General features: G+C 69.6%; 56 protein-coding genes and 1 tRNA gene (1 of these 57 cut by a window edge). 29 read left to right on the top strand and 28 right to left on the bottom strand.

Annotated features, from left to right (window positions below; all coding sequences use genetic code 11):
• A protein-coding gene (gene lpxI / locus EPO51_RS04285; RefSeq protein ID WP_293346312.1) for a UDP-2,3-diacylglucosamine diphosphatase LpxI domain-containing protein crosses the window boundary here: on the bottom strand, positions 1 to 545 show its 5' portion. Its footprint begins 250 nt before the window's first position; the window shows 545 of its 795 coding nt (coding positions 1–545); the start codon lies at positions 543 to 545; its stop codon lies off the left edge, out of view.
• Between the two features lie 441 nt (positions 546 to 986).
• Between lpxI and EPO51_RS04280 the strand changes: the two genes are divergently transcribed.
• A complete protein-coding gene (locus tag EPO51_RS04280; protein ID WP_293346310.1) occupies positions 987 to 1,337 on the top strand; it encodes a single-stranded DNA-binding protein in 351 nt (116 codons plus the stop codon).
• Positions 1,338 to 1,376: 39 nt separating this feature from the next.
• Positions 1,377 to 1,790: a single-stranded DNA-binding protein gene (locus EPO51_RS04275; RefSeq protein ID WP_293346308.1), complete on the top strand. Its 414-nt coding sequence runs from the start codon at positions 1,377 to 1,379 to the stop codon at positions 1,788 to 1,790.
• 230 nt (positions 1,791 to 2,020) lie between these two features.
• On the opposite strand, the gene EPO51_RS04270 is transcribed toward EPO51_RS04275, so the two are convergent.
• Positions 2,021 to 3,094, bottom strand: a complete 1,074-nt coding sequence (locus tag EPO51_RS04270) for a hypothetical protein (RefSeq protein ID WP_293346307.1) — start codon at positions 3,092 to 3,094, stop codon at positions 2,021 to 2,023.
• A 114-nt stretch (positions 3,095 to 3,208) separates the two neighbouring features.
• On the opposite strand from EPO51_RS04270, the gene EPO51_RS04265 reads away from it, so the two are divergent.
• Entirely contained in the window at positions 3,209 to 3,421 is a 213-nt protein-coding gene (locus tag EPO51_RS04265; RefSeq protein WP_293346305.1) for a hypothetical protein, read from the top strand.
• Between the two features lie 107 nt (positions 3,422 to 3,528).
• Here EPO51_RS04265 and EPO51_RS04260 read toward each other — a convergent pair whose 3' ends face one another.
• Entirely contained in the window at positions 3,529 to 4,251 is a 723-nt protein-coding gene (locus EPO51_RS04260; protein WP_293346303.1) for a hypothetical protein, read from the bottom strand.
• The gene (locus EPO51_RS04255) at positions 4,169 to 4,873 is read right to left on the bottom strand and encodes a hypothetical protein (RefSeq protein ID WP_293346301.1); all 705 of its coding nucleotides are present in this window, start codon (positions 4,871 to 4,873) and stop codon (positions 4,169 to 4,171) included. The genes EPO51_RS04260 and EPO51_RS04255 overlap by 83 nt, the downstream gene beginning before the upstream one ends.
• 226 nt (positions 4,874 to 5,099) lie before the next feature.
• Between EPO51_RS04255 and EPO51_RS04250 the strand changes: the two genes are divergently transcribed.
• Entirely contained in the window at positions 5,100 to 6,149 is a 1,050-nt protein-coding gene (locus tag EPO51_RS04250; protein ID WP_293346299.1) for an IS110 family RNA-guided transposase, read from the top strand.
• Between the two features lie 392 nt (positions 6,150 to 6,541).
• Here the strand turns inward: EPO51_RS04250 and EPO51_RS28035 are convergent, their stop codons facing one another.
• Entirely contained in the window at positions 6,542 to 7,033 is a 492-nt protein-coding gene (locus EPO51_RS28035) for an SRPBCC domain-containing protein (protein ID WP_363200082.1), read from the bottom strand.
• 618 nt (positions 7,034 to 7,651) lie between these two features.
• Here EPO51_RS28035 and EPO51_RS04245 point away from each other — a divergent pair.
• Together EPO51_RS04245 and EPO51_RS04240 are read left to right on the top strand one after the other, a co-directional pair.
• Complete coding sequence (locus tag EPO51_RS04245) at positions 7,652 to 8,584, top strand: DUF2493 domain-containing protein (protein WP_293346297.1); 933 nt, start codon at positions 7,652 to 7,654, stop codon at positions 8,582 to 8,584.
• A gap of 355 nt (positions 8,585 to 8,939) precedes the next feature.
• On the top strand, positions 8,940 to 10,163 hold the full coding sequence (locus tag EPO51_RS04240) for a DUF3363 domain-containing protein (protein ID WP_293346295.1): 1,224 nt from the start codon (positions 8,940 to 8,942) through the stop codon (positions 10,161 to 10,163).
• A 218-nt stretch (positions 10,164 to 10,381) separates the two neighbouring features.
• Here the strand turns inward: EPO51_RS04240 and EPO51_RS04235 are convergent, their stop codons facing one another.
• From EPO51_RS04235 to EPO51_RS04220, 4 genes are all read right to left on the bottom strand, one after another.
• On the bottom strand, positions 10,382 to 11,473 hold the full coding sequence (locus tag EPO51_RS04235) for a Fic family protein (RefSeq protein ID WP_293346293.1): 1,092 nt from the start codon (positions 11,471 to 11,473) through the stop codon (positions 10,382 to 10,384).
• A 248-nt stretch (positions 11,474 to 11,721) separates the two neighbouring features.
• Positions 11,722 to 11,958, bottom strand: a complete 237-nt coding sequence (locus EPO51_RS04230; protein ID WP_293346291.1) for a hypothetical protein — start codon at positions 11,956 to 11,958, stop codon at positions 11,722 to 11,724.
• A 287-nt stretch (positions 11,959 to 12,245) separates the two neighbouring features.
• A tRNA-Ala gene (locus EPO51_RS04225) sits at positions 12,246 to 12,321 on the bottom strand.
• A 161-nt stretch (positions 12,322 to 12,482) separates the two neighbouring features.
• Positions 12,483 to 12,935 (bottom strand): TIGR02300 family protein, encoded by a 453-nt coding sequence (locus tag EPO51_RS04220; protein WP_293346540.1) that lies wholly within the window; start codon positions 12,933 to 12,935, stop codon positions 12,483 to 12,485.
• A 125-nt stretch (positions 12,936 to 13,060) separates the two neighbouring features.
• Between EPO51_RS04220 and aroA the strand changes: the two genes are divergently transcribed.
• The 12 genes from aroA (at position 13,061) to EPO51_RS04160 (ending at position 25,318) form a co-directional block, all read left to right on the top strand.
• Positions 13,061 to 14,443 (top strand): 3-phosphoshikimate 1-carboxyvinyltransferase, encoded by a 1,383-nt coding sequence (gene aroA, locus EPO51_RS04215; RefSeq protein WP_293346289.1) that lies wholly within the window; start codon positions 13,061 to 13,063, stop codon positions 14,441 to 14,443.
• Positions 14,444 to 14,588: 145 nt separating this feature from the next.
• Complete coding sequence (gene cmk, locus EPO51_RS04210) at positions 14,589 to 15,266, top strand: (d)CMP kinase (protein ID WP_293346287.1); 678 nt, start codon at positions 14,589 to 14,591, stop codon at positions 15,264 to 15,266.
• Between the two features lie 179 nt (positions 15,267 to 15,445).
• Positions 15,446 to 17,152: a 30S ribosomal protein S1 gene (gene rpsA / locus EPO51_RS04205; protein ID WP_293346285.1), complete on the top strand. Its 1,707-nt coding sequence runs from the start codon at positions 15,446 to 15,448 to the stop codon at positions 17,150 to 17,152.
• Positions 17,153 to 17,283: 131 nt separating this feature from the next.
• Positions 17,284 to 19,239, top strand: coding sequence for a DUF3857 domain-containing protein (locus EPO51_RS04200; protein ID WP_293346283.1), 1,956 nt, complete (start codon positions 17,284 to 17,286; stop codon positions 19,237 to 19,239).
• 134 nt (positions 19,240 to 19,373) lie between these two features.
• The gene (locus EPO51_RS04195) at positions 19,374 to 19,664 is read left to right on the top strand and encodes an integration host factor subunit beta (RefSeq protein ID WP_293346281.1); all 291 of its coding nucleotides are present in this window, start codon (positions 19,374 to 19,376) and stop codon (positions 19,662 to 19,664) included.
• Between the two features lie 29 nt (positions 19,665 to 19,693).
• The gene (gene mscL, locus EPO51_RS04190; RefSeq protein WP_293346279.1) at positions 19,694 to 20,104 is read left to right on the top strand and encodes a large-conductance mechanosensitive channel protein MscL; all 411 of its coding nucleotides are present in this window, start codon (positions 19,694 to 19,696) and stop codon (positions 20,102 to 20,104) included.
• Between the two features lie 47 nt (positions 20,105 to 20,151).
• On the top strand, positions 20,152 to 20,796 hold the full coding sequence (locus EPO51_RS04185; RefSeq protein ID WP_293346277.1) for a phosphoribosylanthranilate isomerase: 645 nt from the start codon (positions 20,152 to 20,154) through the stop codon (positions 20,794 to 20,796).
• A 9-nt stretch (positions 20,797 to 20,805) separates the two neighbouring features.
• Positions 20,806 to 22,026, top strand: a complete 1,221-nt coding sequence (trpB, locus tag EPO51_RS04180) for a tryptophan synthase subunit beta (RefSeq protein ID WP_293346275.1) — start codon at positions 20,806 to 20,808, stop codon at positions 22,024 to 22,026.
• Positions 22,023 to 22,856: a tryptophan synthase subunit alpha gene (gene trpA, locus EPO51_RS04175; protein WP_293346273.1), complete on the top strand. Its 834-nt coding sequence runs from the start codon at positions 22,023 to 22,025 to the stop codon at positions 22,854 to 22,856. Before trpB ends, trpA begins: the two co-directional genes overlap by 4 nt.
• A 5-nt stretch (positions 22,857 to 22,861) precedes the next feature.
• Positions 22,862 to 23,782: an acetyl-CoA carboxylase, carboxyltransferase subunit beta gene (gene accD, locus EPO51_RS04170; RefSeq protein ID WP_293346271.1), complete on the top strand. Its 921-nt coding sequence runs from the start codon at positions 22,862 to 22,864 to the stop codon at positions 23,780 to 23,782.
• Positions 23,757 to 25,118, top strand: a complete 1,362-nt coding sequence (locus EPO51_RS04165; RefSeq protein ID WP_293346269.1) for a bifunctional folylpolyglutamate synthase/dihydrofolate synthase — start codon at positions 23,757 to 23,759, stop codon at positions 25,116 to 25,118. Before accD ends, EPO51_RS04165 begins: the two co-directional genes overlap by 26 nt.
• A complete protein-coding gene (locus EPO51_RS04160; RefSeq protein ID WP_293346267.1) occupies positions 25,106 to 25,318 on the top strand; it encodes a hypothetical protein in 213 nt (70 codons plus the stop codon). The genes EPO51_RS04165 and EPO51_RS04160 overlap by 13 nt, the downstream gene beginning before the upstream one ends.
• Before the next feature lie 66 nt (positions 25,319 to 25,384).
• Here the strand turns inward: EPO51_RS04160 and EPO51_RS04155 are convergent, their stop codons facing one another.
• The gene (locus EPO51_RS04155) at positions 25,385 to 27,541 is read right to left on the bottom strand and encodes a primosomal protein N' (RefSeq protein WP_293346265.1); all 2,157 of its coding nucleotides are present in this window, start codon (positions 27,539 to 27,541) and stop codon (positions 25,385 to 25,387) included.
• 61 nt (positions 27,542 to 27,602) lie between these two features.
• Between EPO51_RS04155 and fsa the strand changes: the two genes are divergently transcribed.
• The 3 genes from fsa to EPO51_RS04140 are packed head-to-tail and all read left to right on the top strand — an operon-like array spanning position 27,603 to position 29,864.
• Positions 27,603 to 28,256 carry a fructose-6-phosphate aldolase gene (fsa, locus tag EPO51_RS04150; RefSeq protein ID WP_293346263.1) on the top strand — a complete coding sequence of 218 codons (654 nt, stop codon included), beginning with the start codon at positions 27,603 to 27,605 and terminating at the stop codon, positions 28,254 to 28,256.
• A 13-nt stretch (positions 28,257 to 28,269) separates the two neighbouring features.
• Complete coding sequence (locus tag EPO51_RS04145) at positions 28,270 to 28,953, top strand: DUF484 family protein (RefSeq protein WP_293346261.1); 684 nt, start codon at positions 28,270 to 28,272, stop codon at positions 28,951 to 28,953.
• Positions 28,938 to 29,864 carry a tyrosine recombinase XerC gene (locus EPO51_RS04140; RefSeq protein WP_293346259.1) on the top strand — a complete coding sequence of 309 codons (927 nt, stop codon included), beginning with the start codon at positions 28,938 to 28,940 and terminating at the stop codon, positions 29,862 to 29,864. The genes EPO51_RS04145 and EPO51_RS04140 overlap by 16 nt, the downstream gene beginning before the upstream one ends.
• A 7-nt stretch (positions 29,865 to 29,871) precedes the next feature.
• Here the strand turns inward: EPO51_RS04140 and EPO51_RS04135 are convergent, their stop codons facing one another.
• The 11 genes from EPO51_RS04135 to EPO51_RS04085 form a co-directional block, all read right to left on the bottom strand.
• Complete coding sequence (locus EPO51_RS04135) at positions 29,872 to 30,132, bottom strand: hypothetical protein (RefSeq protein ID WP_293346258.1); 261 nt, start codon at positions 30,130 to 30,132, stop codon at positions 29,872 to 29,874.
• Positions 30,132 to 30,404, bottom strand: a complete 273-nt coding sequence (locus EPO51_RS04130; RefSeq protein ID WP_293346256.1) for a hypothetical protein — start codon at positions 30,402 to 30,404, stop codon at positions 30,132 to 30,134. Before EPO51_RS04130 ends, EPO51_RS04135 begins: the two co-directional genes overlap by 1 nt.
• A 130-nt stretch (positions 30,405 to 30,534) precedes the next feature.
• Entirely contained in the window at positions 30,535 to 30,975 is a 441-nt protein-coding gene (locus EPO51_RS04125) for a GNAT family N-acetyltransferase (protein ID WP_293346254.1), read from the bottom strand.
• Positions 30,957 to 32,375: a dihydrolipoyl dehydrogenase gene (lpdA, locus tag EPO51_RS04120; protein ID WP_293346252.1), complete on the bottom strand. Its 1,419-nt coding sequence runs from the start codon at positions 32,373 to 32,375 to the stop codon at positions 30,957 to 30,959. Before lpdA ends, EPO51_RS04125 begins: the two co-directional genes overlap by 19 nt.
• A gap of 77 nt (positions 32,376 to 32,452) precedes the next feature.
• Complete coding sequence (locus tag EPO51_RS04115; RefSeq protein ID WP_293346250.1) at positions 32,453 to 32,881, bottom strand: response regulator; 429 nt, start codon at positions 32,879 to 32,881, stop codon at positions 32,453 to 32,455.
• 11 nt (positions 32,882 to 32,892) lie between these two features.
• A complete protein-coding gene (locus EPO51_RS04110) occupies positions 32,893 to 33,279 on the bottom strand; it encodes a hypothetical protein (RefSeq protein ID WP_293346248.1) in 387 nt (128 codons plus the stop codon).
• Between the two features lie 133 nt (positions 33,280 to 33,412).
• A complete protein-coding gene (gene odhB / locus EPO51_RS04105) occupies positions 33,413 to 34,636 on the bottom strand; it encodes a 2-oxoglutarate dehydrogenase complex dihydrolipoyllysine-residue succinyltransferase (RefSeq protein ID WP_293346246.1) in 1,224 nt (407 codons plus the stop codon).
• A 43-nt stretch (positions 34,637 to 34,679) separates the two neighbouring features.
• On the bottom strand, positions 34,680 to 37,631 hold the full coding sequence (locus EPO51_RS04100; RefSeq protein ID WP_293346244.1) for a 2-oxoglutarate dehydrogenase E1 component: 2,952 nt from the start codon (positions 37,629 to 37,631) through the stop codon (positions 34,680 to 34,682).
• Between the two features lie 82 nt (positions 37,632 to 37,713).
• Entirely contained in the window at positions 37,714 to 38,592 is an 879-nt protein-coding gene (gene sucD / locus EPO51_RS04095; RefSeq protein WP_293346242.1) for a succinate--CoA ligase subunit alpha, read from the bottom strand.
• A gap of 3 nt (positions 38,593 to 38,595) precedes the next feature.
• Positions 38,596 to 39,795 (bottom strand): ADP-forming succinate--CoA ligase subunit beta, encoded by a 1,200-nt coding sequence (gene sucC / locus EPO51_RS04090; RefSeq protein ID WP_293346240.1) that lies wholly within the window; start codon positions 39,793 to 39,795, stop codon positions 38,596 to 38,598.
• 163 nt (positions 39,796 to 39,958) lie between these two features.
• Positions 39,959 to 40,507: a DUF2306 domain-containing protein gene (locus EPO51_RS04085; protein ID WP_293346238.1), complete on the bottom strand. Its 549-nt coding sequence runs from the start codon at positions 40,505 to 40,507 to the stop codon at positions 39,959 to 39,961.
• 148 nt (positions 40,508 to 40,655) lie between these two features.
• On the opposite strand from EPO51_RS04085, the gene EPO51_RS04080 reads away from it, so the two are divergent.
• Positions 40,656 to 41,417 carry a LytTR family DNA-binding domain-containing protein gene (locus EPO51_RS04080; protein WP_293346236.1) on the top strand — a complete coding sequence of 254 codons (762 nt, stop codon included), beginning with the start codon at positions 40,656 to 40,658 and terminating at the stop codon, positions 41,415 to 41,417.
• Here the strand turns inward: EPO51_RS04080 and EPO51_RS04075 are convergent.
• Positions 41,414 to 41,953, bottom strand: a complete 540-nt coding sequence (locus EPO51_RS04075) for a GNAT family N-acetyltransferase (protein ID WP_293346234.1) — start codon at positions 41,951 to 41,953, stop codon at positions 41,414 to 41,416. The genes EPO51_RS04080 and EPO51_RS04075 overlap by 4 nt on opposite strands.
• Before the next feature lie 119 nt (positions 41,954 to 42,072).
• Between EPO51_RS04075 and EPO51_RS04070 the strand changes: the two genes are divergently transcribed.
• The 3 genes from EPO51_RS04070 to EPO51_RS04060 all read left to right on the top strand — a co-directional run bounded on the left by EPO51_RS04070 (position 42,073) and on the right by EPO51_RS04060 (position 45,626).
• Complete coding sequence (locus EPO51_RS04070) at positions 42,073 to 43,326, top strand: hypothetical protein (RefSeq protein ID WP_293346232.1); 1,254 nt, start codon at positions 42,073 to 42,075, stop codon at positions 43,324 to 43,326.
• Positions 43,327 to 43,425: 99 nt separating this feature from the next.
• A complete protein-coding gene (dapB, locus tag EPO51_RS04065) occupies positions 43,426 to 44,190 on the top strand; it encodes a 4-hydroxy-tetrahydrodipicolinate reductase (protein WP_293346537.1) in 765 nt (254 codons plus the stop codon).
• Positions 44,191 to 44,192: 2 nt separating this feature from the next.
• Positions 44,193 to 45,626: an amidase family protein gene (locus EPO51_RS04060; RefSeq protein WP_293346230.1), complete on the top strand. Its 1,434-nt coding sequence runs from the start codon at positions 44,193 to 44,195 to the stop codon at positions 45,624 to 45,626.
• Positions 45,627 to 45,634: 8 nt separating this feature from the next.
• Here EPO51_RS04060 and EPO51_RS04055 read toward each other — a convergent pair whose 3' ends face one another.
• The 4 genes from EPO51_RS04055 to coaBC form a co-directional block, all read right to left on the bottom strand.
• Complete coding sequence (locus EPO51_RS04055; protein WP_293346228.1) at positions 45,635 to 46,657, bottom strand: class I SAM-dependent methyltransferase; 1,023 nt, start codon at positions 46,655 to 46,657, stop codon at positions 45,635 to 45,637.
• A 126-nt stretch (positions 46,658 to 46,783) separates the two neighbouring features.
• Positions 46,784 to 47,581: an exodeoxyribonuclease III gene (xth, locus tag EPO51_RS04050; RefSeq protein WP_293346226.1), complete on the bottom strand. Its 798-nt coding sequence runs from the start codon at positions 47,579 to 47,581 to the stop codon at positions 46,784 to 46,786.
• A 40-nt stretch (positions 47,582 to 47,621) separates the two neighbouring features.
• On the bottom strand, positions 47,622 to 48,077 hold the full coding sequence (gene dut, locus EPO51_RS04045) for a dUTP diphosphatase (RefSeq protein WP_293346224.1): 456 nt from the start codon (positions 48,075 to 48,077) through the stop codon (positions 47,622 to 47,624).
• Positions 48,078 to 49,268 carry a bifunctional phosphopantothenoylcysteine decarboxylase/phosphopantothenate--cysteine ligase CoaBC gene (coaBC, locus tag EPO51_RS04040; RefSeq protein ID WP_293346534.1) on the bottom strand — a complete coding sequence of 397 codons (1,191 nt, stop codon included), beginning with the start codon at positions 49,266 to 49,268 and terminating at the stop codon, positions 48,078 to 48,080.
• Between the two features lie 113 nt (positions 49,269 to 49,381).
• Between coaBC and EPO51_RS04035 the strand changes: the two genes are divergently transcribed.
• On the top strand, positions 49,382 to 49,933 hold the full coding sequence (locus EPO51_RS04035; protein ID WP_293346222.1) for a hypothetical protein: 552 nt from the start codon (positions 49,382 to 49,384) through the stop codon (positions 49,931 to 49,933).
• A gap of 30 nt (positions 49,934 to 49,963) precedes the next feature.
• Here the strand turns inward: EPO51_RS04035 and ubiB are convergent, their stop codons facing one another.
• Together ubiB and EPO51_RS04025 are read right to left on the bottom strand one after the other, a co-directional pair.
• Positions 49,964 to 51,454 (bottom strand): 2-polyprenylphenol 6-hydroxylase, encoded by a 1,491-nt coding sequence (gene ubiB / locus EPO51_RS04030; RefSeq protein WP_293346220.1) that lies wholly within the window; start codon positions 51,452 to 51,454, stop codon positions 49,964 to 49,966.
• A 6-nt stretch (positions 51,455 to 51,460) separates the two neighbouring features.
• Positions 51,461 to 52,219 carry a class I SAM-dependent methyltransferase gene (locus EPO51_RS04025; protein WP_293346218.1) on the bottom strand — a complete coding sequence of 253 codons (759 nt, stop codon included), beginning with the start codon at positions 52,217 to 52,219 and terminating at the stop codon, positions 51,461 to 51,463.
• 61 nt (positions 52,220 to 52,280) lie between these two features.
• Between EPO51_RS04025 and mutM the strand changes: the two genes are divergently transcribed.
• From mutM to EPO51_RS04010, 3 genes are read left to right on the top strand one after another with little or no spacing between them, the layout of a single operon-like run.
• A complete protein-coding gene (mutM, locus tag EPO51_RS04020; RefSeq protein WP_293346216.1) occupies positions 52,281 to 53,144 on the top strand; it encodes a bifunctional DNA-formamidopyrimidine glycosylase/DNA-(apurinic or apyrimidinic site) lyase in 864 nt (287 codons plus the stop codon).
• The gene (locus EPO51_RS04015; RefSeq protein ID WP_293346214.1) at positions 53,144 to 54,001 is read left to right on the top strand and encodes a TraB/GumN family protein; all 858 of its coding nucleotides are present in this window, start codon (positions 53,144 to 53,146) and stop codon (positions 53,999 to 54,001) included. The genes mutM and EPO51_RS04015 overlap by 1 nt, the downstream gene beginning before the upstream one ends.
• A gap of 26 nt (positions 54,002 to 54,027) precedes the next feature.
• A complete protein-coding gene (locus EPO51_RS04010) occupies positions 54,028 to 54,807 on the top strand; it encodes an enoyl-CoA hydratase (protein WP_293346212.1) in 780 nt (259 codons plus the stop codon).
• Positions 54,808 to 54,844: the final 37 nt, after the last annotated feature.

Below are 54,844 nucleotides of genomic sequence, written 5' to 3'. Positions count from 1 at the left end.
CCCCAGCGCTCCCAGTGGACAGGCTCTTCGTCATCGAAGATCACCGCCTGAGGCAGGTGGAGTTGCGAATCCCGGCGGGCGAGTTCGCCGAGAGCGATCGCCTTCAGACGCGCCAGTCTCGGTAGCTCCCCGGAGAGTGGTCGCGTCTGACCCATCGCACCGCGAACAGGACGATAGGCATCGAACAGCTCGGGCGCCGTACGCAGGCGGAGTCCCGCCGTCTCCAGGCGCTTGTCGTAGGGCTGGAAGAAGCCGCCGCGCATGCCGCGACGCGTGAGGAAGACTTGCGCCAGCGTGGCCGGGCGCCAGAAGATCGGGGCGCCGCCCAACAGGATCTGCGCTACGCTGAAGGTGCCCGCGTGAAGCAGGTCCGTGACTCCGTCTTCGAGGAAGATCTTGATCACGTCGTCGAGGTCAGTGGGGCTGACCCAGCGCCGCCCTCCATTGAAGGGCGTCCAACTGTACTCGATGGTTGGGTAGCCCGCGCGACGAATCTCCGCGGCGAGCCGCGGCCCGTAGCCCCCGCCTCCGACGATCACGCCCATGAGCAGACCGACGGGCGGCCCTCTGGTTTCGTGTTCTGACAACCTACCCCCGGGAGCCTCCAATCACAGGCGTAGGCTGATTCCTTGCACCCGCAACGCTGCGTGCCGGCGCAGAGCACAACCGCACCGCGTCTTGAGGAAGCTGGATGTGGGCGCCAGGCGCCAGATGGCGCGGCGAGCGGCGCGCGCGGCGGACAGAGCGTCAGCGCTCGCCGCATCCGGCTGGGCCGCACGTCTAATCGATAGCCAGTCTGACCGCGCTAGCGGCGACATGGTCTGCGGTTTCCGAGGCCGGCGAGGTCGGCCCGCGCATGCCAGGGCTGGCGCGAGGCGCCGCCGCGGCCGAGGGCCGCGCCGGTTGGGAAGGAGGGAAGGGCTCCGCGGGGCGAAGCACAGGCTGGGAGGTGGTCTCCCGACAGCTTCGATCTCAAGGAGACTGACATGCAGAACGTTGTGTTCGTGGGCCGCCTGGCGGCCGACCCTCAGGTGACCGACGACTTCGGCAAGGCGGTGTTCCGGCTGCTGGAGAACCGCGGCCGGGACACTGGCGGCGCCGACCGGGTGGTGGGCGTCAACTGCGTGAGCTGGGCCAAGGGCCTCAACGAGAAGGTCATCGCGCCCGGCTTGGCCAGCGGCTGCGAGGTGATGGCCATCGGCGCCTTCGTGGACAACCTCTACGAGGCCCGCGAGGGCGGCCAGCGCGCCGCCAAGGAGCTGGTGATCCGCTCGCTCACCGTGCTCGACTGGGCGGCCGAGCGCTCGGCCGGGGTCCCGGCCGCCCAGGCAGCCTGACCTCTTTCCGTAATCCCATTCCTTCCAAGGAGACTGACCATGCAAAGCGTGATCCTTGACGGCTATCTGGCCGCCGACCCGTCGATCCTCACCGCCCAAGGCTCCGGCAAGCGCCGGGCAAGCTTCCGCGTCCTGGAGACCGCCCGCTTCCGGCGCGGCGACGGGCAACGGGGCGAGCGCACCACGGGCTTCAACTGCGTCTGCTTCAACGAGCAGACCACCGAAGCCTACATCTCGCCCTACGCCAAGAAGGGCGCCCGCGTGGTGGTGTCCGGCCATGTCGAGAACGACACCTGGACCGGGCGCGACGGCGTCGTGCACTACGACCTGCGGCTCGTCGTCGAAAACCTGCGCATTAAGTCCAAGCGCGCTATCGACGACGACGTGGACGAGACCGAGCCCCCGGCCGGTCCTTCGCCGAGCGTCGATCCCGACGACGAGATCCCGTTCTAGCGCCTGTCACCGCTGACCTAATGGCCCCGCCGGCTCCGCCGGCGGGGCTTTCTGCGTCTGGCCGCCGGAACAGGGTTTGACCTGATATGGACAGATTGCGCACAGGGTTGAGCGTGGTCGCGCGAGAGGGGCCGCGCAGCTTGATGTCTTCGACCTCCTGGACTGTCGGCGCGCATGGGGCGAAGACGGGCGTCCGCCTCTGGGCCCGCCCGCGCTGCGCGCGGACCCCTTCAGGCCGGCGGCCCCGGCGGGCGGAATTCGCCCGCATGGGTCAGGAAACGCACGTAGCCGGTGGCGATCGCCTTGGCGACGGCCTCGGGATCGCGGGTCCCGTCGACCTCGATTGCCCTGGCCTGGACGTGGTTGCGCACGGCGAAGAGCAGCGTGGCGCCGAACGCCTCGGGGTCGAAGTCCTTCAGCCGCAGCGGTGGGCGCTGCGCCGCGATCGTCGCCCACCTGCGGTACGCGACATAGGTCATGAAGGCGGGACGGCCGATGAGATCGCGGTTGGCGAGCGCGAACATGGCCGCGACCTCCCGCAGCTGCAAATCGTTGATCGGACCGGTGATCAGATCCAACCGGTCGGACCAGACGCTCTCTGCGGCCGTGCTGTCGTTGAGGGTCGCGACGATGCCGATCTTCCCGACCCGGACGAGGACGGTCTGGGCGTCGGTGAAGTCGAGGTAGTCGTAGTCGCCCCCGACGGTGGACGACGCGATCTCGAACACCTGCAGCGAGCCGATGACTTCGGGCATGAGGGTGGCGCCCGTGTAGGGCGCCCGGGCCACGGCATGAACGTGGTGCAGGTCGGCCCAGTCATAGGCCTCGCCGATCCGCGCGTCCCCGCGCCGGCGGTCCTTGTGCACGGGGATGCGCCCGTCCTTGAGGTGCACCTTCAGGAACAGCAGGCATAGCCACACGAACAGCAGCTCCCGGCCCTTGTCGTCCAGGCGGGCCGCGACGGTGGCGGGATCGCCATCAAGCAGTTGCGAGACCGGGTCCTCGACCGTTCGGCCAAGCAGGCTGTTGCAGGGCTCGCAGCAGGGCACACGGTAGCCGCCGTACTTGCGGCGCTCACCCGTCGGCAGCGTGATCTCCTTGTCGAACAGCCCGTAGCGCCGGAGGATCCAGCGTGGGACGATGTGCTCGTCGTTGAAGTCTTCACGGTGCGGCGCGCCGCAGATGAAGCAGCCGTCCCCTTCGCAGATGTCGCGGATGAAGCGCACACACCCGAACAGCAGGATGCGCCCGTCCTCGCCGACGATGGCGTCGTCCTGAACGGGATCGTCGTGCGTGGCGGTCATGGCCCTGCCATAGCCCTCGGCGCCGGCCGTCTCCAGGTCGGCGGGTCGGAAAAGCCAAAGGCCAATCGAATCGCGGGCGCGTCTGGTAGGATCCGCTCCGGATCAGGAGGCGGCATGCGCATCGAGACGACGGAAACGTTGATCGGCCACCGGGCCGAGTTCCAGACCGACGGCGACCTCGCCGTCTACCAGCGCGACGTCGAGGTATCGGAGAGCGAGCGCCTCTACCGGGTCTTCCCCGCCAGCCGCGGGCAAGGGGCCTTGCAGGATCTGGCCAAGCACTTCGACCGGTTCACGTTCACGTCCCACTCGATGCACTTGGTCTAGCCGGACCCACGCCTGAGCGGCCGGCGCGCGCCGACGACGGGACTCCCGCCCAGCGCATTCACTTCATGACGTCGGAGCCGCCGGGGGCGGCTCGTCCGGCCGGGGTCTCAGTCGGCGTCGAGTTCGTCGGTCAGGAACGCCACGAGTTTCGTGCCCGGGAAGGCCTTCTCGACCAGCGCCGCGCTCGCCTTCGGCTTCTTCTCTGCCTGGCGTAGGGCCATCTCGCGGATGGTCGGCGTGCTCGCGAAGCTTTCCGCCCGCAGCGCCTTGGCGCGGCGGGCGCCCCAGTCGGCGGCCTCGACCACGCCGATGACAAGTCGGAAGGCCTGCTCGTCGCTGAGCACGGCCTTGGCGTAGTCGTCCAGCTGCGGCGCCGCCTGGGCGAAGGGGTTGGCGGTGTCGAACTGCGACGAGCGTGCGTTCTTCAGCCAAACGCCCACAAGCTGCTCGCGCAGCTTCGGCGCGTCGCCGAGTTCGTCCAGGATCGGCGCCGCATACGGATAGCGCTGCAGGACGGCCTCCGCGAACGCGCCGAAATCCGCCAACACGGTCGACTCTCCCAGCCCATCTATCATCGAAGCGAGCTGGGTCGCGGGGTGGATGATCACGGACACCGAGCGCGAGGCGGGGGCGTCGACGCCAGCCATCAGGAGGGCGCGGACCCGCAGGACGGCGTCGGCCTTCAGACCCTTCAGGATCGCGCCGTTGGCGCCGATGGTGCGCGCGATCCAGCCGGCGTAGTCCGCGTCATGAGACTGGTCCTCGATCAGCTTGCGGCGGATCAAGGCCTGGATGGCCGCGTCGTCGCCCGCCGAAAGGCTCCCGATCATCCGGCGGGCGTTCTTCTCCATCGCCGCGTCGCTGCGCCGCCACGAGTTTGGCGATCAGGTAGGCGTGCGCCGCCGGATTGACCTCGGCGAGTTCGGCCTTGGCGATCAGGATGTGATCGTCGAAGTCGTTACCGGGGAAGAGATTGTCCTTGGTGAGACGCGCCAGGACCGCGTCGGCCGCGTGGGTGGTCTTCAGCAGCTGGCGGCTCAGGAAGTCGTCGATGACCACCCGGTAGACATAGCGCGCTTCCTCGGCCTTGGCGTGAACGCCGGACGGGTGGGCCGCCCGGTTGCGGATGTCGCGGATCAGCTCCAGTTGCTTGTGCTCGGCCTTGGTGATCAGGTCGGCCGCCTGCAGCTGGTCGGCCATGAAGGACTCGAAGACCTCCTGGTTCCCGCTGCGTTTCTCCACCTCCAGCCAGATCGCCTTGGCGGGGCCGTTGATCTTGGCCAGTTCGGCCAGCTTGAGCTTCAGGTCGTCGAACAGCGCCAGGTAGCTCATCACGATGCAGCCCCGGTAGGCGCCGGCGCCGTAGCAGGTCAGCGCTTCGCGCATGTAGTCGACCATCTCCTTGTTGCTGATCGAGGCCAGCAGCTCTTCCATGTCGGCAAGGGCGGTCATCCGGGCAGGCTCCTTCGCGGACGCGCGGTCTGGCGGACCCGGCCCAGGCTGACAAGCGGTTTGGCGTGCCCCGGCCTGCGGCCGGGTCGGGCTCTAGTCGCCTGCGGCTCCCGGAGCCCCGTGCCGGGTCTCCGCCCATTCGGGTAACCTGGCATAACCGCCTTCCTATCGGCGCCACTCCACCAGCACGGTGGGCGGCAGCACCCACCAGCAGGAGGATCTCGGGATGCAGCAGCAATCGTATGTCGGCCTGGACGTCTCGTTGGCCGAGACAGCCGTGTGCATCGTAGACGGTACGGGCAAGAAACTGTTCGAGACGAAGGTTCCCACTGACGCCTCGATGATCGCCGGCGCAGTCCGCAAGCACGCTGCGGGCCAGCTTGAGCGCGTGGGGATGGAGACCGGCACCACGGCGCCGTGGCTTTGGCGCGAGCTCCAGGCCCAGGGCTTGCCCGTGGTCTGCCTCGACACGCGCCATGCCCACCGGGCGCTGTCGCTGCGCGTCCAGAAGACCGACCGCAACGACGCGCGCGGCCTCGCCGAGCTGGTCCGTCTGGGGTGGTACCGCGAGGCGCGGGTGCGCAGCATGGACGCTCAGTTCATGCGAGCGTTGCTGCTGTCGCGCCGGCAGCTCATGCAGGTCGTGCGCAACGTCAGCAACCAGCTGCGCGGCGCCCTCAAGGTCTTCGGACTCGCGCGGACCTCCACCGCCGGCAAGGGCTTCCGCGCCAAGGTGCAGGCGCTCGCTGCCGAGCATGAGTGGGCGAGGCCGGTGCTGGATCCTCTGCTGGCGGTCCTGGTCGCCACCGAGGAGCAGCTGAAGGCCATCACGACGAAGCTCGTCCGGCTGGCCCGAGACGACAACGACGTCCGCCGGATGATGACCGTCCCCGGCATCGGCCCGATCTCGGCGCTGGCCTTCAAGGCCGCCATCGACGACCCGAAGCGCTTTACCAAGTCGCAGGCTGTGGGCCCGTATCTGGGCCTCGTGCCCCGCGTCTATCAGTCGGGCGAGTCCGAGTGGACCGGCCGCATCTCCAAGACGGGAGACGAGCTCGCGCGGACATATTTGTACGAGGCCGCCGGCGTCCTCCTGCACCAGGTCCCTTCGTGGTGCGCCTTGAAGGCCTGGGGCGTGCGCCTCGCCCGCAAGAACGGTCTAAAGCGGGCGCGCGTCGCCGTCGCCCGCAAACTTGCGGTGCTGCTCCACGCGATCTGGGTCGACGGCACACAGTTCGAATGGCGATCGGAGCCGCCCGCGACCGCGGCGGCCTGATCTATATCTTCCGCTCCCAGGCGGAAGCGTCCGTGTCAGGACGACGGGTCTGGCGATCTCGCAATGTCAATCGCGTGCCCCGACCGCGCGTGTAACCCTGAGACGCCACTCCCACCGAACCACCCAGGATGAGGCGGCTCGCCCGACCTCGAAGAGAACCATGCGCCTGACATCTGGACCTTCTCCACGGTAGCGGCACACGATTGCGTACGACGACATCCGCCGTTGCTGCGCAACGGCCGGGCGCCCGATCTCGCAGGGATCGTAGGCAGGCTCGATCGCGCGCTCCGCGCGCCATCGGCACTGCGCGCGTGACTTTGAGGGGCGCCCGGCCGACCACTTCCAACCAAGAAGCGGACACGGCGAATTTCCGAGGGGGGTGGTTTGCGGGCTCAAGCCGAAAGCGTCGCCGAGTACCTGCGGTAATGCGCGGCTGCACGGTCAGGTTTGAACGGCGTACGGTGACCAAGCACTGCTGCAGGAAGGGCGTCGAGATGCGTGTGCCAGCCGGCCGCGACGTCAAGAACGTGGCGTTTGGGTAAGTCAGTTTGAACAAGGGTCACGCGCGATGCTGCCTCGGCTAGGGCCGCAACAGCTATCTGAACCTCCGATGTGGGATGTTCTGGGTGAGGCCACGTCCACCTAAACAGGGCCGGCGGCACAACCTCCAATACTTCGCCATCGATGTTGCATTGGCCCCTCAGGCGAAGACGCCCGTGCGGCCGAAGCTCGATTTCTGCGTCAGAGAGCCAGCAGCCCAGATGCTCCTCGGACGTAACGGCCCGCCATACCTGGCTCTGCGCATGAAGTAGATTGCGTTCGAAGGTCAGGGTGTAGCGACCGTCCGAGCATGGAGAAATATTGCCCAAGGGAGCCTCGGCCATGCTCCGCCTCCGCCGTTTAGATCCTCGCCGATCATAGGGCCGTAGCGCGTGGCGCCCAACGTCCGCCATGGGTCGGACCCGGAAATAGAGTCCAGCGCGCAAAGCGGGCGTTCGCTGACGCGCCCCTGCGGGCCGGGCTCTACTCGGCTACGCCTCCCGGAGCCTCCGCGGGAGTCTCCGCGCCCTGGGCCGCCCTCTGAGCCCTGCGGTCTCTTCAGGCTGGGCGTTGCGATCCCCGCGCGGAACGAAACAGGCGCTCGAGGCGCAGATCACCACCGAATGTTCGATTCGGGATCTTCGCACTGACCTGACACGGACGCCGGAGCTAAGCGCCAGAAATTCCCCGGAAATTCCGGGTGTTAGCGGCCAGCTGGTTGCAGGCGGTTAGAGAACGCATCGGCGGGCCCGCCTCGCGGGCTCGGCTACTGAGGGGGCACACCACACAACGACCTCCAACCCTATCACGTCACCCAGGGCGTCAACGGCCTGCGGCCGTTCCCCTCCGCTCCGCCCTCAGGGCTCCGCTCCGGTGACTCCCCGGGGCCCGACGTGGCGGGGGGAAAGGTCGTTGCGCATGGGCGCGACGGCGATCCTTCACCTCATCTTGGAGTCATCGTCATGACCTTCTCCCTTCATGCCTTCTCGGCCTCCGACACGCGCTTCGACGTCCAGGCCGCCGCCCTGGAAGACATCCGTCCGCACCCCACGGAGGACGCGCTGGTTCAACTCGGCCATGTGCTGATGACCGAACTCATCGACCTCATCGGCGACACGGCCCTGGAAGATGTGCAGACCATCCTGTGCGAGAGCCTGATCGGCGCCTTCCATTCGGCGGCCGGCCGGATCGAACGCGACGGGGACCGGGCGCGAGACCGGATGCGGCTGCTGGAGCGGGACTTCGACGGTTCCGAGCTGGCCGACACCGAGCTGCAGGAGGCGACGCGGGTGACGCGCGCGGCGGACGTGGCGCAGGCGGCGGCCGAGCTGGTCCGCGATGCCGCAGCCGAGGTCTACACGACCCAGACCGGCGAGGTCTGGACGGCGTGGCGCGGCAGCCGGCGCGGCACGCGGATGACCGCGGCGCAGCTGGAGGCTAAGGCGGCGATCCGGGCCGTGGAGCGCCGGCGTCGGGGCGAGGCGGACCCGGGCGGTCCGGTGGTCGCCTTCCGGGCCGCGCCGTTCGCCGACAGCGCGGAGGACGCGCAGCGGATCTTCGACGCCCTGAACTGGGCCAAGTCGGAGTGGCCGGACATGGCGCTGGCCACGACAGGAGCCAAGGGCGCGGAGCGGATCGCCATACGCTGGGCGCAGCAGAAGTCGGTGACGCTCGTGCTCGCGCGGGCGGACTTCGATCGGCACGGGAAGGCGGCGCCGTTCCGAGCCAACGATGATCTGCTGGCCCTGGAGCCAACCTGCTGCCTGACCCTGGCGCAGTCGCTGGAGCTCGGCCGGGCGGAACGCTCGCATCCGTTCGGACCGGCGCTAAATCTGGCGCAGCAGGCCACGGCGCGCGGCGTCCGGCACGTGGCGATCCTGGCCAAGGCGGCCTAGACCCAACCTCTCTTCTCCCTTGCCCGCTTGGCTTCGGCCGGGCGGGCTTTTCTTCGTTTGGTCGTCGGGTTGAGGGGGCGGGACCGAAGGCCAGACGACAATACCGACCCGACTCGGCGTACATCAGCCAAGCGTCGGGGTGCCGGATACTGATTGTCTCAAGTTGTTTGCGATTGATCATTGTTGATGTGCCGGGCGTTTTTGGTCTGGAGGGCAAGATAAAAGAGTATTTTGGCGTTCCGCTTTCCGGTATTTGTTCAGACGGTTAGCGGCGCGACGACGCGATCGGACGACTTGCGATGACGCGCGGCCTCAGCCTGAAGGTCGAAGACTTCCGATGAAGGTCCGCCAAGCCATGCAGGCGCGTCTTGAGGCGCACGACGGTGAACCGGATCGCGGCCGGATCGCACGCCTGCCGCGGACCCTGAAGGCGGATCGTAATGGCGTCCGGCTGGGTATGATGAAACGCTTGGCCGCGTCCCGCCTCTTCGCGCTCGGCGACCGCGCCGGCGTGCTCAGGACGGCGCAGAAGCGGTCGGGCCGCGCCTTCCGTCTGGATGTGCGCCAGCGCGTCATCGTCAAGGGTCTGGTCTCCCGGCACACCGGACAGGGCGCCCTGCGCGGTGAGGCCTTGAGCAAGCACCTGGCCTATCTCGGCCGCGCCGGCGCCGGGGCCGACGGCGAGCGTCCGGAGTTCTTCGACCGCGCCGAGGACGGCGTCGACGCTGCGCAGATCACGGACGGCTGGGGCGCCGACCGCCACCACTTCCGTTTCATCATTTCGCCGGAGCACGGCGACCGGATCGCCGACCTTCGCGACTACACGCGCGAGGTCATGCGCCGGGTGAGCGCGGATCTCGGCCAGCCGGACTTGGCCTGGGTGGGGACCTGCCACTTCGACACCGACCAGCCGCATGCCCACGTCGTCGTGCGGGGCCGCAAGGCCAATGGCCGAGACCTCGTAATTCCCCGGGACTACATGGGCTACGGCTTCCGGGCTCGGGCCCAGGAAATCGCCCACGAGCGGCTGGGCGATCTGTCCCGGGCCGAAGCGGAGCGCCGCATCTGGCGCGAGACCCAAGCCGATCGCTTTACTGGTTTCGACCGCCGACTGGAGCAGGCCGCCGACGAGCAGCGGATGGTCGACGACGGTGTCGGTGGGAGCGATGCCTGGGCGGCCCTGACACGCGGCCGGCTCCGCAAACTGGAAGCGCTGGGCCTCGCGGCGCGGGTCGGGCAGCGGTATCGACTACATGACGAGATGGAGCCGCGCCTGCGCGGCCTTCAGCTGCGCCAGGACATCATCCGAACCCTTCACCAGCGGCGTCTCGAGACGGGGCGCACCGTCCGGGAACTTGGCGCTGGGCGGGTGCGCGGCCGGGTTGTCGGCCGTGGCACGCACGATGAGCTGGGCGGGGCGGCGTGGGTCATCGTGCGCGACCGGGACGGGGTCGAGCACTACGCGCGTCTCGCGTTCGCGCAGCAGCTCCCGGAGCTCGGCAAGACGATCGACCTGGCCGCAGGGCCGAGGGGCGCTCAGATCGGGACGTCGGTTCGATCCAGCGGTCTCGAGCGCTAAGCCCCAACCGCCTGCCATATGCACTGTCGTCGGGTGGAGGCTTCGCGCGAAGTTGGCTGCCCTCAGAGGTTGCGTGTCGAGCTCATGCCGACGCCTCAGGGTGCGCAGATCAAGGTCGAGTCCATTTCAGCCGCAAGCGCTTCTCGTTCGCTTCCGTGCTCGCGAGAGGCGCGCGGAATAGACCCGTTGAAATGTGAGCCTTGGGTCGGGCTCTGGGCTTAGACGGCTTGGATATTCCCCAGGAGGTCCAGCAGCGCCCGGTTCATGTAGTAGCTCTCGCGGCCGATCTTGTGCTTTCGCATCAGGCCGATCCGCGTAAGTTCGTCGAGGTAGCGTGTCGCGGTGATGCGGCTGACCCCGAGATCGCGCTCGACGAAGGCGATCTTGCTGTAGGGGTGGCTGAACATGTTGTTCAGCAGATCCTGGCTGTAGATGCGCGGGAGCTCACGCCGCAGCCGCACCTTGTGGTCGAGCATCAGGTCGCGAATACGATGGACGAGCCGCGTCGTCTGGCCGGCCATCTGCTCGACCCCGTCCAGCATGTAGATGAGCCATTCTTCCCAGACGCCATCGGTCCGGACCGCCTGCAACAGGCGATAGTAGTCGGCCTTGTGCTGGTTGATGTAGCGCGAGAGGTAGAGCACCGGCGTGCCCAGCAGGTCCTCCTTCACCAGATAGAGGATGTTCAGGATCCGTCCGGTCCGGCCATTCCCGTCGTAGAAGGGATGGATGGTCTCGAACTGGTGATGGATCACGGCCATCTTCACGAGAGGATCAAGGTCGAGCGTGTCCTCGCCGTTGATGAAGCGCTCGAGGTTCGCCATCAGCGGCGCGATCTCTTCGTAGCTTTGGGGCGGCGTGAAGACCACTTCCCCGGTCTTGTCGTTCTTCAGGGCGGTGCCGGGGAGGCGGCGAAAGCCCGCCTGATTGCGCTCCAGGGTCGCCTGCATGGCCAGGATGTCGTTGATGGTGATCAGCCCCGTCGCGCGGACCGTGTCGAAACCTTCCCTCATCGCGCGCGCGTAGGCGTAGACCTCCTTCGCCGCGACGCTCGTGAACCGGTTGGCCATGTCGTCACTGCGATAGAGGTCGTCGTGGGTCGTGATGATGTTCTCGATCGCCGAGCTGTCCTTCGCCTCCTGCAGCGAGAGCGTGTTGATCAGGATCGCCTCGTTCGGCACAAGGCCGGCCGCGCCCTTCAGCTCCGCCAAGGCGCGGTGTGCAGTGGCGAGCTTCTTGAGGACCCGCTTGGTCTCCAGGTCCACGGACAGTGGCAGGAGCGGTGGGACGTGGCTGGCGACCAAGGCCATTCGGAACCGACCTGTATAGGATTTGGCGATTTTCTATACATAATCGGAGGACGTGTATAGACCTCGTCGAAGTTCCCTACATGCCGGCTGGACGCGTCAAGAAAGTCGCCGCTTCCTATGCATGTGCGTCGCACATGTCTGGAAAAGCCGCCGACCTATGCACATTGCCGGTGGACTTCCCGCGCCGAGAGCCGGGAGACCGCCTCGGTTCGCCGAGAACTCCGCAGACGCGTGCCGCAGACCCGACGTCAGTGGAGCTTGCGGTCACCCGCGACCTGGTCGGTCTCGACCAGGGTCGGCCGTCCCGCCCGGCGCCCACATTCGAGCGGGCGCAGAATGTCGTCGTGGAAAGCGTCGACGATGATGGCGAGCGCGACGACGTGGCGGCTCTCGGGACAGTCCGCGGCAAGATCAAGAACGGCCCTGACGAGGTTGCTGTAGAGCCGCTTTGCGGACTCGATATCGGACGCTGGGGCATTGGGCATCTACGGGTCTCCGTGCCGGCGACATCATCGCCGCGATCACGATCGTCCGTCGATACGTAACCTTACCCCCCTTCCGCCAGGCTGCGCTTCGGGCAGGCCAGTCTTTGGCGTGGCGCCGGCGAAACACCTGACGCTGCGTGGAACGCGGCGAAACGCCGGGCAGTGGCAGACTGCAAGTGGTACCCCGGTGGTACCCAGCCCGGCTCGGCTTTCGTAGGATTGGTATGCGCGCTCAGGCGCTTGCCTGAAAATGGTGAAGGCCCCCAGTGGGTTACTGGGGGCCTCCATGGTGGAGCTAAGCGGAGTCGAACCGCTGACCTCTTGAATGCCATTCAAGCGCTCTACCAGCTGAGCTATAGCCCCGAGGTCGGGTCTTCCGGAGAGGCTGGCCCCCCAGGAAGGCGCGGAACCTATTCAAAGCGGTTCCTGCGATCAAGCCCGCATTCAGGCTTTTTTCGTCGCAGGCGCCGCGCACCGCCAAAGAAGGTCGCGAAGCCGGTCTCCCGGCCTCGCAAACCTTGGTCCTAGCGGTCGTCGTCCTCGCCCGGCAGACCGTCGATCTCGGTCTCGTCGAACTCGTCGTCTTCCTCGTCCTCGAGGAATGGGACGTCGGCGTCGTCTTCCTCGACTTCCTCCTCGTCGGCGAACTCGCCCAGGTCCTCGGAGACGGCGGCGGGCTCGTCCGCCTCGTCGTCGTCGGTGACCAGCGGCGGCTCGTCGGCGACTTCGTCGAGTTCGGGCGTCGCCGCCTCTTCCTCTTCTTCGTCCTCGTCGGCTTCCTTCTCGACGACCTGATCCTCGACTTGATCGTCCTCAGGCACGATCGTCCGGGCACGGACGCGGCGGTTGCGGACGGCCTCGTCGGGATCGAACTCGGTGGCGCACTTCGGGCAGTGGGCCGGGCGCTTGCCGAGGTCGTAGAATTTGGCTTGGCAGTTCGGGCAGATTTGCTTGGTGCCCAGTTCGGGATTTGCCAAAGGCGGCGACCCTCTAAAAATGTCTGTGGTTTGCGCGGAAAGGCGGCGTCCCTTGCCACGCGGGAAGGCGGCTGTCAAAGCATCCGCGCTCGGCATTTCCCCTATCCCGGAGGCGTTTTCTGCAGATGACGGCGGCCCACCTGACCGCCAGGCGCGCGGGTCCCTTGAGAGGGACCGTCCGCGCTCCGGGGGATAAGTCCATCAGCCACCGGGCCCTCATCCTGGGCGCCCTGGCCACCGGCGTGACCGAGATCGAAGGCCTGCTCGAAGGCGACGACGTCAAGCGCACCGCCGCGGCCATGGCCGCCTTCGGCGCCGGCGTGGAGCGTCTGGGGGAGGGCGAGTGGCGCGTCGAGGGCCGGGGCGGCTTCTCCGAGGCCGCCGACGTCGTCGACTGCGGCAACGCCGGCACCGGCGTGCGCCTGATCATGGGCGCGGCGGCGGGCTTCGACATGGCGGCCACCTTCACGGGCGACAGCTCGCTGCGTGGCCGGCCGATGAACCGGGTGCTGAAGCCGCTGGGCGAGATGGGTGCGACCTGGATCTGCCGGGCCGGCGGGCGGTTGCCGCTGACCCTGAGGGGCGGGAACCTGCGCCACATCGCCTACACCCTGCCGGAGCCCTCGGCCCAGGTGAAGTCGGCGGTGCTGCTGGCCGGACTGCACGCCGAGGGCGGGGCCGAGGTGATCGAGCCCGAGGCCACCCGCGACCACACCGAGCGCATGCTGCGCGGCTTCGGCGCCGAGGTCGAGGTGCGCCCCCTCGATGCAACAGGGGCGGGCGCCGGGCGCCGCATCGTGCTGCCGGGCGGCCAGAAGCTGCGCGGGACCAAGATCCACGTGCCGGGCGACCCGTCCTCGGCGGCCTTCCCGCTGGTGGCGGCCCTGGTGACGCCGGGATCCGAGGTCACCGTGCAGGGCATGCTGCTGAACCCGCTGCGCATCGGCCTGCTGGAGACCCTGGGCGAGATGGGCGCCGACATCTCGGTGACCAACGTCCGCGACGAAGGCGGCGAGACCGTCGCCGACGTCACCGCGCGGCATTCCGAGCTGGAGGGCGTCGAGGTCCCGCCCGAGCGGGCGCCCTCGATGATCGACGAATATCCGATCCTGGCCGTGGCGGCGGCGTTCGCCTCGGGCAAGACCGTCATGCGCGGCATCGGCGAGATGCGCGTGAAGGAAAGCGACCGCATCGCGCTCATGGCCGCCGGCCTCGCCGCCTGCGGGATCGGCGTCGAGGAAGAGCCGGAGACGCTGACCGTGATCGGCGCCAAGCGCGGCAACCACCTGGTGGGCGGCGGCGCGGGGGTCACCACCCACGGCGATCACCGCATCGCCATGTCGCACCTGATCCTGGGCCTGGCGGCCGAGGAGCCGGTCAGCGTGGACGAGCCCGGCATGATCGCCACCAGCTTCCCGGGCTTCGTCGGCATGATGCGCGGCCTGGGCGCCGAGATCTTGGACTCCTCTCCCCCCGAGCAACGCGAGAGAGCGGAGAGGGCAGGGTGAGGGGCGGCGTAGTCTCGTCCACCGCCGCTCCCGGTTCAGCCATGATCATCCGCGGGCCCTTGACGGGCCGCCAGCGTCGCCCAGCCGCCCCTCACCCCACCCTCTCCCCTCTCGGCTCCGCCGGGGGGAGAGGAGGATGGGCCTGATGGGCAAGCCTGCGCGTCCATCCTTCATCGTCGCCGTCGATGGCCCCGCCGCCTCGGGCAAGGGGACGATCGCCACGCGCCTGGCCGCCGAGCTGGGCCTGCCGGTGCTGGACACCGGCCTTTTGTACCGCGCCGTGGGGGTCCTGATGGACCGCGCCGGTCTGTCGCTGGACGACGAGGGCGCGGCGGCCGCGGCGGCGGCGACGCTCAGCGCCGACCTGCTATCCGACCCCGCCCTGCGCACCCGCGCGGCCGGCGAGCTGGCCAGCCGGGTGGCGGTTCACCCGCGGGTGCGCGACGCCCTGCTGGAGTTCCAGCGCACCTTCGCCCGCCAGGACGGCGGCGCCGTGCTGGACGGCCGCGACATCGGGACGGTGATCTGTCCGGAAGCCCCGGCGAAGCTGTTCGTCACCGCCACGCCCGAGGTCCGCGCCGAGCGCCGCTGGAAGCAACTCTTCGCCCAGGGCGAGGAGGTGTCCTACGAGGACGTGCTGGCCGACATCCGCAGGCGCGACGCCCGCGACGGGGGCCGCGACGCCGCCCCCATGAAGGCCGCCCCGGACGCCGCCTTGCTCGAAACCACTGAAATGACTATAGAGCAGGCCGCCGATGCGGCCCGCCGTATCGTCGAGGCGGCGCGCGTCCGCTGGGAAGCCCTTGAACGGGACGACCGGTAGACAAATCCAACCGCGCCTTTCCCTCGTACGGCTGCGGGCAAATTTCACGGTGCGGTGGTCTTCTTCCTTGTGGAGTGGGCTTCGCACCTTCGGTCGCAACCCTTAACCCGACCTAGCGGGACTCCGTCCGACACCAGCCGGTGTGCGGGCCCGAAGGTCATTTGAAGACGAAAGTACACATGGCTGACGATCTGAGCCTCAACCCCTCGCGCGACGACTTCGCCGCGCTGCTCGACGAGTCCCTCGGCGGGCGCGACTTCATGGAAGGCCAAGTGGTCCACGGTCTCGTGGTGGCCATCGAGAAGGACTTCGCGATCATCGACGTCGGTCTGAAGACCGAAGGCCGCGTGCCGCTGAAGGAATTCGGCATGGACGAAGGCCGTCCGGCGCTGAAGGCCGGCGACAACGTCGAGGTGTTCCTGGAGCGCGTCGAGAACGCCATGGGCGAAGCGGTGATCAGCCGCGAGAAGGCCCGTCGCGAGGAAGCCTGGACGCGCCTTGAAGGCGTCTACGAGAAGAACGAGCCGGTGATGGGCGTCATCGTCGGCCGCGTGAAGGGCGGCTTCACCGTCGACCTGGGCGGCGCCTCGGCGTTCCTGCCCGGCAGCCAGGTCGATATCCGCCCGGTGCGCGACGTCGGCCCGCTGATGGGCCGCGAGCAGCCCTTCGCGATCCTGAAGATGGACCGTCCCCGGGGCAACATCGTGGTGTCGCGTCGCGCGATCCTCGAGGAAGCCCGCGCCGAACAGCGCACCGAGCTGGTCAGCCAGCTGCAAGAGGGCGAAGTCCGCGAAGGCGTGGTCAAGAACATCACCGACTACGGCGCGTTCGTGGACCTGGGCGGCATCGACGGCCTGCTGCACGTCACCGACATGAGCTGGAAGCGCGTCAACCACCCGAGCCAGGTGCTCGCGGTCGGCGACACGGTGAAGGTCCAGATCGTCAAGATCAACCCCGACACCCAGCGCATCTCGCTCGGCATGAAGCAGCTCCAGTCCGACCCGTGGGACGGCGTGGAAGCCAAGTACCCGGTGGGCGCGAAGTTCACCGGCCGCATCACCAACATCACCGACTACGGCGCCTTCGTGGAGCTGGAAGCCGGTGTCGAAGGCCTGGTGCACGTGTCGGAAATGTCGTGGACCAAGAAGAACGTCCACCCCGGCAAGATCGTCTCGACCAGCCAAGAAGTCGACGTGGTCGTGCTGGACGTCGATCCGTCCAAGCGCCGCGTCTCGCTGGGCCTCAAGCAGGCCATGGCCAATCCGTGGGAGGCCTTCGTGGCCGCTCACCCGATCGGCTCGACCGTCGAGGGCGAAGTCAAGAACGCCACCGAGTTCGGCCTGTTCATCGGCCTCGAGAACGACATCGACGGCATGGTCCACCTGTCCGACCTGGACTGGGCGACCCCCGGCGAGGAAGCCATCGCGAAGTACACCAAGGGCGAGACCGTCAAGGCCCGCGTCCTGGACGTGGACGTCGAGAAGGAGCGCATCTCGCTCGGCATCAAGCAGCTCGGCGGCGACCCGCTGCAGGGCGACACCTTCCGCAAGGGCCAGACCGTCACCACGACCGTCACCGAGATCACCTCGGGCGGCATCGAGGTGAAGTTCGGCGAGGATGACGCGCCGATGACGGCCTTCATCCGCAAGTCGGACCTGAGCCGCGACCGCGCCGACCAGCGCCCCGAGCGTTTCGCCGTCGGCGACCGCCTGGACGCCCAGGTCACCAACGTCGACAAGGCGGCCCGCCGCATCTCGCTGTCGGTGAAGGCCCTGGAAATGGCCGAGGAAAAGGAAGCCATCGAGCAGTTCGGCTCGTCGGACTCTGGCGCCTCGCTGGGCGACATCCTGGGCGCGGCTCTCCGCGAGAAGGCCCAGAAGGAATAGTCTTGGTAAGAAAGGGTTCGGGCCTCCGGGCCTGAACTTCGAGCGGCGGATCGGGAAACCGGTCCGCCGTTTTTGTTTTAACGCCGCGCGTTCTATCGTGGCCGCTTGGTTCTCGAAGGGTCGCCCCTACAGTGCGTTTCGCCCGTTTTGCCGCCGGCCTTGCCGTCGCCCTGCTGATCTCCGTTCCTGCGCTGGCCGCCCCAAAGCCCAACTTCGGGCCTCCGCCCAAATGGGTCGAGGTGGCCGAGGTTCCCGAAGCGCCGCCGGCCGAGGGGGCTCCCGCCGTCCAGACCCTGCTCGACGACAACCAGAGCCGCCTGACGCCGCAGGGCGACACCTATTACAACCGCCGCGTCCGCAAGGTGCTGAAGGCCGAGGGGCTGGCGTCGCTGACGACGTTCGGCGTGACCTGGGATCCCGAGGACGAGACGGTGACGGTCCACAGCCTGCGGCTGATCCGGGGCGGCCAGACCATCGACCTGCTGGCCAGGGGCAAGAAGATGCTGGTCCTGCGCCGCGAGCAGGAGCTGGAGAAGGCCATGCTGGACGGCCGCATGAGCGCGACCCAGCAGATCGAGGGCCTGCAGGTGGGCGACATCCTCGACGCCTCCTGGACTCACTCCGGCCGCGATCCCGTCGCCGGAAACCGGTCCTACGACATGGAGGGGCTGGGCTTTCCGGGGGTCGCCGGCCGCTATCGCGTGCGGCTGTCGTGGCCGACGGGGACGCCCATAAAATACCGCACCACCCAGGGCTTCGGCGAGCCGACGGAGACCCAGGACGGCGGCTGGACCTACCTGACCCTGGACGCCGCCGGCGTGCAGGCGCCGAAGCCGCCGGTCGGCGCGCCGCCTCGCTTCCGCCGGCTGGGCTACATGGAGACCTCCAGCTTCGAGAGCTGGAACGAGATTTCGCGGATCATGGCCCCGCTCTACGACCGCGCCGCCACGATCAGCCGCGATTCCGACCTGCGCGCCGAGATCGACGCCATCGCCGCGAAGACCCAGGATCCGAAGCAGCGCGCCTTCGAGGCCCTGCGGCTGGTCGAGGACAAGACCCGCTACTTCTTCATCGGCATCGGCGACGGCGGCTATGTGCCCGCCGCAGCCGACCAGACCTGGGCGCGGAAGTTCGGGGACTGCAAGGGCAAGACCGCCCTCCTGCTGGCGATCCTCAGGGAGCTGAAGGTCGACGCCGAGCCGGCCCTGGTCAGCCTGGGCGGCGGCGACGGAATGAACGAGCGGCTGCCCTCGCTGGCCGCCTTCAACCATGTGATCGTGCGGGCCAGGATCGACGGCAAGACCTACTGGCTGGACGGCACCCGCACCGGCGATCGCAGCGGCCTGGACGCGCTCCGGCCGCCGCCGCACCGCTGGGCCCTGCCGATCCGTGCGGCCGGCTCGGACCTCGAACAGATCGTCGTGCCCCCGCTCAGCGAACCGTTCCTCGAGGCGAACATCCGCTTCGACGCCTCCAAGGGCCTGGACACGCCGGCCGCCATGCAGGTGGTGAACCGCTTCCGGGGCGACGCGGCCAACGGCCTGCGCCAGATGGTGGCCGCCGTTCCGCGCGCCGATCTGGAACGCAACTTCCGCCAGCAGCTCTCGGGCACGATGAGCTGGGTCGAGGTCGATAAGGTCGAGTGGAAGGACGACGCGGCGCAGGACGCCTTCGAGATCCACATGTCGGGGACGGCCGAGCTGGACTGGCGCAAGAACCCCGACCTGGGCGTGCGCGAATACCGGGTCACCGCCTCCAGCAACGGCGCGCCCAGCTATCCGCGGCGCGAGCCGGGGCCGAATCGCGACGCGCCCTACGCCGTCCCGTTCCCGCTGTTCATCCGCTCCACCACCGAGGTGGTGCTGCCGGCGGGGGGGAAGGGCTTCACCGTGCGGGGGCCGACCAGCAAGGAGACCGTCGGCGGCGTGGAGCTGAGCCGTGCGGCGGGGATCACCGACGGCGTCGCCCGCTTCACGACCGATATGCGGTCCCTGGCGCCTGAGATTTCCGCAACCGAGGCGGACGCGGCCGCGCGGACCTTCCGGCGCATTGCGTCGGAGGACAGCCTGATCCGGGCTCCGCTTTAGGCGCGGCGGGGCCGCGCCCAGGAGTTGTGGCGCATGCCAGGCGTAGAGCTTGACCTTATCGGACGGTTAGCCCGTTTTTGCGCCTTGATCCGCGTGTCCGGCTCGGCCATGGTCGCGCCGGTTCGAGGGGCGTAATGATCAAGTCCGAGCTGATCGCGAAACTTGCGGAAGAGAATCCGCACCTCACCCAGCGCGATATCGAGCGCGTGGTGGGCGTGATCTTTGATCGCATGATCGAAGCCCTCGAGGAGGGCGGCCGCGTGGAGCTGCGGGGCTTCGGCGCCCTGTCTGTCCGTTCGCGCGACGCCCGCGCCGGCCGCAACCCCCGCACCGGCGAGCCGGTTGACGTGCGCGCCAAACACGTCCCCTTCTTCAAGAGCGGCAAGGAGCTGCGCGAGCGGCTGAACGCCGACGACGAGGGCTGATCCTCCAGGCCCTCGATTAGGAGGGTCTGATGGGCGTCTTCTCGGAATTCCGCGAGTTCATCGCCCGCGGCAACGTGGTCGACCTAGCGGTCGGCGTGATCATCGGCGCCGCGTTCAATGACATCGTGAAGGTGCTGGTGGACCAGGTCGTGATGCCGCCGATCGGCATGCTGACCTCGGGCGTCGACTTCTCGAAGCTGGCGATCGTGCTGAAGCCGGACGACCCGGCGACGGCCGCCAGCGAACTCGTGGCGATCCAGTACGGCGCGCTGATCAACGCCGGCATCAAGTTCCTGATCGTGGCCTGGGTGATCTTCCTGCTGGTGAAGGCGGTCAATTCGCTGCGCCGCCAGGAAGCCGCCGCGCCGGAGGCGCCCCCCGCGCCGACCCCGCAGGAAGCCCTGCTGATCGAGATCCGCGACCTGCTGAAGGCGCGGTAGCGGATCATCCCTCCCCTAAAGAGGAGGGATGGCCTATTTCCTGCCCCATGACGGCCAGGACGAAGATCTGCGGGGTCTCGACGCCCGAGGCGGTGCGCGCGGCGGTGGATGGCGGCGCCGCCTACCTCGGTTTCATGTTCTTCCCGAAGAGCCCGCGCAACATCGCCCCCGAGGCGGCGGCCCGGCTGGCGCCGCCGGCCCGGGCCCGCGGCGTGAAGATCGTGGCGGTCGCGGTCGATCCTTCCGACAACGAGGTGGACGCCATCGTGGCCGGCCTGTCGCCCGACCTGATCCAGCTCCACGGCAAGGAGACCCCGGCGCGGGTGCGCGAGGTGGCCCAGCGGTCGGGCCGCGGGATCGTCAAGGTCGTGCCGGTCTCGGAGGCCTCGGACTTCGCCGCCGCCCGCGCCTACGAGACCCTGGTCGAGCACCTGATGTTCGAGTCCAAGCCGCCCAGGGACGCGGACCGCCCCGGCGGCCTGGGCGTGGCCTTCGACTGGACGCTGCTCGCCGGCCGCCGCTTCGAGAGGCCCTGGTTCCTGGCCGGGGGGCTCGATCCCTGGAACGTGGCCGGCGCCATCGCCGCCTCCGGCGCGCCGCTGGTGGACGTTTCCTCTGGCGTGGAGCGCGGTCCCGGACTAAAGGACCCGGCCTTGATCACGGCGTTCCTCGACGCTGTTCGCCGCGCGTAGAGCACAGCTTTGAACGCACCTGCCCGTCCGAACGACTACACCGCCTATCCGGACGCCAAGGGGCGCTTCGGCGACTACGGCGGCCAGTACGTGCCCGAGACGCTGATGCCGCTGGTCCACGAGCTGGACGCGGCCTATGCGGCGGCCAAGGCCGATCCGGCGTTCCAGGCCGAGCTCGCCGGCTACCTGACCCATTATGTGGGCCGCCCCTCGCCGCTCTACTTCGCCAGTCGCCTGACCGAGCACTTCGGCGGGGCGAAGATCTATCTGAAGCGCGAGGAGCTGAACCACACCGGCTCGCACAAGATCAACAACTGCATGGGCCAGATCCTGCTGGCCATGCGGATGGGCAAGACCCGGATCATCGCCGAGACCGGCGCCGGCCAGCACGGCGTGGCCACCGCCACCGTCTGCGCCCGCTTCGGCCTGCCCTGCGTCGTCTACATGGGCGCGGTCGACGTGGAGCGGCAGAAGCCCAACGTCTTCCGCATGAACCTGCTGGGCGCCGAGGTGCGGCCGGTGACGAGCGGCTCGGCGACCCTCAAGGACGCCATGAACGAGGCGCTGCGCGACTGGGTCACCAACGTCCACGACACCTACTACCTGATCGGCACCGCCGCCGGCATGCACCCCTATCCGGAGATGGTCCGCGACTTCCAGGCGGTGATCGGCCGCGAGGTGCGCGAGCAGATCGTGGAGGCCGAGGGCCGTCTTCCCGACGCAGTCGTGGCCTGCGTCGGCGGTGGCTCCAACGCCATCGGCCTCTTCCACCCCTTCCTCAACGACGAGGGCGTGAAGCTGATCGGGGTCGAGGCGGCGGGCGAAGGCATGGACACCGACCGCCACGCGGCGGCCATCAATGGCGGGCGCCCCGGCGTCCTGCACGGCAACATGACCTACCTGCTGCAGGACCGCGAAGGCCAGATCACGGAGGCCCACTCGATCTCGGCGGGCCTGGACTATCCCGGCATCGGGCCCGAGCACTCGTGGCTCCACGACGTCGGCCGGGCGACCTACCTGACCGCCACCGACGCCGAGTCGCTCGACGCCTTCATGCTGCTGTCCCGGCTGGAGGGCATCCTGCCGGCCATCGAGTCGGCCCACGCGCTCGCCCGCATCGGCGAGATCGCCCGCGACCTCGGCAAGGACGGGGTGGTGGTGCTGAACCTGTCCGGACGCGGCGACAAGGACGTGAACACGGTGGCCGCGCACCTGGGGCGCCAGATTTGACCAAGTCCCGTATCGACGCGCGCTTCGCGGCCCTGAAGGCCGAGGGCCGCGCCGCCTTCATCCCCTATGTCATGGCCGGCGATCCCGACGCCGCCACCGCGCTGGCCATCCTCAAGGGCTTGCCGGACGCCGGCGCCGACCTGATCGAGGTGGGTTTCCCGTTCTCCGATCCCATGGCCGAGGGGCCGCCGATCCAGCGCGCCGCCCAGCGGGCGCTGGCCAAGGGCATGACGCTTAAGGGCACGCTGGACCTGATCCGCGCCTTCCGCGAGGGCGACCAGGCCACGCCCCTGATCCTCATGGGCTACCTGAACCCGCTGGTGACCTGGGGCTTCGAAGCCTTCGCCCGCGACGCCGCCGACGCGGGCGTCGACGGCATGATCGTGGTCGACTGCCCGCCGGAGGAGGCCGATCCGCTGGCCGACGCGCTGGAGGCCCACGGCATGGCGCTGATTTTCCTGACCACGCCCACCACGGACGACAAGCGCCTGCCGACCGTGATCCGCCGCGCCTCGGGCTTCGTCTATTACGTCTCGGTCGCGGGCGTGACCGGGGTGAAGGAAGCCGACGCCGACGCCGTGGCGCCGCACGTCGAGCGCGTGCGCCGGGCGTCGGGGCTTCCGGTGGCGGTCGGCTTCGGGATCAAGACCCCGGAGCGGGCGTCGGCCATAGCTCAGGTCGCCGATGCCGTGGTCGTGGGATCCGCGCTTGTGGATGAAGTGGCCGAAGCCGTGGATTTGAACGAAGACGTGACCCGGCGAGTTCTTTCCAAAGTGAATTCTCTAGCTAAGGCTGTGCGCTTCGCGCGTCGGGGCCTTACGGCGGTCTGAAAACCATGGCGATGGCTGAACAGCGTAACGACAAACCCGGTCGACCGACCGCCGAGCGCCGCCGAGGCTGGCTTTCCCGCATCGCGCCGGGCGTGCGCGGCCTGACCCGGAAGGACACGCCCGAGAACCTCTGGGTCAAGGACCCGGACTCCGGCGAGATGCTGTACCGGCCCGACCTCGAGGCGGCCCTGTGGGTCACGCCCTCGGGCGCCCACATGCGCATCGGCTCGAAGCTGCGCCTGGACTACACCTTCGACGACGCCAAGTACGAGCGTATCGCCACGCCGATCGTGGCCGACGACCCGCTGCACTTCCCCGACGAGAAGCCCTACCCCGAGCGCCTGAAGGCGGCCCGCAAGGCCACCGGCGAACAGGACTCCATGGCGGTCGGCTACGGCCATATCCTGGGCCAGCCCGCCGTGGTGATCGTCCAGGATTTCGCCTTCATGGGCGGTTCGCTGGGCATGGCCGCGGGCGAGACCTTCGTGATCGCGGCCAAGGAGGCCGTGAAGCGCGAGGTCCCGCTGGTGATCTTCACCGCCTCGGGCGGCGCGCGGATGCAGGAGGGGACGCTCTCCCTCATGCAGATGGCCCGCACCACCCTGGCGTTGAACGAGGTGAAGAGCGCCGGCCTGCCCTACATCGTGGTGCTCACCGACCCGACGACCGGCGGGGTGACCGCCTCCTACGCCATGCTGGGCGACGTCCACCTGGCCGAGCCCAACGCCACCATCGGCTTCTCGGGCCGGCGCGTGATCGAGCAGACCATCCGCGAGACCCTGCCGCCCGGTTTCCAGCGCTCGGAGTTCCTTATGGAGCGGGGGATGGTCGATCAGGTGGTGAAACGCGCCGATCTTCCGGAAAAGCTGAGTTCCATCCTGAAGACCCTTATGATGGGGCGTGAACGCTTTTCCTCCGCCGCCTGACCTGGTCGCCAAAGACCCCGGACACGACCCGATCCGCGCCTCCGACGCGGTGGTCCAGCGCCTGCGCGCCAACCATCCGACCCTGATCGACCTGACCACCGGCCGCGTGGAACGGCTGCTGGCGGCGCTCGGGAACCCCGAGAAGAAGCTGCCCCCGGTGATCCACGTGGCGGGCACCAACGGCAAGGGCTCGACCGTCGCCTACCTGCGCGCCATCGCCGAGGCCGCGGGCCGGCGGGTGCACACCCTGACCTCACCGCACCTCGTCCGCTTCGCCGAGCGGATCCGGCTGGCGGGCCGGCTGATCACCGACGAGCAGCTCACCGAGCTCACCGACCGGGTGGAGGCGGCCAACGACGGCCAGGACATCAGCTTCTTCGAGATCACCACCGTGCTGGCGTTCCTGGCCTTCGCCGAGACGCCGGCCGACCTCTGCGTCGTCGAGGTGGGCCTGGGCGGCCGGTTCGACGCCACCAACATCTTCGACGCCCCGGCGGTCAGCGTGATCACGCCGGTCGACTACGACCACCTGGAGCTGCTGGGCCCCGGCCTGACCAAGATCGCCTGGGAGAAGGCCGGGATCATCAAGCACGGCCGTCCCGTGGTCGTCGCCCGCCAGCCCGACGAGGCGCTGGAGATGATCGAGCGCGAAGCCGACGACCGCATGGCCCCCATGCTGCTGATGGGCCGCGACTTCGACGCCTGGGAGGAGCGCGGCCGCCTGCTGGTGCAGATGCCCGACCGGCTGCTCGACCTGCCGGCCCCCAGCCTGTTCGGCGGCTACCAGTTCGCAAACGCCGGCCTGGCGGTGGCCGCGGCCCTGACCTTCGACCGCGAGCTTTCCGACGAGGACGTGGGACGCGGCCTGACCTCCACGGTCTGGCCGGCCCGAATGCAGCGCCTCACCGCCGGCCCGCTGGCCGAGCTGGCGGCGGCGCGCGGCGCCGACCTCTGGCTGGACGGCGGCCACAATCCCCACGCCGGCCGCGCGCTCGCCGAGGCCGCCAGCCGCCTCATCGACCGCGATCCGCGCCCGCTGGTGCTGGTCACCGGCATGTTCGCCAGGAAGGACGCCGAGGGCTTCTTCCGCCCCTTCGCGGAGATGCGGCCGCGGGTGATCGCGACGAACTTCGACAGCCCCATCGCCGCCAGCACCGACGAACTGGTCGACGCGGCGATCCGCGCCGGCCTGTCTCCCGAGACCTCGTCCAATGTCTCCGACGCGGTCGCCCGCGCCCTGGAGATCGACGGCCCCGCGCCCCATGTGCTGATCTGCGGCGGCCTGCACTTCGCCGGCGAAGTGCTGGCGATGAGCCCGGAGACTTGGCCGACCTGAGGGCCGAGCTGATGTTTGGAAGACGCACCTGGCGCCTGGCGCTGCCGATCCCGTGGCTGGCCACCCTGGCCGTGGCCCTGGTGGTGCTGCTGGTCCTGATCCACTTCTACGGACGCGGACCCACGGTGATGTTCGGCTGGCTCATCGGTTGGCTCATCGCCAGCCGCATCGTGAACTGGGCGGTTAGCCGGCGGCGATGACTTTTCCTTCCCCGTCAGGGGACTGCCAAGCCGCCAGCGGACCCGGAACCCCGCTCAGACACCCGCTCACAGAAAACTGTAGGGATCGATATCGATGGCGACGCGGATCTGGCCGGGCGGCCTCACCCGCGCGCGCCAGGCGGCCATGTAGGCCGAGAGGTCGACGCCGCGATCCGCGCGGATCAGGAAACGCTTGCGCCGGCGACCGCGGATCAGGCCCAGCGGCGCATCGGCGGGGCCATAGACTTCCACCCCCGGCGTATTGGGCGCGGCCTGGGCCATGCCCTGCACGAAGGCCTCCAGCTGGGCCATGTCCGGCCCCGAGGCGATCACCGCCGCCAGCCGCCCGAACGGCGGCAGGCCCGCCAGCTCGCGCTCGGCCATCTCGGCGGCCACGAAGGCGTCCCGGTCCTGGGCCTGCAGGGCCTGCATCACCGCGTGCTCCGGCGCATAGGTCTGCAGCAGGGCCCGGCCCGGCCGGTCCCGCCGGCCGGCGCGCCCCGTCGCCTGGGCGAGCAGCTGGTAGGTCCGTTCGGCGGCCCGCAGGTCGCCGCCCCGCAGGCCGAGGTCGGCGTCCACCACGCCCACCAGGGTGAGGTTCGGGAAGTTGTGCCCCTTGGCGGCCGCCTGGGTGGCCACCAGGATGTCGATCTGGCCCTCGGCCATCGCCTGCACCATCCGCCGCGCCTCGCGCGCGTCGAAGACGGTGTCGGACGAGAAGACCGCGATCCTTGCGTCCGGGAACAGGGCGCGGGCCTCCTCCTCCACGCGCTCCACCCCCGGCCCGATCGAGACCAGGCTGTCCTTGGCCCCGCAGTGCGGGCAGGCGGCGGGCTTGGGCATGGAGAAGCCGGTCAGGTGGCAGACCAGGCGGCCGGTGTAGCGGTGTTCCACCAGCCAGCTGTCGGTGTCGGGCGCGGTCATCCGCTCGCCGCACGCCTTGCACAGCACCAGCGGCGCATAGCCCCGCCGATTGAGGAACAACAGGCTCTGCTCGCCGCGCTCCCAGGTCTCCGCCATGGCCGCGACCAACGGCGGCGACAGCCAGCGGCCGGTCTCGGGCGGATGCTCGCGCAGGTCGATGAGGGTGATGTCCGGCAGCCGCGCCGTCCCATGCCGCGCCGACAGCTTCAGCCAGCGGTACCGGCCCGCCTCGGCGTTGCGCAGGGTCTCCAGCGACGGCGTGGCCGAGGCCAGCACCACCGCCGCGTCCTCGATCCGCCCCCGCACCACCGCCAGGTCGCGCGCGTGGTAGATGAAGCCGTCCTCCTGCTTGAACGAGCCGTCGTGCTCCTCGTCCACGACGATCAGCTTCAGCCGGCGGAACGGCAGGAACAGCGCCGAACGCGCGCCCACCACGATCCGGCAGTTCCCGGCGGCCACCGCCTCCCAGACCCGCCGGCGGGCGGGCGGCGCCACGTCGGAGTGCCATTCCCCCGGCTGGGCGCCGAAGCGGGTCGCGACGCGGGCGATCACCGCCTGGGTGAGCGCGATCTCAGGCAGCAGGATCAGCACCTGGGCGTCCGGATCGGCCGCCAGGGCCGCCGCGGCGGCCTCCAGATAGACCTCGGTCTTGCCCGAGCCGGTCACGCCGTCCAGCAGGGTGACCCCGAAGCCGCTCAGCGCCGCGGACTTGAGAACGTCGGCGGCCGCCGCCTGGCTCTCGCTCAGCATCGCGCCCTGGAGGCTGAGGTCCGGCGGCTCGAACCGCGCCTCGGCCAGGATTTCGCGCGCCGCCAGCACGCCCTCGTCCAGCAGGCCCTTCACCACGCCGGCGGAGACCCCCGCCGCCCGCGCCAGCTCGGCCGCCGGCATCGGCGAGGTCGCCGCATCCAACACCTTCACCCTTGCGGGTGAGGATCGGGCCGGCTGGAGGCCCGTGGCTTCGACCACCCTGACCGGCCGGGGTTTCGGGGCGCGGGCGCCCCTGAGCGCGATCGCCAGCGGCCCGCCCGGCGCATCCACGGAATACCGCGCGGCCCATTGTACGAACTCCACGGTGCCCGGTGGCAGGCGTGGATCGTCCAGCAACTCGGCCACCGGCTTCAGCGGGCGGTTTCCGCCCAGCGCGTCGCGGAGCTCCGCCACCACCCCCCGGATCAGCCTGGGGCCCAGCGGCACGGCGACCTGGTCGCCGGGCTCCAGCCCCATACCCTCCGGCTCGGCGTAGTCGAACGCCTCGGGCAGCGGCATGGGGATCAGGACGGAGGCGATGCGGCTCATGGTTTTGCGCTTGTGGGCTTCGCAGCTACAAGCACCCCGAACAAGTCTCCAAGGTCAGATAATGCAGCTCTTCCTCGACACCACCGACACCGCCGTCCTCAAGGACCTCGCCGCCACCGGCCTGATCGACGGCGTCACCACCAATCCCTCGCTGATCGCCAAGTCCGGCCGCAACATGCTGGACGTGATCGCGGAGATCTGCGGCCTGGTCGACGGCCCGGTCTCGGCCGAGGTCGCCGCCATGGACACCGCAGGCATGCTGGCCGAGGGCCGCAAGCTGGCCGGCGTCGCGCCGAACGTCGTGGTGAAGGTCCCCTTGACCCGCGAAGGCCTGATGGCCACCCGCGAATTCTCGGCCGAGGGCATCCAGACCAACGTCACACTCTGCTTCTCCGCGGCCCAGGCCCTGCTGGCCGCCAAGTCGGGCGCGACCTACATCAGCCCGTTCATCGGCCGCCTCGACGACCATGGCGCGACCGGCATGGACCTGATCACCGAGATCCGGGCGATCTACGACAACTACGACTTCGACACCGAAATCCTGGCGGCCTCGATCCGCTCGCCGTCCCACGTCACCGAGGCCGCGCTCGCGGGCGCCGACTGCGCGACCATTCCCCCGGACGTCTTCCTCGCCCTTTTCAAGCATCCGTTAACCGAACGCGGGCTCCAACAGTTCATGGCGGACTGGGCCAAGACGGGCCAGTCCATCCTGTAAGGGCTTGAGACGCATGGACGGATCGCAGGGTGAGTTCTCTTTCGACGGCGCCCCGGTCGATCCGTCCGCCGTCCGCCGCTTCCTGGCGGACAATCCGGATTTCCTGAAGGCCGACGAAGGCCTGCTGGCCGAGTTGGGTCTGACGGTCGCGGCCGGCAACGTGGTCGAGTTCGCCCCCATGGCCCGGGTCCACGCCGCCCACCAGCGCGAGGCCGAGCAGCGCGCGCTGCTGGAAGAGACCGCCCGAGCCAATTTCGCCGCCCAGGCCCAGACCCACGGCGCGGTCGTGGACCTGCTGGACGCCCGCAACCTCTCCGACCTGACCCGCCGGGTCGACGATCTGGCCCGCACCCGGTTCGGCCTGGCCGCTGGGATCATCGCGCTCGAAAGCGAGGGCCTGCCGCCCGCCGGCTGGAAGCACCTGGTCGAAGGACAGGTCGACCTGATCCTCGACGGGTCGCGCCGCATGGCCCGCATGGGCTTTGCGCCTACGGCGCTGGGCCTGTTTGGCCCCGGCGCGGGTGAGATCCGGTCGATGGCCATGGTCCGCATGGCCATCTGGGAGCCGTCTCGCCAGGGCCTGCTGGCCTTCGGCTCGACAAACGACGAAGACTTCACGCCCGACATGGGCGCCGAACTCGTGGCCTTCCTGGCCCGCGTGGTCGAGCGCACGGCGGAGCGATGGCCGCTCCTCTGACCGCCGCCCAAGCCCGGGCCGCGTGGCTCGAGCACCTGGAGCACGAGCGCCGTTCCTCGCCGCGCACGCTGGAGGCCTATGGCTTCGCGGCGGCCCGCTACATCTTCTTCCTGGAGCAGCACCGCGGCGAGAGCCTGACGGTCCGGGACCTGTCGGGCGTCACCGCCGGCGAGGTTCGCGCTTGGCTGGCGCACCTGCGGGCGGGGGACCATCCGCTGTCGCCACGCTCGCTCAGCCAGGCGCTGTCGGCGATCCGCACCTTCCACCGCTTCCTCGACCGCCGGCTGGACGCGCCCAACCCGGCGCTCACCCTGGTCCGCGGTCCCCGCGTGAAGCCGGGCGTGCCGCGCCCCGTTACCGAGGATCAGGCCGCGGGGCTGTTGGCCGAGCCTTCCCTGGATCCGGATCGCGAGACCTGGGAGGCCGCCCGCGACCAGGCGGTGCTGACCCTGCTCTATGGCTGCGGCCTGCGGATCTCGGAGGGCCTGTCGCTGAAGCGCTCGGACGCGCCCCTGCCCGAGGTGCTTCGGATCACCGGCAAGGGCGGGAAGACCCGCATGGTCCCCATCCTGCCCGCCGTCCGCGCCGCGGTGGACGCCTACCTGGCGGAGGTCCCGTTCGTGCTGGATGCAGACGGGCCGCTGTTCCTGGCCAAGCGCGGCGGCCCCCTGAGCCCCCGGCACGTCCAGCACACCGTCCAGATCCTGCGGGGCCGGCTGGGTCTGCCCGCCAGCGCGACGCCGCACGCGCTGCGCCATTCGTTCGCGACGCACCTGCTGGGGGCGGGCGCCGACCTGCGCTCGATCCAGGAACTGCTGGGGCACGCGTCGCTGTCGACCACGCAGCGCTACACCGAGGTCGACGCCGCGGGCCTGCTCAGCGCCTACAACCGCGCCCATCCCCACGCGTAGGGCGGGATCAGTCGGCGTTGCGGAAGGTGGTGCGGCCCTCGTTGGGGGTGCGGGTCAGGTGGCAGGGGCGGCCGCGCTTGTCGATGACCGCGATGGAGCGGCCCTTGGGGGTGTCGAGCAGGATCCGCGGGATCTGCTTGCCCGTGCGTTCGGCGATGTAATAGGGCGCCGGCCGGCAGCGGATCGGCGTGGCGCGCTCCTGCATCTCCTTGGCGCTCGGCTGAGCCGAGACGAGCATCATGGCGATGGCGATCGAGGCTGGATCCACTAGCGACCCACCTGATAGCCGACGACCACGGGCGCGGCGCAGCCGTCGATGGTGCGCAGGACCGCCTTCTCGTGATTGGCCTTGGGCAGGGCGCCCAGCGGCGAGACCCGGGCCTTGCCGTCGCGGCGATAGAGCAGCGCGGGATCGGCGATCTCATAGCGGCCGTTGGACTTGCAGACGGGACGCGCGGCGGGATCGACCATAGCCAGCCGCGTCCGCGCATCGGCGGCCGGTGTCGTAGCGACAGTCATCGCGGCGAGCAGCGCAAGCATCGCAGCCTCCCCTTACGCAACAGGATTGTAGCAGGCTGCCATCACAATCGGAGCTCGCCAAATTAAGATTCAGCCACGTTGTACAGCCTTCACGGGTCGGCGACGAGCGAGCCGGCCGTCACAAACCCCTTCAGCCCCGCACGAAGCGCAGCCAGGCCACACCGCCGTCCTCGCCGGCCTCGACGCAGCGGAAGCCCTCGCGGACGTAGAAGGCCTGGGCGCCCAGGTTGGCCGCCTGGCATTTGAGCGACAGCCGTCCGCCCGCGGCGGCGATCACGTGCTCCAGCAAGGCCTTGCCGATCCCCCGGCCGCGCTCCGTCACATAGAGCGAGTGCAGGAAGGTCTGCGGCCGGTAGAGCGCCGCCATGCCCAAGATCCGGCCGCCTTCCACGGCGACGTAGACCTCCTCGTCGCGGGCGGCGGCCAGGAAATCCTCGGCCCGGTGCCGCTCGGGCGGGATCCAGGTGAAGGTGTCGCGGAGCACGCGCACATAGAGGCCGGCGCAGGCCGCCAGCTCGTCCACCCGCGCACGGCGCAGTGCCAGACCAGGCGTCAGGCCTGCATCGTCCACCCTTCGACTCCCATGGCCGCCTGACGCAGCGCCTCGGAGCGCGTCGGGTGGGGATGGCAGGTGCGCGCCACGTCCTCGGACGCCGCCCGGAAGGCCATGGCCACGGCATATTCGCCGACCATCTCGCTGACCTGGGGGCCGATCAGGTGGGCGCCCAGGACCTCGTCCGTGGTCGCGTCGGCCAGCACCTTCACGAAGCCCTCGGTCTCGTGGTTGATCTTGGCGCGGCTGTTGGCGGTGAAGGGGAACTTGCCGACCTTGTAGGCGCGGCCCTCGGCCTTCAGCTGCTCCTCGGTCTTGCCGACCCAGGCCACCTCAGGGCTGGTGTAGACCACGCTCGGCACCAGGTTGTAGTCGATGTGCGCGTATTTTCCGGCGATGGTCTCGATGCAGGCGACCGCGTCCTCCTCCGCCTTGTGCGCCAGCATCGGACCGTGGGTCACATCGCCGATCGCCCAGACGCCGGCCGCCGAGGTGCGCAGGTGGTCGGTCTCGATGAACCCGCGCTTGTCGGGAGTGACGCCCACCGTATCGAGGCCCAGGCCCTCGGTGTAGGGCCGTCGCCCGATGGCCAGCAGGACGTAGTCGGCCTCCAGCGTCTCCGCTGCGCCGCCGGCGACGGGCTCGTAGGTCAGGGTCACGCCCTTCTTGCCCACCTTCGCGCCGGTGACCTTGGCGCCCAGCTTGAATTCCATGCCCTGCTTGGTCAGCGAGCGTTGGAAGGTCTTGGCCATCTCGGCGTCCATGCCGGGGGTGATCCGATCCAGGAACTCCACGACGGTGACCTTGGCGCCCAGCCGGCGCCAGACCGAGCCCAGCTCCAGGCCGATGATGCCCGCGCCGATCACCACCAGGTGGCCCGGGACTTCGGGCAGCGTCAGGGCGCCGGTGCTGTCCACGATCCGCTTCTGGTCGACCTCGACGCCGGGCAGGCCCGACGGCAGGGAACCGGTGGCGATGACGATGTCCTTGGCCTCAAGCGTCGCGACCGCGCCGTCCGGCCCCGTCACCTCGACCTTGCCCGGGCCGGCGATCCGGCCCGCTCCGCGCACCCGGTCGACCTTGTTCTTCTTGAACAGGAACTCGATGCCCTTGGTGAGCGCGGCCACGGACTCGGCCTTCTGCTTCATCATCTGGGGCAGGTTCAGCTTGGGCGTCACCTCGATGCCCAGGGTGGCGAACTCGGTGTTCGCCGCAGCGAACAGCTCCGAGGCGTGCAGCAGCGCCTTGGACGGCATGCAGCCCACGTTCAGGCAGGTGCCGCCCAGCGTCTCGCCGCCATCGACGCCCTTGTCCACGCAGGCGACCTTCAGGCCGAGCTGTCCGGCGCGGATCGCCGCATTGTAGCCGCCGGGGCCGCCGCCGATGATGATGACGTCGTAGGGAGTGGTTTCAGCCATGATGCGCCTGCGCTTCGGATGCCGGGAACCTAGGCATGGAACGCCACAGGTCAACCGCCGGCGCGCCGGTCTTTCGTTCAGGCGTTGAGATGGACCACCGGACGGGCGGCGGCCGGGCTCGCCGCGCTCCGCTTCAGCATCCGGTTCAGCCGTTCCAGGACCGCGGCGCCGCTGAACGGCTTGGCCAGGCAGTCGCGAACGCCGAACTGCATGCCCATGCGCACGTCCTCCGCGGCCAGGTTTCGGCCCACCAGCAGCACCGGCACGGGGCGGCCGGGCATGGCGGCGATGGCGCGGAGCAGCTCCAGGCCGCACATCTCGGGCAGGTTCCGCTCCAGGATCAGGGCGTCCGGGCGGCTGGTCTCCAGCACCTCCAGGGCGGCGCGACCGGAACGCGCGGACATCGGGTGGAACCCGGCCACGTCCAGGCGCAGATGCATCATCTCCAGGGTGGTGCGGTCATGGTCGACGACCATGATCTTCGAAGCGCGACCGTCGAATTGCATGCGCGTGCTCCTCAGAACAGGTCCAGGTCGCCGGCGGTGGCGTCATCGCCTTCGCCATCGTCGCCGCCCAGGCCAGCTGTCATGCGTTCGGCCAGCGCGCCCAGGGTGACCTCCGAGATGGCGCCGAGCACGGGGACGGTCACGTCCCCGGGCATCGCCAGGCTCAGGCCGCGCGCGAAGGCGGAAAGGCTGGTGAGGTGCTGGGCCAGCAGGTCCACCCCGTGCAGCCCTTCCATCAGGCGCTCTCGCTCTCGCTCCGGCAGACCGTCCATCACCTCGCCGATGATCCGGTCGAGGAAGATGCAACGGGCTCCCGCCAGCTCGATTTCGGCCGCCAGGACGTCCAGGGTCATCGCCACGCTGGGCGCCAGGGTCCGGGTCGTCATCGGGGCGTTCATGGAAGTCCTCCTGCGAAAAGGAGACTTCCCAGGGGATGCCTAAGGCTTGGTGAATTGTGGGAAACGCTGTTCGCCAAGCCTCGGGGCTACGCCTTGGCCTGCGACAATCGGCCCGCGCCCGCGGGCCGCCGCCTCAGACGTCGAGCAGCAGCCGTTGCGGATCCTCGATGGCTTCCTTGACGTGGACCAGGAAGGTCACCGCGCCCTTGCCGTCGACGATCCGGTGGTCGTAGCTCAGCGCCAGGTACATCATCGGCCGCACCACGATCTGGCCGTTCACGACCATCGGCCGCTCCTGGATCTTGTGCATGCCCAGGATGCCCGACTGCGGCGCGTTCAGGATCGGCGTCGACATCAGCGAGCCGTAGATGCCGCCGTTCGAGATGGTGAAGGTCCCGCCCTGCAGATCCTCCAGCGCCAGCTGGCCGTCGCGGGCCTTCTTGCCCAGCGCGCCGATCTCCTTCTCGATCTCGGAAAGGCTCATGGCGTCGGCGTCGCGCACCACCGGCGTGACCAGGCCCTTCTCGGTCCCGACCGCGACCGAAATGTCGTAGTGGTTCTTGTAGATCAGGTCCGTGCCGTCGATCTCGGCGTTGACCTCGGGCACCTGCTTCAGGCCGTGGATCACCGCCTTCACGAAGAAGGACATGAAGCCCAGCTTCACGCCGTGCTTCTTCTCGAACACGTCCTTGTACTCGTTGCGCAGCGCCATCACGCCGGACATGTCCACCTCGTTGAAGGTGGTCAGCATGGCGGCGGCGTTCTGGGCTTCCTTCAACCGGCGCGCGATGGTCTGGCGCAGGCGCGTCATCTTCACCCGCTCCTCGCGCTCATGGATCGCGCGCGGCGCGGCCGGAGCCGGAGCTTGCGCCGGCGCGCTGGCGCGGGCCTCCAGGGCGGCGAGGGCGTCGCCCTTGGTCACCCGACCGTCCTTGCCGGTGCCGGCGATGGCGCCCGCGTCCAGCTTGTTCTCGGCGACGACCCGCTGGGCCGAGGGGGCCAGCACCGGCTCGGCGGCGGTCTTGGCGACCGGCGCGGGGGTCGGCGCCGGAGCGGGTTCGGGCTTCGGCGCGGGGGCGGCCTCGGCCTTCGGAGCCGCGGGCTTCGGGGCCGGGGCGGCGGCTCCGTCCGTAATCTTGCCGAGCACCGCGCCGGGTTCGACCGTCGCGCCCTCCTCGGCGGTGATCTCGCTGAGCACGCCATCGGACGGCGCGGCCACTTCCAGGCTCACCTTGTCGGTTTCCAGCTCGACCAGGATCTCGTCCTTGCGGACCGCATCGCCGGCCTTCTTCGCCCAGCGCGCCACCGTGGCTTCGGTGACGGACTCACCGAGGGCGGGGGTCATGATGTCGGCCATTGGGGGGTCGGCTCCTTAGGTCTCTCGAACACACAAAGTGGGGTTAGGCGAAGGCTTCCGTAAGGAAGGTCTCGAGCTCTTTCAGGTGGCGGCTCATCAGGCCGGCGGCCGTCGAGGCCGAGGCCGGACGACCGACGTAGCGGGCGCGCTTGGCCTTGATGCTCATACGCTCCAGGGTCAGTTCGAGCCAGGGGTCGACGAACTGCCAGCCGCCCATGTTCTTGGGCTCCTCCTGGCACCAGACCAGCTCGGCGTTCTTGAACCGCTTCAGCTCGTTGGTCAGCGACTTCAGCGGCCAGGGATAGAACTGTTCCAGCCGCAGGATGTAGACGTCGTCGCGGCCGGTCTTGGCGCGCTGTTCGACGAGGTCGAAGTAGACCTTGCCCGAGCAGACGATGACCCGGTTGATCTTGTCGTCGGCCTGCAGCGTCACGCCGCCCACGTCGCAGCCGGCTTCGGCGCCGTCCACCATCACCCGGTGGAAGCCGGTGCCCTCGGCGAAGTCGTCGATCGTCGAGACCGCCCGCTTGTGGCGCAGCAGGCTCTTGGGCGTCATCACGATCAGCGGCTTGCGGAATTCCCGCAGCAGCTGCCGGCGCAGGGCGTGGAAATAGTTGGCGGGGGTCGTGCAGTTGACCACCTGCATATTGTCTTCGGCGCAGAGCTGCAGGAACCGCTCGAGGCGGGCCGACGAGTGCTCGGGCCCCTGGCCCTCGTAGCCGTGCGGCAGCAGCATCACCAACCCGCTCATGCGAAGCCACTTGCGCTCGCCCGAGCAGATGAACTGGTCGATGACCACCTGGGCGCCGTTCACGAAGTCGCCGAACTGGGCTTCCCACATGGTCAGGGTGTCGGGGTCGGTCAGCGAGAAACCGTACTCGAAGCCCAGCACCGCCTCTTCCGACAGCGCCGAATCCAGCACCTCGAAGTGGGCCTGGTTCGGACCCAGGTTGCGCAGCGGGAAGTAGACCTCCTCGCTCTTCTGGTCGATCAGGCCGGAGTGGCGCTGGCTGAAGGTGCCGCGCACGCTGTCCTGCCCGGACAGGCGAACCGGATAGCCCTGGTCCAGCAGGGTGGCGAAGGCCAGGCTCTCGCCGGTGGCCCAATCGACGCCCTGGCCGGTCTCGATCGCCTCGCGACGGGCCGCGATGACCCGCTCCACCGTCTTGTGGACGGTGACCCTCTCGGGAACCGTGGTCAGCTTGCGGCCCAGGTCCAGCAGCTTCTGCTTCGGCACGCCGGTGGCGTGGCGCTCTTCGCCGGTCGGCAGCTTCAGGCCCGACCACTTGCCGTCCAGCCAGTCGGCCTTGTTGGCCTTGTAGGACTTGCCCCCGTCGAACTCCTGGTCGAGGAATTTGTCGAACTCGGCGATCCAGCCGTCCACGTCCGCTTGGCTGGCGACGCCCTCGGCGATGAGCCGCTGGCCGTAGAGGTCGCGAACCGACGGGTGGTTCTTGATCTTTGCGTACATCAGCGGCTGGGTCATCGTGGGGTCGTCCCCCTCGTTGTGACCGAAGCGCCGATAGCAGAACATGTCGATGACCACGTCCTTGCCGAACAGCTGGCGGTACTCGGTGCCCACCTTGGCGGCGAAGGTCACGGCCTCGGGGTCGTCCCCGTTCACGTGGAAGATGGGCGTTTCCACCATCAGGGCCACGTCGGTCGGATAGGGCGACGAGCGGCTGTTCTTCGGGCTGGTGGTGAAGCCGATCTGGTTGTTGACCACGAAGTGCATGGTCCCGCCGACGCCGTAGCCGCGCAGGCCCGAAAGGGCGAAGCACTCGGCCACCACGCCCTGGCCGGCGAAGGCCGCGTCGCCGTGCAGCAGCAGCGGCATCACATGGCCGCGGCCGCTCGACGGCTGGTCGCGCAGGGTGAACGCCTGCTTGGCGCGCACCTTCCCGATCACGACCGGATTGACGATCTCAAGGTGCGAGGGGTTGGCGGTGAGCGACAGGTGGACGCTGTTGCCGTCGAACTCACGGTCCGACGAGGCGCCCAGGTGGTACTTCACGTCGCCCGAACCCTGCACGTCCGAGGGAAGCGACGAGCCGCCTTGGAACTCGTGGAAGATCACGTGGTAGGGCTTGCCCATCACGGCGGCGAGCACGTTCAGCCGGCCACGGTGCGGCATGCCGATGACGATGTCCTTCACGCCCATGGCGCCGCCGCGCTTGATGATCTGCTCCAGCGCCGGGACCATCGCCTCGCCGCCGTCCAGGCCGAAGCGCTTGGTGCCGGGGAAACGGCGGTGGAGGAACTGTTCGAAGCCCTGGGTCTCGATCAGCTTCTTCAGGATGGCGACCTTGCCCTCCTTGGAGAACACGATCTCCTTGTCGCGGCCCTCGATCCGCTCCTGCAGCCAGGCCTTCTCCTTCGGATCGGAGATGTGCATGTACTGCACGCCGACGTTGCCGCAGTAGGTGCGGCGCAGGATCGCCAGGATTTCGCGGATGCTGGCCGTTTCCAGGCCCAGCACGAAGTCGAGGAAGATCGGCCGGTCGAAGTCGGGCTCGGCGAAGCCGTAGGTGGACGGATCGAGTTCGGAGGCGTCGCCCGGCGTGGCGGCCAGGCCCAGCGGGTCCAGGTTGGCCTTCAGGTGGCCGCGCATCCGGTAGGCCCGGATCATCATGATGGCGCGCAGCGAATCCAGGGTGGCGGCGCGGACCTCGTCCACCGAGGCGGTGGGCTTCTTGTCGGCGATCGCCTTGCCCAGCTTAGCTTCCACCGCGGGCCACAGGCCGTCGATGGCGCTCATCCAGTCGGGGCGCGCGGCGGGGGTCTCGGGCTTGGTCCAGGCGGGCTTGCCGGCGGCGCGCGCCACGTCGCCCTTGCCGTCCAGCAGGGAGGCGAAGAACGCCTGCCACGAGGGGGCGACCGAGTTCGGGTCCGCCGCCCATTTCGCATAGAGATCCTCCACGAAGGCCGCATTGCCGCCGTAGAGGAAAGAGGTCTCGGCCATCACTTCGTTGATGAGGCCCGCGTCGTCCGCCATGTCCTTCGCCTTCCGGGGCGGGCCCACGGACTTCGGAAGAAGGAGCCGAGCGCGGACCGCCCTAAACCGTCATGTACGGCGCTTACGCGCCCTTGAGCACTTCCAGAAGCGTGGTGCCGAGGGCCGCCGGGGACGGCGACACGCGGATTCCCGCAGCTTCCATCGCGGCGATCTTGTCCTCGGCGCCGCCCTTGCCGCCGGAGATGATCGCGCCCGCGTGACCCATGCGCCGACCGGGCGGCGCGGTGCGTCCCGCGATGAAGCCGACCATTGGCTTCTTGTTTGGTGAATTCTTGATGAATTCAGCCGCGTCTTCTTCGGCCGAACCGCCGATCTCGCCGATCATGATGATCGACTCGGTCTCCGGGTCCTTCAGGAACATGTCGAGCATGTCGATGAACTCGGTGCCCTTCACGGGGTCGCCGCCGATGCCCACGGCCGTCGTCTGGCCGAGGCCCACCTGCGTGGTCTGGAACACGGCCTCATAGGTAAGCGTACCCGACCGGGAAACAACGCCCACCGAGCCCTTCTTGAAGATGTTCCCGGGCATGATGCCGATTTTGCACTCATCCGGGGTGAGCACGCCGGGGCAATTGGGGCCGATCAGCCTGGATTTTGAGCCGCTGAGCGAGCGCTTGACCTTGACCATGTCGGCCACCGGGATGCCCTCGGTGATGCAGATGATCAGCGGGACCTCGGCGTCGATGGCTTCCAGGATCGAGTCCGCGGCGAAGGGCGGCGGGACATAGATCACGCTGGCGTCGGCGCCGGTCTGCTTCACGGCCTCGGCGACCGTGTCGTAGACGGGCAGGCCGATGTGGGTCGTTCCGCCTTTGCCGGGCGTCACGCCGCCGACCATCTTGGTCCCGTAGGCGATCGCCTGTTCCGAGTGGAAGGTGCCCTGGGCGCCGGTGATGCCCTGGCAGATGACGCGGGTGTTCTTGTTGATCAGGATCGACATGTCTTACTGAGCGCCCCGCACGGCTTTCACGATCTTTTCCGCGCCGTCCGAGAGGTCGTTGGCCGCGATCACGTTCAAGCCGCTCTCGTTGATGATCTTCTTGCCCAGCTCGGCGTTGGTGCCTTCCAGCCGGACCACCAGCGGCACCTTGAGGCCCACCTGCTTCACCGCGGCGACGACGCCCTGGGCCAGGATATCGCAGCGGGCGATGCCGCCGAAGATGTTGACCAGGATGCCCTTCACGTTGGGGTCGGCGATGATGATCTTGAAGGCCGCCGTCACCTTGGCCTCGTCGGCGCCGCCGCCGACGTCCAGGAAGTTGGCCGGCTCGGCCCCGTACAGCTTGATGATGTCCATGGTGGCCATGGCCAGGCCGGCGCCGTTGACCATGCAGCCGATCTCGCCGTCGAGGGCGATGTAGCTCAAGTCGAACTTGGAGGCCTCGATCTCCTTGGGGTCCTCCTCGGTCTCGTCGCGCAGGGCGACGATGTCGGGGTGGCGGTAGAGGGCGTTCGAGTCGAACGACACCTTGGCGTCCAGCACCCGCAGCTGGTCGTCGGCGGTGACGATCAGCGGATTGACCTCAAGCATCGCCATGTCCTTGGCGACGAAGGCTTCGTACAGCTGGCCCAGCAGCTTGGCCGCCTGCTTGGCGAGGTCGCCCTTCAGGCCCAGGGCGCCGGAGAGCGCGCGGCCGTGGTGCGGCCAGACTCCGGTGGCCGGATCGATGGAGAAGGTGACGATCTTGTCGGGGGTCGAGTGGGCGACCTCCTCGATGTCCATGCCGCCCTCGGTGGAGGCCACGACCGAGACCCGGCTCGTCTCGCGGTCCACCAGCAGCGACAGGTAGAATTCCTTGGCGATGGCGGCGCCTTCCTCGATGTAGAGGCGGTTCACCTGCTTGCCCTTGGGTCCGGTCTGATGCGTCACCAGCACCCGGCCCAGCATCTCGGCGGCGTTGGCCTGCACGTCCTCGGCGGACTTGACCACCCGCACCCCGCCCTTGGCGTCGGGGCCCAGGCCTTCGAAGCGGCCCTTGCCGCGCCCGCCGGCGTGGATCTGCGACTTCACGACGAAGACCGGTCCGCCCAGCTTCTTCGCTGCTTCGACGGCTTCGTCGACCGAGAACGCGGGATAGCCGCGCGGGACCGCCACACCGAACTCCGCGAGGACGGCTTTGGCTTGGTGTTCGTGGATGTTCATGAGGCCTTGGGGGCGACTGCGGGGAAGGCTCGCCCCTGTGGCGAGTGACGCGGCTTATAGGCGCCGCCTCCGGTGATGACAACCGCGTGAGGCCCGGAAAACCACCCTTCGGCGCACGACCATGCCCCGAGGGGAACGCGCACGCTCTCTCGGAGGGAGCAAGTCACCCCAGGAACATCAGCCACAGGGTGCGTCCCGGGATCATGGCGATGAACAGGTTGAGGGCGAAGCCACCGTAGAACAGGCCCATCATGGTCCTGCGATGGCGCGCGACGTCGTGGCGCTTGGCCCACATCACCGCGAGCGGCAGCACCAGCAGCACCCAGCCGGTGAACAGGTGCAGCATCGACCACCGGCCATGGTTCAGGCTGGTGATGAACAGCGTCGCGCCCGCCGTCGCCAGCACCAGGCTCACCCAGACCCAGCCGGCCACACGATGGAACGTCCGCCCCTTGCGCGCCGTCATCAGCACCCCGCCCAGCACCAGGGCGGCCAGCGCCGTGAACAGGTGGATCCTGATAGCCGGGCTCAGCGCGTCGAACAGCGCCGCATCCGGCGCATGCGGGCGCGCCGCCAGCGCGACAGCGACGACACCCTTCCACGCGCCGCCCAGCGACAGGCCAACGATCACGGCGACGGCGCCCAGGGACAGGCCGAAGCGCAGGCCGAAGCTCATCGGCGGGCGGGCGGGCTTTTGCGAAACAGGCGACATCCTTTATCTCCGAGGCGAGGGGCCTTGGGCCCGGTGGGCCAGGACATGACGGCGGTCGGAAAAGGGTGCGAGCGAGGATGCGTCGGGTGACGGCGGAGCTTCGCGAACTGCCGCGCGGCTCCGTTCACGCTTCGCGAGCGGCGGGCCGGTGAAGAAGCTCCTCGCCCGCATCGGTCCCTACGACGAGACCCGTGGCTGGGGGCGCGGCTTGGCCGTGGCCCTGGTGGCGGGCCTGTTCCTGACCTTCTCCGGCGCATTCGACACCGGTGAGGCGCCGCTGGTTCCGCGCCTGGTCTATTGGATGACCCTGATGGTCGTCGGCTACGTCTGGGGCGCCTGGGTCTCCCGCTTCTTCCTCCGGGACCGGCGGCGGACGGGGAACATGTGGCTGGACGCCGCGATCTCGGCGCTGGTGATGTCCGTGCCGTTAACGGTCGTGGTCTGGGCCGCCACCCACTTCATGTTCAATTCCAACGTCCCGTTCTCGGGTCTGTGGATGCTTTTCGGGCCGGTCCTGCTGGTCTCGATGGCCCTGACCGCAATCAACGTCCTGATCGAGACCCGTCGCGAAGCCATGACCGCGGCCGGACCCAACCCGCCCAAGTTCCTGGAGCGCCTGCCGCTGAAGCTGCGCGGCGGCGAGGTCTGGGCGGTCGAGGCGGAAGACCATTATCTGCGCCTCCACACCTCCAAGGGCCAGGACCTGATCCTGATGCGCCTCGCCGACGCCGTGGCCGAGCTCGAAGGCATCGAGGGCGCCCAGGTCCACCGCTCCTGGTGGGTGGCCAGGGACGCCATCACCGACGCGAAGCGGGGCGATGGCCGTGCGACGCTGAAGCTGAAGGACGGAGCGGAAGTGCCGGTGAGCCGGACCTATGCCGGCATCCTGCGCGAGCGGGGCTGGATCTAACGCCCCCGAGCCAGCCACTCTTCCCGGCTCTGACCCCAGCAATCGACCGCCACGTTCATCGGCGGCGGCAGGACGGCCTGGCGCAGGATACGCGAGCCCAGCCGCTGCGCGACCTTCTGGGAATTCACGTTCGCCGCCTCGATCGTGTGGATCACCTCGGTCCAGCCCAGCGTGGCGAACGCCCAGTCGATGGTCGCCTCGGCGGCCTCGGTCGCATAGCCCTTGCCCCAGCACTCCCGCGCGACGCCCCAGCCGACCTCCGTGCCCGGCCAGCCCTCGGGTCGCCAGGGCCCGACCCGGCCGACCCAGCGGCCGCTCGCCTTCTCGATCACCGAGAACATGGAGTAGCCGCGGGTGAACCAGCCCCCGGCCATGACGCTCATGATCCGCCAGGCGCCGATCCGATCCTGTTTGCCGCCGATGAAGCGGGCCGCCTCCTCGTCGGCGCAGAACGCCGCCCAGGCTTCGAAATCCTCCGGCTGCGGCGCCCGCAGAATGAGGCGTTGTGTCTCAAGCGTAGGGATTTCCAACGGCACGTTTTTGCCTCAATCTGCAATTGGGAGAGAGTTCGGGTTGGGGGCGAGCTTGCCGGCGCATGCGCCGTAGCCGACCTTAGCCATGTGCGTCGAGGGACCCGTGTTTCAAGGGGCGCCCGATGCTGGACAATTTCGAAGAGCTGCCGCCGGACCTGCCGGCCCCGAAACCGCCTGGCCATGGCCGGCTCGTCGCCGCCGGCGTCGTGGGGGCGGTGGCCTTGGGCGTGGGCATGGGACTTTGGGCGCGGCCCGCCCCGCCCGAGCCGCCCCACCCCCGGGCCATGGCCCCCGAGGACGCCCCGCGTCCCGCCCTGCAGATCATCGTCGATGACAGCCCCGCTCCGTTCGGCCCGCTGCTGGAGGTGCTGCCCGGCGAGGCAGCGCCCGACCGTGAGGTCGCGCCGCCTCCGTACGCCCCGGACATGGTCGCGCCCCGCCGCCCCTCCGCCGGCCTGATGAAGGTGGACGCCGTGGTCGCCGCCGAGCCGATGCTGGTCCCCACGGTGAAGGTCGAGCCCAGGCCCAAGGCCGAACCGAGGCCCAGGCCCGAACCCAGGATCGAGAAGGCGCCGGAGAAGCCCAAGGTCCAGAAGGCCAAGGCCAAGGCCGAGCCCAAGCCGATGCCCAGGCCCGAGAAGTTGAAGGTCGCCGTGGCCGGGCCGGCCAAGGCGGAAAAAGCGCAGATCGAGAAGGCAAAGGTCGAGAAGGCGAAGGTCACCGGTGAGTCCCGACTGGCCAAGGCGGAGAAGGCCAGGGCCGAAAGGCTTGCGAAGGCCGAGAAGGTCGAACGCGCCAAGGCGGAGAAGGCGAGGGCCGCGAAGCTCGCCCAGGCGGAGGCGAAGGCGCAGAAGGCCGCCAAGGCCAAGGCGGAGACCAAGCGCCTCGCCTCGCTGGTGAAAGCCGTGAAGGCCACGCCGAAGAAGCTCAAGGCCGAGGTGGTGAAGCCGAAGACCCAGCTCGCCAAGGCCAGGTCCGCCAAGGCGCCGAAGGTCGAGAAGGCCTCCACCCGGCCGGTGGTCGCCAGGCCGGCCGCCAAGAAGCCGCCGGCGGCGAAGCCCGCGCCGCGCAGGCCCGCCCCGGTCGGCGAGGGGCCGATGCGGGTCGCCCGCAACGAGGGGTGCGCCTCGTCCGACCCCGGCGCGGCGGTGGTCTGCGCCGACCGTCGGCTGGGCGCCCGCGACCGCCAGCTCCAGCAGGCCTACCGCAACGCCGAGGCCGCCGGCGTGCCCAGTTCGTCGCTCCAGCGGCAGCAGGCCCGCTGGCTCCAGGCCCGCGCCGCCGCGGCGCGCGAGGCTCCGTGGGCCGTCGAAGACGTCTACGAGGCTCGCATCTCGGAGCTCAACGACCTGACGCGGGATGCACGGGAGAACTGAGCCTTGCCGGGATAGGTAAGGATTGACCAAGGCCCCGGCGCGCGGGAACTAGCGGTCGCCAGTCGGCAAACCGGAGAGACCGCCCTGTCCGCCGCCCCGATCAAGATCGCTGTCGCCGGCGCGTTGGGCCGCATGGGCCAGGCCGTGACCGCCGCCGTGCAGGCCGACCCTGCGCTGAGCCTCGTCGCCCGCTTCGACCGGCCGGGCGCCACGGGCGAGGGCCTGATCCCCGCCGCCGAGGCCCTGGCCGCCTGCGAGGTGGTCATCGACTTCACCACGCCGGCCGCCTCCGCCGCCCTGGCCCGCGAGGTCGCCGGCAGGGGCGTGGCCCTGGTGCTGGGCGCGACGGGGTTCGACGCCGACCAGATCGCCGCCGTCGCCGAGGCCGCCCGAACCACCGCCATCGTCCGCGCAGGCAACTTCTCCCTCGGCCTCAACATGCTGATGGGCCTGGTGGCGCAGGCGGCCCGCGCCCTGCCGGCCGAGGCCTACGACATCGAGATCTTCGAGGCCCACCATCGCCGCAAGGTCGACGCCCCCTCCGGCACGGCCCTGATGCTGGGCGAGGCCGCCGCCAGGGGCCGCGGCGTCAGCCTGTCCCAGGTCGCCCGCCACGCCCGCGACGGCATCACCGGCGAGCGGCCGGTCCAGGAGATCGGCTTTTCGGTCCTGCGGGGCGGCGGCATCATCGGCGAGCATAGCGTGACCTTCGCCGCCGACGACGAGATCCTGACCCTCAGCCACTCCGCCCGCGACCGAGGCCTGTTCGCCCGCGGCGCCCTCGCCGCCGCCCGCTGGGTCGCCGGCCGGCCGCCGGGCGAACACGACATGCAGGACGTGCTCGGCTTCGCGAAGGACCGCTGAGCGTGTCGGACCTCCTTGGCCAGGACGCCTCGAGCCAGCTGATCGCCCTCGCCAGCAAGCGCATCTCGGCCGTCGAGCTGCTGAAGCTATCCCTGGCTCGCCACGCCGAGACCCATGGCAAGCTCAACGCCGTCGTGGCGGCCGATCCGGAGCGCGCGCTGGAGCGGGCCCGGGCCCTGGACGACGCCCGCGCTCGGGGCGAGTCCCTGGGGCCGCTCGCCGGCCTGCCGATGACCATCAAGGACACCTTCGACGTGGCCGGCATGGCCGCCTCATCAGGCCTGGCCGACCTGCGCCGCCGCATGACCGAGGACGCCGCGGCGGTCAGCCATGCGCGCCGCGCCGGGGCCGTGATCTGGGGCAAGACCAACGTGCCGGTCATGGCCGCGGACTGGCAGAGCGCCAACGGCGTCTATGGCGTCACCAACAATCCCTGGGACCCGACGCGAACCCCCGGCGGTTCGTCCGGCGGCGCGGCGGCCGCGCTCGCCATCGGCGTCACGCCGCTGGAGATCGGCTCTGACATCGGCGGGTCGCTGCGGGTCCCGGCCAGCTTCTGCGGCGTCTTTAGCCACAAGCCCACCTGGGGGATGGTCAGCCAGCGCGGGCACGTTCCTCCCAGCCCGAATTCCTTCGTCGAGCGCGACCTGAACGTCGTCGGCCCCATGGCCCGTTCGGCCCGCGACCTGCGCCTGCTGCTGTCGATCATCGAGAACGGGCCCTTAGCCCCCAAGGCGCCGCCCGCCGACCTGAAGGAGGCCAAGGTCGGCCTCTGGCTGGACGACCCGCTATGCCCGCTCGACCCCGAGGTCCGCGGCGTGATCCAGGCCTTCGCCGACGAGCTGCGCGTGGCGGGGGCGGAGGTCGAGACCATCCCCAGTCCGGTGGACATGCGCGCCCTGCTGCACAGCTACCAGACGCTGTTGGGCGCTGTGCTGGGCGAGGATCTGCCGCCGAAGATGCTGCGCGGGATGGAGCGGATGCGCTTCTTCATGGGCGGGCGGGTCGAGCGCGACGGGCCGCTTTCGACCGCCGCCATGACCATGGCCTACACGGCCCGCCATACGGAGTGGCTGGCCGCCGACGCCGTGCGCTCGCGCCTACGCCACGAGATCGACGCCGCCTTCGGGCGCTGGCAGGTGATCCTGGCGCCCATCGCGCCGGTCGCGGCCTTCCCGCACGACCGGCGGCCCTTCCAGAAGCGCAGCCTGAAGATGTCGGACGGCCAGGCGATCCCCTATCCCTCGATGCTGACCTGGATCTCGGTGGCCACGGCGCTCCGCCTTCCCGCCACGGCCGTCCCGGCCGGCCGCACCGCCGCGGGCCTCCCCGTCGGCGTGCAGCTCATCGGCCCGCACGCCGGCGACGCGAGGACCCTGGCGCTGGCCCAGGCCATCGACGAGAATGTCCGCGGGTTCGTGGCGCCGGGGCTCTAGGAACGGCCTCAGCGCCGCAGGACGATCGTGCCTTCCAGCATCAGGAGCCGCTTCACGGGCGGCCGAAGCGCACGGTCGAAGCCGTCCAGGATGTCCATGGCCCAGCTCGGAAGCGCCGCATCGGCGCTGCCCGTCAGCGCGCCCACTTGGAGCGTGGCCGCGTCCCGGTAGAGCGTCTCATGGTCGTTGTGCGACATGAAATCGACCCCCCGGAAGCCAAGGCCCCGCGCGGCGGTCTCCAGCGACTCGCGCGCGAACAGCCATTTCTGCTCCATCTGCGCGAAGGTGGGGTCGCGGCGGTCCGGCAAGGTGCGCTTGGCGATATCGTCGACGATGGCCCGCAACGCGAGCGCGACATCGGGGGCCAGCGGATCGTCCGGCCAGAGCGGGGCCTCGGCGCAGATCCGCTCATACGCCAGCCGCAGCACGCCGTGACCGTCGAACGGAGCGAGGAAGATCGCCGTGCCGCCGGGCCGCAAGGCCCGGGCGGCGGCGGCCAGGATGAGGTCCGGGTCATCAAGCTCGTGCAGGCAGGCGACACCGCTGACCATGTCGACCGATCCCGGCGCCACCGGAATTCGGTCCGGCTCGGCAAGGACGCCCATCACCCGATCCTCGGCCTCGAGCGGTCGGGCGCGCCCCACCGCCGCGGCCAGCAGCAGGCTCGAGGGGTCGGTGGCCACGATATGCACGCGCGGCAGGAGGCTGAGCCAGGGAACCACCGAGCGCGTCCCGTCGCCGCTGCGAAGGTCCAGCAGCACCCCGTCCATCGACATCTCGACCCCGGCCCGCGCCAACGCCGCCCTCAGGAGGCCTTCGAAGTGGAGGCTGACGGCGAGGCCGCCCCCCGACCGGTTCGACGCGGACTGATTGATGCGGGCTTCTTCGCCCATGTCCCAGGAATAGTCGTGCGGCGCCCAGACGTTGCCGCCTTCCTGAGCCAGACCGCCCGGAAAGGCGGCGGCGGCCCAAGCGGGCAGGTCATGCCGGGGATCGCGGGCGCCGTTCACGGCAGGAGACAAGGTGGGCATGGAAGCTCCCTGGGGAAGCGCGGCGATGCTCGTCGCGCGAATACCGATCCCCCAGCTTGAGCGTCATGTATGATCGAACTAAGATATATTCAACACTAGTAATAATGCAATGCAGGATCGGCGCTGCTATCCCGGAGCCCGCTTCGCCCGCTGGTCCGCCAGCTCGATCCACACCGCCGCGTGGTCGCTGGCCCCCTCCCGCGCCCGGAAGGCCCGATCGACCCCGGCGTCCTTCAGGCGGGGCGCGAGGTCCGGGCTGAGCAGGAGATGGTCGATGCGTAGACCGGCGTCGCGTTCCAGGGCGCCGCGCCAGTACTTCCAGAAGGTGTAGACCGTCTCGTCCGGGAACCGCGCCCGCAGCGCGTCGGTCCAGCCCTGTTCCAACAGCCGCGCATAGGCCTCGCGGACCTTCGGGTGGAACAGGGCGTCGTCCAGCCACCGCTCGGGCGCATAGACGTCCCGCGGCTCGGGGATGATGTTGAAGTCGCCGGCCAGCGCCACCGGATGGCCGCTGGCCAACAGGCCGGCCGCGTGTGCGTGCAGCCGTTCCAGCCACCTGAGCTTGAACTCGAACTTCGGCCCCGGCTGTGGGTTGCCGTTCGGGGCGTAGAGCGAGGCCACAATCACGCCGTTCACCGCCGCCTCCACATAGCGGCTCTGGACGTCGGCCCGGTCGCCGGGCAGGCCGCGGCGAGTCTGGATGGGGTCGCAATCCCGGGCCAGGATCGCCACGCCGTTCCACCGGCTCTCGCCATGCCAGACCGAGCCGTAGCCGGCGCGCCGCAGGGCGCCTTCGGGGAATTTCTCCGCCGGCGCCTTCAACTCCTGCAGGCAGACGATGTCCGGCCGCGTCTCGGCCAGCCAGGCGAGGAGGCCCTGAAGCCGCCCGTTCACACCGTTCACATTGTAGGTGGCTATCCGCACGCCGGGTGAGAACACCCTGCGGCGCCGCGCGTTCCGTGGGCTATGCGGCCCCGGTCGATCCGAAGCCGCCGGCGCCGCGGACGGTCTCGTCCAGGCTGTCGACCTCGGCCCACGTCGCCTGCACCACGGGGGCGATCACCAGCTGGGCGATGCGGTCGCCGCGGCGGATCGTGAAGGCCTCCGGGCCGTGGTTGATCAGGATCACCTTCACCTCGCCGCGGTAGTCGGCGTCGACGGTGCCGGGGCTGTTCAGGCAGGTGATCCCGTTCTTGAACGCCAGCCCCGAGCGGGGCCGCACTTGCCCCTCGAAACCCGGTGGCAAGGCGAAGGCCAGGCCGGTCGGCACCGCGAAACGGTCGCCCGGATGCAGCACCAGCGGCTCGTCCTCTGGCACCGCGGCGCGCAGGTCCATCCCCGCCGCCTGGGCCGTTTCGTAGGCGGGGAGCGGGATGTCCTGGCCGTGCGGCAGGCGGGTGATCGGGACGGTCGGGGACACTCAGAATTCCTCAGCGATGCGGGCGGCCAGCCGGCGGGCGACCTCACCCTTGGCCATGCGGTCCCATCGCTCGATTCCCCCCTTGGAGACTATGGCGACGGCGTTCTGGTCGCCGCCCATGACGCCTTCGATGCTGACGTCGTTGGCGACGATCCAGTCGCAGCCCTTGCGGGCCAGCTTGGCGCTGGCGTGGGCCTCGACGTCGTCGGTCTCGGCGGCGAACCCGACCACCAGCCTCGGACGCTCCTTGCCCTTCGACAGGGTCGCCAGGATGTCGGGGTTCTCCACCAGGGCGATGGCCGGTGGGCCGGCGTCGCCCTTCTTGATCTTGCTGGTCCCCTGGAACTCCGGCCGCCAGTCGGCCACCGCCGCCACGCAGACGGCGATGTCGGCCGGCAGCGCCGCCTCGCAGGCCGCCAGCATGTCGCGCGCGGTCTCCACGTCGACGCGGTTGACGCCGGCCGGGGCGGTGAGGGCGGTCGGGCCGCTGACCAGGGTGACCTCGGCGCCCAGGGCCGCCAGCGCGCTGGCGATCGCATAGCCCTGCTTGCCCGACGAGCGGTTGGTGATCAGCCGGACCGGATCCAGCGGCTCTGCGGTCGGTCCCGCTGTGACGATGGCGCGCCTGCCGGTGAGCGGCCGCGCCGCCGCGCCGCTCAGCGCCGTGCGGATCGCCTCGAAGATCGCCGCCGGCTCGGCCATCCGGCCGGGACCGTACTCGCCACAGGCCATGGCGCCCTCGTCGGGGCCCACGAACAGCACGCCGTCGGCCTTCAGGCGCTCGAAGTTGCGCCGCGTCGCGGCGTGCTCCCACATCCGCACGTTCATGGCCGGCGCCATCAGCACTGGCTTGTCGGTCGCCAGCAGGGTCGTTGACGCCAGGTCGCCCGCCAGGCCGTTCGCCGCCTTGGCCATCAGGTCCGCCGTGGCCGGCGCCACCACCACGAGGTCGGCCGAGCGGCTGAGCTCGATATGGCCCATCTCGGCCTCGTCGGTGAGGCTGAACAGCTCGGAATAGACCTTGTCCTCGGCCAGGGCCGCGAGGCTGAGCGGCGTCACGAACTCGGCGCCGGCCCGGGTGAGGATCGGCCGCACGCCGACGCCCGCCTTGCGCAGGAGCCGCGTGAGCTCCAGGGCCTTGTAGGCTGCGATGCCGCCGCCGACGATGAGGAGAACCCGCTGCTCGGCCAAGGCCAGACACCCCGTCAAAGAGGGCTCCGATGTAGGTCATCCGGAAGGACTCGACAAACGCCGCAGGTTGTGTTCATTCTTTGTTCCAGCTTGACCTTAGTTGGAGACGACACGTGGCTGGAACGAGGATTTGGCTGCTGGCCGCGGCCGCCGCCTTGACGCTGAGCGCCTGCGACAACGGCCCCTCGGCCGTGGCCCGGAAGCAGTCCGCCGGGACCCAGATGGCGACGAGCGCCGACGACGCGTCGTCCGACGCCGGTTTCCGCTCGGACAATGCGCCCCGCGAGGACCATCGCCGGGACCCCGTGCCAGAGGTGGACGGCAAGCCGATGTGGTCCGCCAGCCGCAAGTTTTCCGCCCAGCAGAACGCCCAGCGCGCCTTCGACCGCAACGGCCGCACGTTCGGCGCGGACAGCGTCGACGAGTTCGTCCAGAAGGCGCACGGCTTCGTCTCGAACCCGCCCAAGGGCACCCTGACGATGACCCGCAACAACGGCGACAGGCTCTTCTACGACCCCAAGGGCAATATCTTCGCCGTCGCCAGCAAGGCGGGCGCGCCCCGCACCATGTTCAAGCCCGACGAAGGCATGGCCTACTGGGAGGAACAGAAGGCCCGTGAGGCCCGCCGCCAGGCGTCGCGGCGCAACAGCGACGACGAGGCGTAACTTCCGGTCCCGCCAAGCGGGAAGGGGAGACTAGCCCAGCACAGCCCCCGCCAGGAACGCGGCGCCCGCCGCGAGCGCGCCCAGCGCGAACCACAGCAGGGCGTTGCTTTTCGCGGGTTCGACCTCGACCGCCACGGCGGGCTGGGCCAGGCGGGCGATGTTGCGGATGGCGCTCTCGGCCTCGCCGGCCAGCTGCTTCACCCGGCTGACGGGGGAGAGTTCGCGGGCGATCCAGCGGCGGACCACCGGCTCGGAGGCGCCCCAGATGTCGTGCTCGGGATCGATCCGCCGGGCCACGCCCTCGACGGTCATCATGGTCTTCTGCAGCAGCACCAGCTCGGGCCGCAGGTGCATGTCGTAGAGGGCGGTGATCTCGAAGAGCTGGGTCAGCACCCGGCTCATGGCCACCGCATTGGCCCGCTGCCCGAACACCGGTTCGCCCACCGCCCGCAACGCCTGGGCGAAGGCCGCGACGCTGTGCTTCTGCGGCACATAGCCGGCGTCGAAATGCACCTGGGCCACCCGCGGGTAGTCCCGCTGCAGGAAGCCCCACAGGATCTCGGCCAGGTAGCGCCGTTCGACCGCGCCCAGCCGTCCCATGATCCCGAAGTCCACCGCCTGCAGCTTGGCAGGCGCGGCCACGAACAGGTTCCCCTCGTGGAGATCGGCGTGGAACACCCCGTGGTCCAGCGCCTGGGCCAGGAAGGCGCGGGTGAGGTTGTCGGCCAGCGCCTTGCGGTCCAGGCCCGGCTGGTTCAGCGCCGCCTCGTCCGAGAGCGCCATGCCGTCGGCCCAGACCATGGTCAGCACCCGCTTGCCGACCCCTTCCCACAGCACCGTGGGCGCGGACATGTAGCCGTCCTTGGCCATCACCTCGGCCAGCTCGTCGGCGCCGGCGGCCTCCAGCCGCAGGTCCAGCTCCAGCTCGGTCGCGCGGATCACGGTGTCGGCGAACTTCACCGGCTCCAGCCGGCGGATCGGCGCCGCCCAGCGCTGGATCAGCCGCGCGGCCAGGGCCAGGACCGCGGAGTCCGCGGCCACCCGCCGCTCGATGCCCGGCCGCAGGACCTTCACCGCCACACGCCGGCCGTCCATCAGGGTGGCCTCGTGCGCCTGCGCCAGCGACGCGGCGGCCACCGGTTCGCCCAGGGCGGCGAACACCGCCTCCACCGGCCGGCCGAGCTCCTGCTCGATGATCGCCCGCGCCTGGGCCATCGGGAAGGCCGGCAGCCGATCCTTCAGATGGCCAAGGTCCTCGGCGAACTGGCGGCCGAAGATGTCCCCCCGTGTCGACAGCAGCTGGCCCAGCTTGATCGCCACGGGCCCGAGGCCCTCCAGCGACCGCGCCAGGCGTTCGCCCGGCCGCCCGGTCCGGCGGCTCGCGAAGATCCGCAGCGTATTCGCGCCGAGCCGCACCGCTGGCGAATAGAAGGCGTCCAGCTCTCGCGGCAGCAGGGCGTCGTTGCGGACCAGCGTCCATCCGGCCCCGAACAGCCGCAGATAGGCGCCCAGCGAGGCCATGAGCGCCTAGATCGCCCGCCCGGTGTGCATGGCCGCCACGCCGCCGGAGAAATTGGTCCAGCCCACTTGGCTGAAGCCGGCCTCGCCGATCATGGCGCCGAAGGCCTTCTGGTCGGGGAAGCGACGGATGCTCTCGACCAGGTACTGGTAGCTCTCCCGGTCGTTGGCCACCCGCGCCCCGATTTCCGGGATCACCCGGAAGGAATAGGCGTCGTAGGCGGCGCGCAGGGCCTCGGTCACCGGCCGCGAGAACTCCAGGCACAGGAACCGGCCGCCCGGCTTCAGTACGCGCCGCGCCTCGCGCAGCGCCGCGGGGATGTCCGTCACGTTGCGGATGCCGAAGCTGATCACATAGGCGTCGGCCGACCCGTCCGGCAGCGGCAAGGCCTGGGCGTCGCCGACGGCCCAGGCCATCTCGGGCGCCGAGCCCTTCTCGCGCCCGGCCATGATCATCTCGGCGTTGTAGTCGACCACGAAGATCTTCGCGTCCTCGCCGCCCCGGCGTTCCTGGGCCCGGCGGGCCATCTTCGCGAAGCGCCGGGCCATGTCGCCGGTGCCGCCCGCACAGTCGACGATGGTCTCGCCGGGCTGCGGATTGAGGCGCGCGGCGACGGCGTCCTTCCAGAGCCGGTGGACGCCCACGCTCATCAGGTCGTTCATCAGGTCGTAGCGCCTGGCGACGCGGTCGAACACGCCGCGGACGAGGCCGGCCTTCTCGGAAGCGTCGACGTCGCGGAAGCCAAAGGTGGCGGAAGGTCCCGTCATGGCCGCGTCTTTAGCGGGTGGGGCCTTGGCGCGCCAGCGCGGGCGTGCCAAGCGAAGCGTCATGCCTGAGTTGCCCGAAGTCGAGACGGTGCGGGGCGGCCTGGCGCCCGTGCTGGAGGGTCGGCGGCTGGCCCGCGTGGAGGCGCGGCGGCCCGACCTGCGGTTTCCGCTGCCGGAGAACTTCGTCCAGTTCCTGACCGGCGCCACGATCGTGAAGCTGGAACGGCGTGCGAAGTACCTGCTGGCCCGCCTGGACCGCGAGGACACCCTGGTCATGCACCTGGGCATGAGCGGCCGCTTCGAGATCGCCCACGCTGAAGGCGAGGCGCGGCCGGGCCACTTCCACTATGCCCCCGATCCCGACCCCAAGCACGCCCACATCGTCTTCGAGACGGAGGACGGAACGAGGGTGACCTACTACGACCCTCGCCGGTTCGGCTACATGGCCCTGGTCAACACCGCGACCCTCTACCTGCACCCCTGGTTTGCAGGCCTGGGGCCGGAGCCGTTGTCCGACGCCTTCGACGCCGCGCACCTCAAGGCGGCCTTCGCCGGCCGCAAGCAGGGCCCCAAGACCCTGCTGCTGGACCAGCGCATCGTGGCCGGGCTCGGCAACATTTATGTGTGCGAGGCCCTGAACCGGGCCCGCATCTCGCCTTTCAAGCCCGCGGGCAAGGTTTCCGGCCCACGGCTGGCCAAGCTGGTCCCCGAGATCAAGGCCGTCCTGCAGGAGGCGATCGCCGCCGGCGGCTCGACCCTGCGCGATTTCGCCCAGACGGACGGGGCGCTGGGTTATTTCCAGCACCGTTTCCGCACCTACGACCGCGAGGGTCAGCCCTGCTGCAACGCGGGTTGCCCGGGAATCATCGACCGCGAGGTCCAGGCCGGCCGTTCCACCTTCTTCTGCCCGGTGTGCCAGACGTGATGCGTTTTCTCGCCGCCCTCGCGGTTCTCCTCCTCGTCGCCGCGCCCGCTCACGCCGACCCGCCCGTCTGGGTGGTGAAGGACGCGGATTCGGAGATGCTGCTGTTCGGCTCCATCCACGTCCTGCCGCCCGGGCTCGCCTGGCGCCCGGCGGCGCTGGACGCGGGGCTGAAGCGCGCCGACGATCTGTGGTTCGAACTGCCGGCCGGGCCCGCCGCCGAGCAGGAGATCGCCCGCCTGGCCGCCACCACCGGCATCCTGCCGGTCGGGCAGTCGCTGTTCACCCTGCTGACGCCCCGCGACGCCGAGCTCCTGATCCGCGCCGCCGAGGGCCTGGGCCTGGACAAGAGCACCCTGGACCGGCTGGAACCGTGGCTGGCCGAGGTGGCCCTGGCCGGCGCCGCCTATCGCGCCGCGGGCGCCGACACCGAGCACGGCGTCGAGAAGACGGTGGAGACGACGGCGCCGGCCACAGTCCGCCGCCAGGCGCTGGAGACCCCGGCCGAGCAGCTCGACCTCTTCGACAAGACGCCGCAAGCCGAACAGATCGCCTCGCTGAACCAGACCGTCCGCGAACTGCAGGAGGACCCGGACGGCTACAACAAGCTCATCCGCGCCTGGCTGGCCGGCGACGCTGCAGCCCTGGACCGCGAGGCCCTGGAGCCGATGCGCAAGGCCTCGCCTGCCCTGTTCGGCCGCCTGGTCACCGAACGCAACGCCCGCTGGACCGTCGAGCTGGACTCCCGCCTGAAGGGCAGGGGGCGCACCGTCGTCGTGGTCGGCGTCGGCCATCTGGTGGGTTCCGATGGGTTACCCTCGCGCCTCCGGGCGCTTGGCTATTCGGTCTCGGGGCCGTAAGTCGCCCTTCGAACGAGGAGCGCCCCATGAGCTACGAGACCCTTATCGTCGAGACGCCCAGCGCTGGCGTGACCCTGATCCGCCTGAACCGGCCGCAGGCGCTGAACGCGCTGAACAGCCAGCTTCTCGGTGAGCTTTCGGCCGCCCTGGACGCCGCCGAGGCCGACGAGGCCGTGAAGTGCGTGGTGCTGACCGGCTCCGAGAAGGCCTTCGCCGCCGGGGCCGACATCAAGGAGATGTCGGACAAGTCCTACGCCCAGATGTTCGCCACCGACTTCTTCGGTTCCGCGGGCCGCCGGCTGGAGCAGTTCCGCAAGCCGATCATCGCCGCGGTGGCGGGCTACGCGCTGGGCGGCGGCTGCGAGCTGGCCATGCTGTGCGACTTCATCATCGCCGCCGAGACCGCCAAGTTCGGCCAGCCGGAGATCAACCTGGGCGTCATGCCGGGCATCGGCGGCACCCAGCGCCTGCCGCGCGCGGTGGGCAAGGCCAAGGCCATGGACATGGTGCTGACCGCCCGGATGATGGACGCCGCCGAGGCCGAGCGCGCGGGCTTGGTCTCCCGCGTGGTCCCGGCCGACAAGCTGCTGGACGAGGCGCTGGCCGCCGCGGCCAAGATCGCCGCCCAGTCGCCGCTCGCGGTGATGATGAACAAGGAGCTGGTGAACGCCGCCTTCGAGACGACGCTCTCCACCGGCGTCGCGGTCGAACGCCGCCTCTTCCACTCGCTGTTCGCCTTCGAGGACCAGAAGGAAGGCATGGCCGCCTTCGTCGACAAGCGGAAGCCGGACTTCAAGGGCCGCTGAGCCTCCTCTCCCCCGACACGCAGTGCGGGGGGAGAGG

It is taken from the genome of Phenylobacterium sp. (assembly GCF_004297125.1).
GTDB lineage: Bacteria > Pseudomonadota > Alphaproteobacteria > Caulobacterales > Caulobacteraceae > Phenylobacterium.
This window is presented reverse-complemented; position numbering and strand designations above follow the sequence as displayed.

What these genes read in the sequence shown, in the direction of transcription:
- EPO51_RS04015 (WP_293346214.1), top strand. Translation starts at nt 53,144, where the DNA reads ATGCGTTTTCTCGCCGCCCTCGCGGTTCTCCTCCTCGTCGCCGCGCCC.
- EPO51_RS04230 (WP_293346291.1), bottom strand. Translation starts at nt 11,958, where the DNA reads ATGCCCAATGCCCCAGCGTCCGATATCGAGTCCGCAAAGCGGCTCTAC.
- EPO51_RS04255 (WP_293346301.1), bottom strand. Translation starts at nt 4,873, where the DNA reads ATGACCGCCCTTGCCGACATGGAAGAGCTGCTGGCCTCGATCAGCAAC.
- EPO51_RS28035 (WP_363200082.1), bottom strand. Translation starts at nt 7,033, where the DNA reads ATGGCCGAGGCTCCCTTGGGCAATATTTCTCCATGCTCGGACGGTCGC.
- EPO51_RS04145 (WP_293346261.1), top strand. Translation starts at nt 28,270, where the DNA reads ATGGACGGATCGCAGGGTGAGTTCTCTTTCGACGGCGCCCCGGTCGAT.
- odhB (WP_293346246.1), bottom strand. Translation starts at nt 34,636, where the DNA reads ATGGCCGACATCATGACCCCCGCCCTCGGTGAGTCCGTCACCGAAGCC.
- aroA (WP_293346289.1), top strand. Translation starts at nt 13,061, where the DNA reads ATGACGGCGGCCCACCTGACCGCCAGGCGCGCGGGTCCCTTGAGAGGG.
- cmk (WP_293346287.1), top strand. Translation starts at nt 14,589, where the DNA reads ATGGGCAAGCCTGCGCGTCCATCCTTCATCGTCGCCGTCGATGGCCCC.
- EPO51_RS04275 (WP_293346308.1), top strand. Translation starts at nt 1,377, where the DNA reads ATGCAAAGCGTGATCCTTGACGGCTATCTGGCCGCCGACCCGTCGATC.
- EPO51_RS04110 (WP_293346248.1), bottom strand. Translation starts at nt 33,279, where the DNA reads ATGAACGCCCCGATGACGACCCGGACCCTGGCGCCCAGCGTGGCGATG.
- EPO51_RS04195 (WP_293346281.1), top strand. Translation starts at nt 19,374, where the DNA reads ATGATCAAGTCCGAGCTGATCGCGAAACTTGCGGAAGAGAATCCGCAC.
- EPO51_RS04270 (WP_293346307.1), bottom strand. Translation starts at nt 3,094, where the DNA reads ATGACCGCCACGCACGACGATCCCGTTCAGGACGACGCCATCGTCGGC.
- EPO51_RS04070 (WP_293346232.1), top strand. Translation starts at nt 42,073, where the DNA reads ATGCTGGACAATTTCGAAGAGCTGCCGCCGGACCTGCCGGCCCCGAAA.
- EPO51_RS04100 (WP_293346244.1), bottom strand. Translation starts at nt 37,631, where the DNA reads ATGGCGGACGACGCGGGCCTCATCAACGAAGTGATGGCCGAGACCTCT.
- mutM (WP_293346216.1), top strand. Translation starts at nt 52,281, where the DNA reads ATGCCTGAGTTGCCCGAAGTCGAGACGGTGCGGGGCGGCCTGGCGCCC.
- EPO51_RS04240 (WP_293346295.1), top strand. Translation starts at nt 8,940, where the DNA reads ATGCAGGCGCGTCTTGAGGCGCACGACGGTGAACCGGATCGCGGCCGG.
- accD (WP_293346271.1), top strand. Translation starts at nt 22,862, where the DNA reads ATGGCGATGGCTGAACAGCGTAACGACAAACCCGGTCGACCGACCGCC.
- sucC (WP_293346240.1), bottom strand. Translation starts at nt 39,795, where the DNA reads ATGAACATCCACGAACACCAAGCCAAAGCCGTCCTCGCGGAGTTCGGT.
- EPO51_RS04115 (WP_293346250.1), bottom strand. Translation starts at nt 32,881, where the DNA reads ATGCAATTCGACGGTCGCGCTTCGAAGATCATGGTCGTCGACCATGAC.
- EPO51_RS04235 (WP_293346293.1), bottom strand. Translation starts at nt 11,473, where the DNA reads ATGGCCTTGGTCGCCAGCCACGTCCCACCGCTCCTGCCACTGTCCGTG.
- rpsA (WP_293346285.1), top strand. Translation starts at nt 15,446, where the DNA reads ATGGCTGACGATCTGAGCCTCAACCCCTCGCGCGACGACTTCGCCGCG.
- EPO51_RS04140 (WP_293346259.1), top strand. Translation starts at nt 28,938, where the DNA reads ATGGCCGCTCCTCTGACCGCCGCCCAAGCCCGGGCCGCGTGGCTCGAG.
- mscL (WP_293346279.1), top strand. Translation starts at nt 19,694, where the DNA reads ATGGGCGTCTTCTCGGAATTCCGCGAGTTCATCGCCCGCGGCAACGTG.
- EPO51_RS04130 (WP_293346256.1), bottom strand. Translation starts at nt 30,404, where the DNA reads ATGCTTGCGCTGCTCGCCGCGATGACTGTCGCTACGACACCGGCCGCC.
- EPO51_RS04265 (WP_293346305.1), top strand. Translation starts at nt 3,209, where the DNA reads ATGCGCATCGAGACGACGGAAACGTTGATCGGCCACCGGGCCGAGTTC.
- EPO51_RS04155 (WP_293346265.1), bottom strand. Translation starts at nt 27,541, where the DNA reads ATGAGCCGCATCGCCTCCGTCCTGATCCCCATGCCGCTGCCCGAGGCG.
- EPO51_RS04280 (WP_293346310.1), top strand. Translation starts at nt 987, where the DNA reads ATGCAGAACGTTGTGTTCGTGGGCCGCCTGGCGGCCGACCCTCAGGTG.
- EPO51_RS04055 (WP_293346228.1), bottom strand. Translation starts at nt 46,657, where the DNA reads ATGCCCACCTTGTCTCCTGCCGTGAACGGCGCCCGCGATCCCCGGCAT.
- ubiB (WP_293346220.1), bottom strand. Translation starts at nt 51,454, where the DNA reads ATGGCCTCGCTGGGCGCCTATCTGCGGCTGTTCGGGGCCGGATGGACG.
- EPO51_RS04085 (WP_293346238.1), bottom strand. Translation starts at nt 40,507, where the DNA reads ATGTCGCCTGTTTCGCAAAAGCCCGCCCGCCCGCCGATGAGCTTCGGC.
- EPO51_RS04245 (WP_293346297.1), top strand. Translation starts at nt 7,652, where the DNA reads ATGACCTTCTCCCTTCATGCCTTCTCGGCCTCCGACACGCGCTTCGAC.
- fsa (WP_293346263.1), top strand. Translation starts at nt 27,603, where the DNA reads ATGCAGCTCTTCCTCGACACCACCGACACCGCCGTCCTCAAGGACCTC.
- sucD (WP_293346242.1), bottom strand. Translation starts at nt 38,592, where the DNA reads ATGTCGATCCTGATCAACAAGAACACCCGCGTCATCTGCCAGGGCATC.
- EPO51_RS04025 (WP_293346218.1), bottom strand. Translation starts at nt 52,219, where the DNA reads ATGACGGGACCTTCCGCCACCTTTGGCTTCCGCGACGTCGACGCTTCC.
- EPO51_RS04185 (WP_293346277.1), top strand. Translation starts at nt 20,152, where the DNA reads ATGACGGCCAGGACGAAGATCTGCGGGGTCTCGACGCCCGAGGCGGTG.
- lpdA (WP_293346252.1), bottom strand. Translation starts at nt 32,375, where the DNA reads ATGGCTGAAACCACTCCCTACGACGTCATCATCATCGGCGGCGGCCCC.
- EPO51_RS04250 (WP_293346299.1), top strand. Translation starts at nt 5,100, where the DNA reads ATGCAGCAGCAATCGTATGTCGGCCTGGACGTCTCGTTGGCCGAGACA.
- EPO51_RS04260 (WP_293346303.1), bottom strand. Translation starts at nt 4,251, where the DNA reads ATGATCGGGAGCCTTTCGGCGGGCGACGACGCGGCCATCCAGGCCTTG.
- EPO51_RS04010 (WP_293346212.1), top strand. Translation starts at nt 54,028, where the DNA reads ATGAGCTACGAGACCCTTATCGTCGAGACGCCCAGCGCTGGCGTGACC.